The organism is Arsenicibacter sp. R0_47, from assembly GCF_057652235.1.
Genome location: NZ_JBYFCJ010000001.1, coordinates 57,672 through 115,342 on the forward strand (window position 1 = coordinate 57,672; position 57,671 = coordinate 115,342).

Below are 57,671 nucleotides of genomic sequence, written 5' to 3' on the forward strand. Positions count from 1 at the left end.
GCAAACAGGGTCATCATCTGGCCCTGCAACCGTACAGGATCATACTGACTGAATGCTACCAGATTCAGGTTAACGGCATTGAGCATCAGCTCAACACCCATCAGCACCACGATGGCATGTCGTTTCAGTAAGACGATGGCAAGGCCGATGCTGAATAAGGCCGCGGCGACCAGCAGATAAAGTCCGGGTGTAATGGCTTGCATAGCTTAACGGGGTTGCCGGTCGTTTGTCCGGTCGTTCTGACTACTGAGATAAGCTGCTCCGACCAGAGCGGCAAGCAGCAGGATACCCGCAATTTCAAACGGGATGATGTATTCGGTCATCAGCTGTTTACCGATGGTATCTACCGATGTCTGAAAGGGAGCACGCTTTTCGAACAGGGAGAAATGGGTCCGGCTCAGCAGCGAATAAAAGGCCGTGAACAATCCCGCGGCGACCAGCAACGGCCATAGCCAGGCGCGGTGTTGGGTCAGGATGTGGTTCGGGCGTGCTGCCTGCGGTACCGTATTGGGTTCCGGTTTGGATTTGTGCGTGAGCATTACCCCGAAAATAACCAGTACCAGCACACCGCCGACGTAGATCATGACCTGGGCCACAGCCAGCAGGTCGGCGCTTGCCAGCACGAACAGTGCCGCGACGCCCAGTAGGGACAACAGCAGAAAAAACGCCGAGTACATCACATTGCGGGTCAACAGAACGGCCAGGCTGCCACCCAGCGTAAGCGCCGCGAATGCGTAAAAAATCAGGTTAAGCATTGGTATCGGGTTTTGGCTTCGCCGGTTCTGACGATTCCGCGTTCTGAGTTGGCTCTGCCGCCGCTTTCGGCTTCATTGTTGGCCGGAAAGCCGGTTTTGGCTTCGCCGGTTCCGGTTGTTCCGGGTTCTGGGTTGTTGCTGCGATCTGTTGTTCTGCGTTTGGCGTTGGTTCAGCCGCCGCTTTCGGCTTCATCGTTGGCCGGAAAGCCGGTTTTGGCTTCGCCGGTTCCGGTTGTTCTGTGTTCTGGGTTGTTGCTGCGATCTGTTGTTCTGTGTTCTGGGTTGGTTCAGCCGCCGATTTCGGCTTCATGGTTGGCCGGAAAGCCGGTTTGGGTGCCACCCGCTCTTCCGCTCTTTCACTCTCCCGCTCTTTATCTTCCGTTGGCTGCACGGTATTGTCGGCCTGAGCGGCAGGATGGTCTTCGCCGCTGGTCGAGACACCTTTGTCGGTGGTGAGCAATGCCGGTGATTCGGGCGACTGGATACCGGCTACAGGAACAGCTTCGTCTGCATCCTTAGTAAGGGCTGTTACCGGCTTTGGTTTCAACGTCGGACGGAAAGCTGGTTTTGGCTTTGCCGGTTCTGACTTTTCCTGTGCGGTTGGCGTTGGCTCAGCCGGTTTAGGTTCAGCCCGCTGTTCCGCTCTTCCACTCTTTCGCTCTTTATTTTCTATTGGCTCAGCGGGTTTGGGTTGCAACGTCGGACGGAAAGCCGGTTTTGGCTTTGCCGGTTCTGACTCTTCCGGATTGCTGCTTTCTGCGGTTGGCTCCGCCAGTTTGGGTGCCACCCGCTCTTCCGCTCTTTCACTCTCCCGCTCTTTATTTTCTATTGGCTCGGCAGGCTTGGCTTTGGCTGTCGGGCGGAAGGCTGGTTTTGGCTTTGCTGGTTTTGGTTGTTCCGGGTTGCTGCTTTCTACGTTTGGTGTAGGTTCAGCCCGCTCTTCCGCTCTTTCACTCTTTCGCTCTTTTGCCTGTTGCTTCGCCTGTTCTTTTTCTAACACGAACTGCTCGTAGAGGCTCCGTTTTTCGGCGGCTTCGTCGGGGGTGAGGTTCGAGAATCCGTAGGTGAGTTTGCCCAGTTCAAATTCGCTGTAGTCAAACTTCTTCTCCATCGTCAGGCACTCGGTCGGGCAAACTACCGTGCAAAGACCACAGTAGCAGCATTTTGCCATGTCGATGTCAAACTTACCGGCGTAGAGGCGTATGGGTGATCCATCAGAGGCACGGCCGATTTCCTCCGTTGCTTTGATAGCTTCGATGGTGATACAGTCGACGGGACAGACTTTGGCGCACTTATCGCAGACAATGCAGTCGTCAATTTCGTTATGCAGGCGGTATCGGCCGTTGTCGGGAATCGGTATGGTCTCATGCGGATACTGCACCGTTACCAGACCGTTCTGCTGCTCAAAGTAATTATCGCTGGCAATTCCCAACGGCTGACGGCGCTTCGTGGCGTTGCGGATGTGCCCGAAGGTCAGGCTCAACCCTTTGATGGTCGACCGGATACCGTCTTTGATGTCATCGAAATACGTACTCATTGTCGGGTGGTTAGTGACCGGGATGTTGCCGGCCCCCGCCGGATTTTCTCCTGATCACTAACCGTTAATTACTCAATAGAGTTCTGGAAACCGCTGTGGATTGACCTCACGCATGAGTTCATAGACACAGTCGAAAACCTCCTCCGGATTGGGTTTCGAGAAATAGTCACCATCCGACGCATAGGGCGGGCGGTGGGCTTTTGCCGAAATCGTTCGTGGCGGAGAGTCAAGGTATTGGTAGGCATTCTGCTCGTCGACTACCTGCTGCATCATGTAGGCCGATGCGCCGCCCGGAAAATCTTCATCCGCAAAAATAACCCGGTTTGTTTTCTTAACGGATTCCAGAATGCGGTGATTCCGGTCGAACGGCAACAGTGTTTGTACATCAATCAGTTCGACGCTGATGCCAAGGTCGGAAAGCTGGTGAGCAGCTTCCATCACGACCCGGCACATCGATCCGTAGGTCACGATGGTTACGTCGGTACCGTCGCGGAGTACTTCCGGCTCGCCGAGCGGCAGGCAGAACTCGCTGAGGTTATCCGGCACGCGTTCCTTCAGCCGGTAGCCGTTCAGGCATTCAATCACCAGTGCCGGGTCGTCGCCTTTGATGAGCGTATTGTAAAAACCGGCGGCCTGCGTCATGTTGCGCGGCACGACAATGTGCATACCCCGCAGGCTGTTGATCATTGCACCCATCGGCGAACCGGAATGCCAGATGCCTTCGAGGCGGTGGCCGCGGGTCCGGATGATAAGCGGTGCTTTCTGACCCCCTGCGGTCCGGTAATGCAGCGACGCCAGGTCATCGGTCAGGGTCGCCAGCGTATAGAAAATATAGTCGAAATACTGAATCTCCGTAATCGGCTTCAGACCGCGCATGGCCATGCCGATGCCCTGCCCGATGATGGTTGTTTCGCGGATACCGGTGTCGGTAATCCGGATCTCCCCATATTTTTCCTGTAACCCGGCAAAGCCCTGGTTGACATCACCGATATGGCCGACATCTTCGCCAATGGCCACCACGCGCGGGTCACGCCCGAAGAGGTTGTCGAAATACCGCTGCATGACCAGATATCCATCCATAATCGGGCTGTTCTCCGAATAAACGGGCGGTGTGCCGGGGTTTTTCAGCGGCGATTCCGGCGACTGGCTGTAGAGGTGTGAGCTGTACCGGGTTTCATTTTCGGCATTGGTACGCTTCAGCCATGCCTGCAATCCCTGTTTTGTATCAGCCGGGTCGTTGCGCAGGATACGCAGCGCCCGCTTAATCGCGGTTGTTGCGTCGCGCCGGATCGGGTTAAACGCTTTGCGCAGGTCTTCCCGGACCTCCATCAGTGCAGGGCCTTTCGGGTTATTGCGGGCGGCGCGCTGCAGCAGCTCAAGGGCTTCATCATGGTCACTCTGCATTGAGGCGACATAGGCGCTCCACGCATCGTTGCGGGCCTGACGGGCCGATTTTTTCGTTTCTTCTTCGATTTCGGCCAGTTCTTCCTCTGTGGCATACCCGTTACCGAGAATCCAGTTTTTGAACTGCCGGTTGCAATCATATTCGGCTTCCCACGCCAGACGGTCTTTCGTTTTATAGCGCTCGTGTGAACCCGACGACGAATGGCCCTGGGGCTGGGTGAGCTCCTGAACATGTACCAGTACCGGAACGTGTTCGTCGCGGCACAGCCGGGCTGCCTGTTGGTAGGTATCAATCAGGGCGAGGTAATCCCATCCCCTGACCGTGAAAATTTCAATACCTTTCTCCGACACATCGGTATACGGCGCTTCACGCTGTAGCCCGGCCAGCGCTTTGGAAATACTGGCCTTGGTGGTCTGGTATTCGACAGGTACCGAAATACCGTAGCCGTCGTCCCAGACCGACATCAGCAGCGGGATCTGAAGCACGCCGGCCGCATTCATGCTTTCCCAGAACATGCCCTGCGAGGTCGATGCATCGCCGATGGTTCCGAAGGTTATTTCGTTACCATTATGGGAGAATCGGGTGAAGCTATGCAATGCCGGGTTCTGCCGGTAAAGTTTTGAAGCATAGGCCAGCCCTACCGCGCGCGGTACCTGACCGGCGGTGGGGGCCATATCACAGACTGAATTAAAAAACTCCGTTTGGTTGCGCCATAACCCGTTTTCATCAAGCCAGCGGGTAGCAAAGTGACCGTTCATATTACGGCCACCCGTGTTGGGCTCATGAGCAATATCGGTATGTGCGTATAACTGGGCAAAGAACTCCTGCCAGGTCAGTTCGCCGAGGGCAGCCACGAGCGTTTGGTCACGATAGTAACCGGACCGGAAATCGCCCCGCCGGAATGATTTGGCGGCGGCTATCTGGGCCAGTTCCTTGCCGTCGCCGAAGATGCCGAATTTTGCCCGTCCTCCCATTACATCCCGCCGGCCCAGCAGGCTTACCTGACGGCTTTCGCACGCCAACCGGTAATCGGCCAGGATGTCTTCGCGGGTTAGTACGTCAACCGTACGGATATGTTCGTTTGCAATCACAGAACAGTAACAGGTTTAAAGAGTGAAATTGGATTGATTGATGAAGTGTTGTGTGACTGGCCTTGAATTACAGGACAATAAAAATATATTTCTATTGCTGGTTAATCCCTGAACACCGTTTTTCCGTCAAAGGAATCGTTAAGGTAACCACAAGTCGTAGTAAAAATAATATAATCCGGCGGAGCTTTCAAAAAAACGATTTTATCTGTTTCTTTGTTAATGATTCGCAACCCGATTATCCTTTGGTATGCGATTTGTGGAGGTTAACATTTGTAATGTCTAACAATCAAATAACCAAACCTAAATTTAAATAATCCCAATGAAAAAGATTTTTTCATTATTCGTAGCCATGTTTGTACTTGTAGCAGTTAGCTACGCGCAAAAAGGCACTTTGAAGTTCACCAAGGAAACACACGATTTCAGCAAAGTGGAGCAAGGAAAACCTGTAACGTATGTATTTACGTTCAAAAATACAGGTACAGACCCTGTTATCATTTCTGATGCGCAGGCTTCTTGTGGTTGTACAAAGCCTTCATGGACGAAGGAGCCAGTAATGCCAGGTAAAACCGGTACGGTATCAGCTACGTACAACGCTGCTGCTATGGGGCCGTTCAACAAGTCGGTAACAGTTATGAGCAACGGTGAAACACCAAACATCGTGCTGTATCTGAAAGGCGAAGTAGTGTCGAAGGAAGAAGCGGAGAAAGCTGCTGCTGCCGGCGCTAAAAAAGGCACTAAATAAGGTGGTACATACACACCTTCATGGTCATTCGATGAAGGGTTAATTGATTGAGTAGTACCCCAAAGGCATCTGGTTTCTACCGGATGCCTTTTTTTTTGACCATCCTTCCCGTTTTTTGTCCCTTCGGCTTAAAACCAGTTTTTGTTCATGGGAATCCGGTACATTTGTTTCGTCCTCAGACACTTATCTTAACCGTACCTGAACATGTTTTTTGTAACACTTGGCCTTGTGATCCTCATCGCAGGATTTGCCATTAACACTCCCTCGCTCACCATCTCCCGTTTTGCCCGTCCCGTAAAAATCGTTGGTATTGTCCTGATCGGTTTAGGGGCATTGACCGCAAGCGTCCGGCAGATCGATGCCGGGCATGTCGGGATCGTCTCTCTTTTCGGCCAGATCAGCGACCGTACGCTTGACCCTGGCCTTAGTTTTGTCAATCCGCTCGCGTCGGTTACCGATCTGGATGTGAAAACCCAGAACTACACCATGTCGGGAGTAAATGACGAAGGGCAGAAGGCCGGCGATGATGCGATCCGCGTACTGACCGCCGACGGGCTGGAAGTGGTCATTGACCTGACGGTGCTGTACCGGCTGCTGCCAACTGAAGCGCCGCGGCTCATGCGGCAGATCGGGGAAGACTACACCGACAAAATCGTCCGGCCGATAACCCGTACCCGTATCCGCGACAATGCCGTTTATTACGATGCCGTTTCCTTATATTCAACCCGTCGCGACGAATTTCAGGGGCGTATTTTTAAGGCGATTGAGAAAGACTTCAAAGCTCGTGGACTGGTGCTGGAGCAGTTGCTGGTGCGGAACATCAACCTGCCGGCTTCGGTAAAACAGACGATTGAGTCGAAAATCAACGCCGAGCAGGAAGCGCAGAAAATGCAGTTTGTTCTCCAGAAAGAGCGGCAGGAAGCTGAGCGGAAGCGGGTGGAGGCACAGGGGATCGCCGATTACCAGCGTATCATGGCTACCGGGCTGACTGACAAACAGCTGCAATATGAGCAGATTAAAGCCCAGCGGGAACTAGCTGCCTCGCCGAACAGCAAGATTGTGATTATGGGCGGCCGTGGCAATGTGCCGCTGATTCTGAATGACTAGGTAACACGGAATGCTATGCCGTATTGCCGGATTTTTGTAACACGGAATGCTATTCCGTTCTGGCAGATAACCCGAGCACAGAAACGAAATAGCATTCCGTTTTCCATTTATTTCATCAGCCCCTGGGCTTTCAGCCAGCCTTTGCAGGCATCCGGCCAGTTTTCGATAGAGCCTTTGCCTTTTGTGCGGAGAGCAAAGCCGTGGCCGCCGGTTGGGTAAAGGTGCATCTCGCCGGAAACGCCGTTTTTCAGCAGGGCCAGATAATAGTCAATGCTGTTTTCGACCGGAACGGCCTTGTCGTCCTGCGCATGTACCAGAAACGTCGGCGGGGTTTGTTTGGTCACCTGAAGCTCGTTTGAGTAATAGGCAATCAGCTCGGCAGATGTGTTTTGTTTCCCCAGCAGGTTGTTGCGTGAGCCGCCGTGTGCCTTAGGACCGAATGTGACAACGGGATACATCAGAATCGCAAAGTTCGGTTTGGCTTCGTCACTGGCCTTCAGGTTACCGGCCGACCGGTGGTAGTGGGTCGAGAGTGTTGCTGCGAGGTGGCCGCCTGCCGAAAAGCCCATCACACCGATTTTAGCCGCATCCAGACCGTATTTAGATGCCTGCTGCCGGATCAGCTTCATGCCCTGCATGGCGTCCATCAGCGGTACCTCCGACTGGTTGGTCATCAGCCGTTCGTCGGGCAGGCGGTATTTTAGCACAAACGCGGTGATGCCCTGCTGATTAAACCAGCGGGCCACTTCTTCGCCTTCATGCCCGAAGGCCAGAATACCGTAGCCGCCGCCCGGACAAATCATCACGGCCGCGCCGGTCGCCTTGTCCTTCGGCGCCTGAAAAACGGTTAGGGTCGGCACTGATACCTGGCTGATCCGCAGAATACCATCCTGCTGGCCAACATCTGATTTCTCGGTAATATCCGGATTGGTTACCGCATTCGGAATGGCACCGTCGGGCCATAGTTTTATAACGTCTTGAGACATGGCAGGTAACGTACCCATAAAAAGGGCTGCCGCCAGCCCGAGTGCTTTTAGAAACATGGTTGTTGTTGTCGGATTGAACTCCCTAAACTAAATCGCCCAGGACCGAGAATCTACTTTTCCGGGTATTAATCAGGAAGAAAAACAGATGTTGTGACCACATTCGGCTTTTCGGGCCGTTGGCCGGCTATTCGCGGAACTATTCACCGGAGCTTCGTTATTTATGGGTTGTACGCCTAATTACTACGTCATTGAGTAACTCTACCGATTCTGCTGCCGGACAGGGCAGTCCGCAAAGCCCGCATCTGCTGCGCCGGCTAAGCTTGTTACAAGGTACGGCCCTGAACATGATCGATATGGTCGGTATCGGGCCGTTTGTGGTACTGCCGCTGGTTATTCAGCTCATGGGCGGACCCAATTTTATCTGGGCGTGGGTACTGGGGGCGCTGGTGTCCTTTATCGACGCCTTTATCTGGTCGGAACTGGGCGCGGCATACCCGCAGGCAGGGGGTAGCTACAAGTTTCTCAAAATTGCGTATGGCGAAGAGCGGTGGGGTAAAATGCTGTCGTTTCTCTATGTCTGGCAGACCCTGATTCAGGCCCCGCTGGTGGTCGCGTCGGGGTCGATTGGCTTTGCGCAGTATGCTTCCTATCTGTTCCCGCTCGACGAATGGACGGGGAAGGCCGTTTCGGGTACGGTAGTAATTATTGTTACCATGCTGATTTACCGGCGCATCGACTCTATCGGGCGCATCAGTCTGGTGCTGTGGGTGGCGGTTATGCTGACCATCGGCTGGATCATTGTCGGGGGGCTGACCAACGCAACGGTTTCGTTTTCAGACGTGCTCGGGCAGGCGATGCACCTCGACGGCAACCTGCTGTCGGCGGGGCTCGGGGCGGCGTCGGTTAAAACGATTTATTGCTTTTTGGGGTACTACAACGTTTGTCATCTGGGTGGTGAAATGAAGAACCCGGAACGGAATATTCCGCTGAGTATTTTTATTTCCATCGCCGGTATTACTGTGTTGTATATGCTGCTGAACCTGAGTGTGGTGAGTGTTGTGCCGTGGCAGGAAGCGCAGAAAAGTACCTTTATTGTCAGCACGGTCATTGAAGCCATTTACGGTGCCAAAGCCGCCGGTGTCGCTACCGGACTGGTACTGATTGTCGCGTTTTCGTCGCTGTTTGCCGTAATGCTCGGTTATTCACGGGTGCCGTATGCTGCTGCCGTCGACGGTCAATTCTTCAAAATCTTTGCTAAGCTGCATCCGACCCGCCATTTTCCGTACGTATCGGTACTGTTTCTGGGCGGGGTTGCGTTTGGTTTCAGTTTGCTGTTCCGGCTGTCGGATGTGATCACGGCAATTCTGGCCATGCGGATTGTGGTACAGTTTATCGGGCAGGCAATCGGGCTCTGGCTGCTGCACCGGCGGAAAGCTACATCGCAGTTTCCGTTCCGGATGCCGCTATATCCGTTGCCGGTAATTTTGGCCATTGCCGTCTGGTCGTATATCTTTATCTCGACAGGCTGGTCGTTTATGGTCTCCGGACTGACCGTCATCGCGCTGGGCGTTGTGGTATTCCTGCTGACGGCCAATATCCGGAAACAATGGCCGTTTGCGCCTAAACAAAATGGACTATGAGTAAGAAAAACCGGACAGGTGTTGTCTATTCAACAGACCCTGACTTTAATTACCAATCGGGCGATGAACCGGAAGCCGAAACCCTTGCACCGGCTCAACAGAGTCTGAAGGTATGGCTGGAGCGGCTTGGCGGCAACAAAGTGGTGACGGCGGTGAAAGGCTTTATTGGCACCGACACCGACCTGAATGCCCTGGCAAAGCAGCTGAAAAATGCCTGCGGAACGGGCGGATCGGCCAAAGACGGCGACATCCTGATTCAGGGCGATCATCGGGAAAAGGTGCTGGCGTTCCTGATCCAGAAAGGTTACAAAGCGAAAAAGGCAGGCGGGTGACCGAAAAGGTGCCTGAAAAATAGATTTCCTGTTATTTACCACATAGCCACATCAGGACACAAAGAGTAAAAGCTGTGTTTTCTCATGTGCCTATGTGGTAAATGTTAACGCGTTGACTTACCGCCGGTTATCGTCGCCGCTGAGCATGCCCAGGTAACTCCAGTACCGGCTTTCTGCAATCTCACCTTCTCCGACCGCGTCTTTCACGGCGCAGCCCGGCTCATTGACATGCAGGCAGTTATTGAAGCGACACTGGTTGAGCAGCTCCCGCATTTCCGGAAAATAATGGCTGATCTCCTCTTTCTGCATATCGGACAGCCCAAGCTCCTTGATGCCCGGCGTGTCGATGATGTACGTATCCGGCCCAAGCTCAAACATTTCGGCAAACGTTGTTGTGTGCACCCCTTTGTTGGCAAAGGTCGATACCTCGCTTGTGCGCAGGTTGAGGTCCGGCGAAATGGCGTTAACCAGCGTTGATTTGCCGACACCCGAATGCCCCGACAGGAGCGTCACCTTGTTGTCGAGCAGGGCCTTGAATTCATCAACCCCCGTGCCTTCGAGGGCGGCGGTGATCAGGCAGTTGTAGCCAATCTTTTCGTAGAGGTCAATGATCTCCTGCTGGTACGCCAGCCCGTCGTCGTTCAGAATATCGGCTTTGTTAAAAACAATCGTGGTCGGAATCCGGAAGGCTTCGGCGGTTACCAGAAAACGGTCAATGAAGCCCAGCGATGTGCGGGGCATGGTCAGCGTGGCCAGTAAAACCGCCTGATCGACGTTAGCCGCCAGAATGTGACCGTGAGCCGTTTTATGCACCGATTGCCGGATAATGTAATTCTCCCGCGGTTCAATGTCGATAATGATTGCCGTGTTCTCGATTTTATCTTCGACCTCAAACTGCACCCGGTCGCCGACCGCAATCGGGTTGGTGACTTTGAGGCCTTTTATTTTAAACTTCCCTTTCAGCCGGGCGCGGTAAATATGGCCGTCGTTATCTCTGACGTCGTACCATGAACCCGTTGATCGTATCACTAAGCCTTGATGTGCCAAGTAGTAATGAGTTAAATTGATTGAATGCTCCCGCCTGGTCGTTTACCGGCGGGCAGGCAATAGCTGGTTAACGATATGCATAACCTTAGCGGTTGCGCCAATGTTCCGTACCACATAGCTGCGGCTGGTCGCCGAGGCTGTTTGCCGGGCACTGTCGTCGCGGTACAACCGTCCGAAAGCAGCTGCCAGCTCCTGCGTATTGTTGACTGAAACCGCCCCGCCTTCGGCAATTAAGTCGATGGCTTCCTGAAATTTACGATAATTCGGGCCAAAGAACAACGGCATGCTGAATGTGGCCGCTTCGAGAATATTATGCAGCCCCTTGCCGAATGCGCCGCCGATGTAGGCATACTGTCCGTACTGGTAGAGCGACGACAGCATCCCGATATTATCAATGATCAGCACCTCAGCCGCAGCCAGCTGACCGGTATCGCCGGCCGTTACCTGCGAATAGCGGACCGATGTTTTCCGGAGTTGTTGCCGCCACTTTTCGATCTCGTCGTCGTGAATTTCGTGGGGCGCAATAATAACCTTCAGTGGTTCTGTAAATCCATTCAGAAACGGAATCAGCACATCCATGTCCTGTTGCCAGGCACTGCCAACCACCAGCACCGGCATGGGAGTGGCAGCTACGTTGAGCCGGAATGCAGCGGCCACGGGAATTTCCTTTTTCTGGTCGGCTACCTGTTTAACACGGTCGAAGCGGGTGTCGCCGGCGAGGGTTGTCCGGGTAAAGCCGATGCTGCCGAGCAGCCGGACCGAAACCTCATTTTGTACCAGAATGTGGTCGAAATGGCTCAGCAGTGAGCGATAAAAGCCGCCATAAGGTTTGAAGAATAATTGCCCCGGCCGGAAAATGGCCGAGAACGAGATGACCGGTACCTGCGCCGCTTTCAGCTCATGCAGGTAATTGGCCCAGAACTCGTATTTGATAAAAAAAACGATGGAAGGCTTGGCAAGCTGCACAAACTGGCGGGCATTGGCAGGGGTATCCGACGGCAGGTAAGCGATAAAATCGGCACCGGCGTAGTTCTTCCGTACTTCGTAGCCTGACGGCGAAAAAAACGTCAGCAGGATATTATAAGCCGGATATTGCTGACGGAACGCCTCAATAACAGGACGGCCCTGCTCAAATTCCCCGAGCGAAGCCGCATGGAACCAGGCAACAGGAGCGGTATTACCGGCCATGGCCCCGGCCAGTCGCTCAGACCAGTTGCGCCGCCCGTCGACCCATAGTTTTGCTTTAGGGTTCAGCGGGGCAATTACCTGCAAAAGCCCCTGATACAGATAGATAGATGTATGATAAAGTGCCGAAAACAAGCCGGAAGTCGTTTAGTGAAAACTGAGCCGCAAAGGTAGGCATCCGGCAAGAAACCTGAACTTTTCGGTTATAAATTCGGGTTAAATAGCCAAAGAATGTAGTCAGACAACATGAATTGGAATAAACTAACCAGCGAATCTCAGCTTGATGCGATTAAGGAAGAATCGGCCACACAACCGGTGATGATCTTTAAACACAGTACCCGTTGTTCGATCAGTTCGATGGCGCTGAGCCGGATGGAGCGTAACTGGAGTGATGCGGCCGGTATTAAGCCGTATTACCTGGATTTGATTGCCGACCGGTCTGTGTCAAATCAGGTGGCCGACGTATTCGGCGTACAGCACGAGTCGCCGCAGGTTTTGCTGATTCACAACGGCGCATGCGTCTACGATGCGTCCCACATGGGCATTTCGTTCGACAGCGTTAAACAGGCTGTTTAAATTAATGAATAATGGAAAATGGATAATGTACAATGAATGATGCGGTCACGCCTTCCATTGTACATTATCCATTTTCCATGTCTATGCGTTTCCGGTTGTTTTGTCGGGCTCGTCGGCACTTGACGGGGCAAGGCCGCCTTCAGCCGTAGACTTGTTCCAGGCTCCGTCCGGCGGTGTTACATCAGCACCCGGTGCGCTTTCCGGCTGGTAGGCTACCATCGGGTTTGCCGGATCGATCGTCGCGTTTTCGGCATCGATCGGCGGTTGTCCCCACGACGCGCGTTTCGCTTCTTCAATATCTGCTTCTGTGGTCGCATCGTCATTTTCGGCGGCCAGACTTTTGGCTTCTACATAATCGCCCGGCACATCGGTATCGTTACTGTCTGCCCGTTTTGAGGGTAGTTCGTTTTCCAGTTGCCGGTCGCTCAGCTGCGACAGTTCAGGCGCTAAACCCATCGGGCTGTGCATGGCCTGTGACGCATATGAATCTGTTGATTCTTTCCGTTGATTACTTGAGACGCTCATAACGTTGTTTAGTTAAAAAGGTGTAAGATTATTGTTAATACGCCGGTTTATGCTCCGTTGACGTGCCGGTACGGGCGATGTCATCGGCCTCCTTGTTGTTATCGGCATACGGATTTTCCGGTTTCTCATGTTCCTTCGCTTCTTTTTCGGCTTCCGGCGTTTCTACGTCCTCCGCAGAGGCATAGTCGTCCGGACCGTGCGTAGTCACGTCGACGGATGCAGTTTTGCTGGCGTTCGGATCATCAGCGGCAATGCTGTGCTGCGCTTCTTCGGTGACCTCTACGGCGCTGTTGGCATCGTCGGTATCGTTGAACCGGAGCAGCCCGTTTTTACTGTCCATATCGGTGCTGGCAATGCCGCGGCTGTTGCGGCCATCCTGACCGCCGCGTACCTGCACACTGTCCAGCCCGTTGGCCGAATTCTCCAGTTCTTCCTGATGTTTATTATCCTGTACGCGTGAGTCGATGTCGGAGCCGTCTGTGCCGTAAGGACCCTCGCTCCGGCCGTTTATCTGAGCCCCTTTTTTATCGGGACCATTTTTTTCATCTGTGTTCATAGCGTTGAGTATACCCGTGATCAGACACGGTGTACAGGTAATTAACTTATTTCTATCTGAAAAGTTTTTATATGAAAAAGCTAACTCAAGTATCAATTAGTGTATACATAACACATCCGGAACGCCCAATAAGATTTGGAATGCGGTAGTTAACCTATCGCCTTTTGTCCGTATTTTTGATACCTTAGATTCATCACATCGCGCTGCTTATGCGACTCAATGTAGTCTTTCTTTTCTGTTTGTTATGGCTGCTGGCATTTACCGGTCAGGCGCAACTGGTGATTGAGGTGGTAAAAAGTCCACCCCTGTTGCCACTGACGTCGGGGCTGTATATTGCCGGTGATTTTAACAACTGGAACCCGGGCGACCCGGCATATAAACTGAAAAAAGGCGCCAACGGATCCTACTCGATTACGCTCCCGGATACGCTGAAACACTTTGAATATAAACTGACGCAGGGAAGCTGGATGACGGTGGAAGGCGGCCCTGAAGGCAAACAACGACCGAACCGGGTATATAACCGCCCTTTTGAACCTGACCCGAACCATATTCAGATTACGGTTGAGTCCTGGGAGTTTAAGCCGGCTTACCGCTTTGTCATCACGCAGGTTCCGGACAATACACCACACGATGCAAAAATTTATATTACAGGTAATTTCAACAAATGGAATCCGGGCGATGAGTCGCTGCTGCTGAAACGCCAGTTCGACGGGACCTACCGGGTGTCGGTTTATACCGATCTGGAAAAGCTGGAGTTCAAGTTTACGCGGGGTAACTGGGACTCGGTCGAAGGGCGCGAAAATGGTAAGGCCCGCGCCAACCGTGTGATCCTGCGCGGCGATAATATCAACAATGAGTCGATTGAACTACAGATTCAAAGCTGGGAGGATCTGTCGGGGACGTTTAACTTTTACTCGGTATATGACCTGCTGCTGCTGTTTTCGGCCTTTCAGGGCATTTTGCTGATCATTGCCATCCCGACGATTCAGAACTATAATCAGGCGGCTAACCGGTGGCTGGTGATTCTGCTGGGCTTGTCGTCATTCGCTATTTTCATCCGGATTTTTGCCAATTACCGGGACGTGGCGCAGTCGTACACCAAGCTGGTGCTGCTGTCTGACGTGATTCTGTTTACCTACGGGCCGCTGTTTTACATTTACATCAACAAACTGCTGTACCGGTCGGGCCGGAAAGTACGGAACTGGTCGTACCGGTTTATTCCGGCAGGAGTGCAGGTGCTGATTTACCTGCCGTTTGCGTTCATGAACAGCAAGCAGTTCCAGATTGATATTGTCAATCAGGATGTGTTTGTGATGAGTCTGTTTTTGGGCGGCGGCTTTGCGGCACTTCTGTTTAATGCCGGTTACTGGCTGCTGTGCCGCCGCACGATCCGCCATTATCAGCAGGAATACGAAACGAGCCACTCCTTCGAGCATAATATCCAGTACCTCTATACGGTACTGACCATCCAGGCCATCTGTCTGGTGCTGTGGGCGACCCTGTTCCTCTTTATTGCGGGCAGTAAGCTTTTAGGGTACGATCCGACAACGGTGGCGGCCCGGCATGTCGATGCAATCTGGCTGGTGTTCTCGACGATCATTTATTTCCTGGGCTATTTTGCCATCCATCAGCCGGAAATTTTCAAGGTGCCGGCGTCGATACAACCGGTCGGGTTATTTGATAATACGCCCGCTATTCCGTTGCTGACACCCGGCAAACCGGTGCCTGTAGAAGAAGACATGCCGCCGATGATCCTCAACGAGGTGCATGAAGTGGTTGTACCGGCCGTGATCGAAACGCCGACCCATAAGGCCGAACCGCTGCCCGACGGCGAATTGCAGGTTCTGAAAGAGCAGGTAGAATCGTATTTGCTCCGTAATAAGCTCTACACAAACCCCAACCTGACGATCAACGAACTGGCCTCGAAGCTAAAGATGCAGCCGTATCTGCTTTCGAAGGTGATTAACGAAGGGTTTGACAAGAACTTTTTCGATTTTATCAACCACTATCGGGTCGAGGAGCTGAAGCACCGGCTTGATGATCCGCGCTTCAAAAACTATACGTTGCTGAGTCTGGCGTTTGAGGTCGGCTTTAACTCAAAAACGGCGTTTAACCGGGCATTTAAAAAAATTACCCGGCAAACGCCCAGTGAGTATATGAATGCGATCCGTGAGGTGGCTTAGCTTCGTAACGGCTGCCCGTCCGGAATGCCGTTGGCAGGCCCCTCGCCGGTAAACTGAATCCGGGTCTGAGGCAGGCTTTGCGGGTAGGTATCACGCAGAAATTCAATGATTTTTTCGCGGATATGACACCGCAGGTCAAAGGCCGACGGCGAGTCCTGGGCAGAGACCAGGATACGAACCTGAATGCAGGTTTGCAGCGTGTCGGTTACCTGCACGGCAAATACCTGCTTATCCCACAGCGGGTCGGCTTCGACAATTTCCTGTGTCTTCTCCCGCAGCTTGTCAACAGGAACGCTGTAATCCAGATACAGCATGACCGTACCGATAATCGACGAGTCGTTGCGGGTCCAGTTCTGGAACGGGGTTTCGACAAAATACGTAATTGGCAGAATAAGCCGCCGCCGGTCCCAGACCCGCACAACCACGTTGGTCAGATTAATTTCCTCGACGCGGCCCCATTCGTTTTCGACCAGCACGGCGTCGCTGATCCGGATTTGCTGCGTCAGGGCAATCTGAATGCCGGCCAGCAGGTTAGCCAGCGTTTTCTGGGCCGCAAAACCGATCAGTACCGAGAAGATACCTGCCGATGTCAGTACACTGAGACCGAGTTTACGACTGCCCTGAAACGTGATCAGGATAAGCGAAATCCCGACAATGACGACGATCAGCGAGATGAGCCGCCGGAGAAAATGGAGTTGTGTAACAAACTTCCGCTGCGAAATATTGATGTCCTGGGCCGGATCGTAATGCCGGATAATTAACAGCTCGCCGACTTTCAGGAGCCGCAGAATCATCCAGATAGACGAGGCGATGAACAATACTTCCGAGAACTTATCGACCAGCGGATGCTGCCGCAGAAAACGGCCGGACTGAATATTGGCGGCGACCAGAAAAAATAAGGTCGGGACAAACACGTAAAAGGCTTCCCGCACATAGGTCCGGAGCAGCGTCAGCAGGGCGACCGGCCGCCGTCGCAGCACAAACGTGATGATCTGGGAAACAATGAAGCAGAACAGCACGCCGGCAATGGTTGTGGTAGCCATCAGGAGCCAGCCATTCCGGGTCGCCATCCGCCAGGTAAGATCCCAGTCAATGTTTTTGAGGTAGTGTTGTATTTTTTCCATGTGGTATGCTTCGTGGAGCAAAATAACAAAGCCACGTGTATTACCTAAACGTGATCAGGGTTTGTATGTTTTGCGGGTAATGATTTGTTGATGTTGCTCCCGCCTGATGCGGCCGGCCTGGCCGTGAAGATAATCAGGACAAAACAGACAGCGGGAACTTTTGCCCGGTATTTGCTGCTGCTACCTCAGGATGCACGGAAAAACAGCACGTTACCGCCGTTGCTATTAGAAACACAAGCCGTTATGTCAGCCCTGTTTGATCACTACATGAAGCTTCATTGCCCCGCCTTATCGGATGAGGACATCCGGCAGATTACGCAGGTGGCTACTATCCGGACCATCCGGAAAAAAGAGTTGCTGTTGCAGCCAGGGGAGATGTGTCGCTACAAAATGTTTGTGCTCAGCGGGTTGCTGCGCACCTATCGTGTCAGTCCCGATGGTGTTGAACATACGCTCCAGTTTTCGCCGGAACAGAACTGGCTGACCGACGGAGAGAGTTACACCAATCAGGTTCCTTCGGTACATTACATTGATGCGCTGGAAGAAACGCAGCTGCTGCTGTGGAGCCGGGATAGTTTTAACGCGCTGTTTCAGCACATCCCGGCCCTGAAAGCGTTTTCGGAACAGCTGATTGCCAATAATCTGTTTATCAGCCGCAACCGCCTGTATAAAACGATCAGTGCAACGCCGGCCATGAAGTACGAAGAGTTTATTGAAACCCATCCCGGCATTCTGTTGCGGGTGCCGCTGCGGATGGTAGCGTCTTATCTGGGCGTTTCGCTCAAAACCCTGACCCGTATCCGGCACGCTCAATTGCCACAAGACATAAAATAGGGTCAAATGTCCTCTTTTTGCCCACGCCTGTTCCGCAATTTTGTCTGACAGAGAGCAGGGACTGCCGGGTGTTCCGGTACGCAATGCTCCGAAAAAACAGGTAAATTATATGCGCGTATTCGTAACAGGGGCCAGTGGCTTTATCGGCTCCGCCATTGTACAGGAATTACTACAGGCCGGGCATCAGGTGACCGGTCTTGCCCGCTCAGAAGCGTCGGCGGCAGCACTGGTCAGCGCCGGTGCCGATGTGCTGGAAGGTAACCTCGAAGACCCCGACAGCCTGAAAAAGGGTGCTGCCGCTGCCGACGGCGTAATTCATGCGGCGTTTATTCACGATTTCAGCCGGTATCTGGCAGCTGCCGAAACGGACAGGAAAGCAATTGAGGCGATAGGTTCAGTATTACAGGGAACGGACCGTCCGCTGGTAGTAACCGCCGGCATTCTGGGCGTGCGGACCGATGGTCAACTGATCACGGAACAGGATCCGGCTCCCGGCTTTCCGCGCGCTTCGGAGGCCGCGGCCATGGCACTGGCAGAGGCTGGTGTAAGGGCGTCGGTCATCCGGCTGCCACCGTCTGTGCATGACCGGGGCGATTATGGGTTTGTGCCGTTTATCATCGGTATGGCCAGAAAGCACGGTGTGTCGGCCTATGTCGGCGAGGGCATAAACCGCTGGCCGGCGGTGCACCGGCTGGATGCCGCGCGGGTGTTCCGGCTCGCACTGGAAAAAGGCGAGAAGGGAAGCCGTTATAATGCGATCGGCGACGAAGGAATACCGTTTCGTGAGATTGCCGGTGTTATCGGTGAACACCTGAATTTGCCGGTTACCTCGATTCCGGCGGAGGATGCTGAGGCTCATTTTGAGTGGATGAGCCGGTTTATCATGTTTGATAGTCCGGCATCGGCTACCGGAACAAAAGAATCGCTGAACTGGTCACCCCGGCACCCTGGTTTGCTCGACGACCTGAACATGGGGCATTATTTCGGCCATTAACAGAAAAGCTCTCCCACAAGCGACCCGCTTTCTGGGAGAGCTTTTCTGTTAATACCTCGTTTGCTCACTCACTCGCCAGGGCCGGTTTGCTTCCCTGCCAGCTGACCGGCTCGTTGGACAGCAGCCACGTGCGGCCCTTGTCGTTGTTGCCTTGGTAAAACAGCCGCGTGTGCTTGTTGCGGTCTTCAAAAATATGCGGGTGGCCCGACTCGCTGCTGTTCCAGGTGCCTGGTGCCCCGTTTTTCAGAAACGGTTCGTTTTGCATCCGTTCCCAGTGCAGTCCGTCGCGGCTGTGGGCGATGCCGATCTGCTGCGGCCAGTTGTTGTAGGCACCGGCATAGAACATGACCAGTTCGCCGTTCCGCTCAATGACCGAGGCTCCTTCGATGCATTCGCCTTCCCACGGCAGTTCCGGTTTCAGGATCGGCCCGTCGGTAGAAAGCTGTTTCCACTCCTCGCGGTTAAACGACGTTTTCAGCGGCGCAACGGCTACGCCCAGAATCTGTTTTTTATACTCCGGATCGCGCGTGGCAAAATAGAGAAAATACTGACCTTTAAATGGATAGACTTCTGCATCAATGGCACGGCCACAGTTCCAGGCACCGGTCGGCCGGAAAATCGGGTTGGTTTCGTTGCGGGTAAAATGAATGCCGTCTGCCGACCAGGCATGGCAGATCGCGTCTTTAGGGCCGCCGCCGTAGGTCTGGTAAAATAACTGCACCTTGCCGTCTTTTACCAGTGCACCCGGCGCACAGATCCCCGCTTTTTCATAATCGGCCACCGGCGGAATTTCGGCAATTTTCCGCCAGTCGGTCAGGTTTTTGCTTTCCGCGACACCAATGCCCCAGCCATGTTTCGTGCCGATGGAATCCGTGTAGCCTGGTATCGAGAAATACATCAGGTAACGGCCTTTGAACCGGACCACATGCGGGTCTTTGGCATACGGGCGGCCCAGCCTCGACCGGTCGCCATACATCATTTTCGGGGTGTCGTATCGGGTACTGGGTTGTGGGCGCAGCCAGGCGGTGCTGCCGGTCAGGAGCAGAAACAGAAATAAACCGGCGAAGGAGTTTTTCATCGCGTCAGGGACTTAACGGGGTTGTAATAACACCAGTAAAAGTGCCCAGACTGCCGGAAACTACCCGTTTGTTGATAGTATACCCAGTTCCGACCTTCCAGGAAGTTCAAAACCGCCAGGCGGCCCTGTTCCTGGAAGGTTTACGCCAATTACCAGTTTACGCCAGCAGCGGTTTCACCACCGTGCCGTGCACATCGGTCAGGCGGTAGCGGCGGCCCTGAAACTTAAAGGTCATCTGCTCATGGTCGAGGCCCATCAGGTGCATCACCGTCGCCTGAAAATCGTGGACGTGTACCGGATCGCGGGCGATGTTGTAGCCGAATTCGTCGGTTTCGCCGTAAACGAGGCCTTTTTTGACGCCCGCACCCGCCATCCAGATCGTGTAGCAGCGCGGATGATGGTCGCGGCCGTAATTGTCGCGGGTTAGTTTGCCCTGCGAATAGTTGGTCCGGCCGAACTCGCCGCCCCAGATGACCAGCGTTTCGTCGAGTAGTCCACGCTGTTTCAGGTCCATAATCAGCGCTGCCGACGCCTGGTCAACACTCTTCGTCTGAATCTGAATATCATTGGGCAGGTTGCCGTGCTGATCCCAACCCTGATGGTATAACTGGACAAACTTCACGTCTTTTTCGATCAGCTTCCGGGCTAGCAGGCAGTTGGCGGCAAACGTGCCCGGTTTCCGGCTTTCGGGGCCGTACATGTCGAAAATATAGGCGGGTTCTTTAGAAATATCGAGTGTTTCAGGCACGGATGCCTGCATGCGGTAGGCCATCTCATACTGCGCCATCCGGTTGTTGATCTCCGGATCGAGGACGTGCTTTGCCTGCTCCTGATGCAGCTTCGTCAGGTAGTCGAGCATGCGGCGGCGGCTGGTCCGGTCAACGCCCGGCGGGTTGTTGAGGTAAAACACCGGATCGGGTCCCGACCGGAAAACTACCCCCTGATGCACCGACGGCAGGAAGCCGTTGCTCCAGAGCTTGGCATAAAGCGGCTGGTCACCATCGCGGCCTTTGGACAGCAGCACCACAAAGGACGGCAGGTTCTGGTTGTCTGACCCGAGTCCGTAGCTGATCCACGACCCGAAGCTCGGCCGGCCGCCCTGCTGCGAGCCCGTCTGGATAAACGTAACGGCAGGGTCATGGTTAATGGCTTCGGTGTGCATGGTCCGGATAAATGTCAGGTCATTGGCCACCGTCGATGTATACGGCAGCAGTTCACTGATCCACATGCGGCCGGGGCCATGCTGCGCAAATTTGAATTTTGACGCTGCCAGCGGAAAACGGCTCTGGCCCGCCGACATACCGGTCAGCCGCTGGCCTTTGCGTACCGATTCGGGCAGGTCCTGTCCCCACATTTTTTCGAGACGCGGCTTGTAGTCGAACAACTCCAGCTGCGAGGGGGCACCGCTCTGAAACAGGTAGATAACCCGTTTTACCTTCGGCGGGAAGTGGGGCTTGCCTAACGCGGGGCCTTCGGATGCCGACGCGGAAACCGGATTCAGCAGCGACGCGAGCGCCAGTGTACCGATGCCCGCACTCGTCTGGCCGAGGAACGTCCGGCGGCTCATCATGTCGTGTAATTGATCCTGAATGTCAGACATGATCTTATCGTTTAATGATTGCTTCGTCGAAATTCATAACAGTGCTGGCGACAATGGTCAGCGCAGCCAGGTCCGCTGGTGGAAGCTGGCGGTCAACCGGATGGCGGCCAACGGTCAGCAAGTCTGAGGTCCGCTTTGGATTAGCGCGGAAATCGCGCAGTTCTTCGGCGTAAAGTTGCTGCATCAGCGTGACCTCCGCCGGACGGGCGGGACGGCTGATGATGGCTTTGAACAGGTACGAGACCGCCGCGTCTGAAGGCTGACCGCCCGTTGCCGGATACGTTTTCAGCGTCTGCTGGGCCAGGGCACGGGCGGCTTCCACAAACTGCGGGTCGTTCAGCGTTACGAGCGCTTGTAACGGCGTGGACGTTTTCTGCCGGCGGACGGTGCAGGTATGCCGCTCGGCCGCGTCGAAGTTGAGCATCATCGGTGGCGGTGACGACCGTTTCCAGATCGTATATAAAGACCGCCGGTATAGACTGTCGCCCTGACTTTCAATGTATTTAACGGCGTTCCGTGTAGCCAGTGCTTCCCAGATACCCGCCGGCTGGTAGGGCCGGACGCTGGGTCCGCCAACGTGCCGGCTGAGCAGCCCGCCCGCGACCAGCGCATTATCCCGGACCTGTTCGGCCGACATCCGGTAGCTTGCCCCGCGCGTCAGGAACGTATTGTCGTAATCTTTTTCCCGAATGGTTTCCGGTACCGATGAAGACTGGCGATAGGTGGCCGACATCACGATTTTCTTATGCAGCGCTTTCACGTTCCAGCCGCTTTCGCGGAAGCTGACGGCCAGGTAATCCAGCAGTTCCAGGTGCGACGGCAGGTTGCCCTGATTGCCGAAATCATCACTGGTTTTCACCAGACCCTGACCGAAATACTGTTGCCAGATGCGGTTAACAATCACACGGCTGAACAGGGGATTTTCTTTGTCGAGGAGCCATTGGGCCAGCCCGAGGCGGTTTTTCGGGGCATCGCCGGAAAATTTAAGCAGCTGTTCGGGCGTGTTGGGCTGGACCTCATCGCCGGGCGCGTCGTAGGCCCCGCGCTTCAGAATAAACGTCTGCCGCGGAAACTTGCGCTCCGTCATGGTCATCACCTGATCCGCATTGGTAAAAATCATCATCGACTCGCCGCGCAGCTTCATTGCGTCGTCATAGACCTTCTTGTATCCGGCATCAACGGTCGAAACGTAAAAATTGTACAGGCCGGCGCGTTGTTCGGCCGTCCGGTCGTCGGCCGGTGTCCGCAGCGCTTCCAGCAGCGCATCCGGCTGTCCGGCGAGGCGCGGCATTTCAATCGGGCTCAGGGCGCGGTCAAATAGTTTGAGCTCATCGACAGCCACGTCCTTCAGGTAATAGTCGTGCATACGGCCGACGTAGAACGAGTGTTGTGCCCAGTGCGTTTTATTCTTGCCGTAAATGATGCTGTGGTGCAGGTTATCGGTGATTACCTGTGTTTCCATCGGCTTTCCGTTCAGATACAGCTTAACACCCCGTGTATGGCCGAAGCCATCATACGTCATCGCAATCTGGAACCACTGATTGACAGGTACTTTTTCAACGCTTTCAATATCGAGGGCGTTATTTGGCCAGACATGGCTCAGCATGACCTTAACGCGGCCGTCTTTCAGGAGATCAACCTCATAGCCGCGCTGCCCGTCCATCGGTCCGGCGGTCCGGCCCATAAGCGTGCCTTCCAGCCCCGGCTTCGACAGATTGAACCAGGCACTGAGTGTAAACGGCTGATTTTGTTCAAAAACGGCAAACTCATACGGTAACTGAATCTGGCTGTCGCCGAACAGATACCGGGCTTTGCCGAAGCGCCCCGGCACCGATTTCGGAAACCGCTCCATATCACCGCTCATCCGCGCCGGAATGGTATCGTTGACCGTATTTTTAAACGCATTACGCGGGTCTTTTTCCAGTTCGGCCCACGATTTACGTTTAGGCTTTTCCGGTTCTTTCGGCGGTTCCGGCTTCAGTTTACCGGCGGCCCGCAGCGCTTCTTCCTGTTTCTTTTTCTCCTGTTCCTGCTTTTTCCGGATCTCCTCCTGCTTTGCAAATTCCTTGAAGTTGACACGGTCAGCCTCATCGAAGGTGTAATGCGCAATCAGACCGAGTTTGTCGGTCGGGGCTGGTTTCTGTTCGGCTTTGGCCAGCCACTGCCCGAACCGCTGCTGGTATTCGGGGCGGTTGGTGTTGAGCTGCTGTTCAACCGGCTGCAGTTGCTTCTGAATGTATTTTACCTTCGCTTCCGCATCTTTCGACAGGAGGGTGATGGTCGGCGCGGCTTCCCCGTTATACGGAATCTGGCCACGGTCATTGTTGCTGTTGAAGAAGGCATACAGCGAATAATAATCCTTCTGGCTGATCGGGTCATACTTGTGGTCGTGACAGCGGGCGCATTCAACGGTCAGGCCCAGAAACGCCTTGCCGAAAGTGTTGGTCCGGTCGGCCACGTATTCCACCCGGTATTCTTCATCCACAATACCACCTTCCTGACTTTGCTGGTGGTTCCGGTTGAAGGCCGTGGCAATCAGCATGTCGCGGGTCGGGCGCGGGTGTTCGGGGGTCGGCAACATATCGCCTGCCAGCTGCCAGGTCACAAATTTGTCGTACGACAGATTCTGGTTAAAGGCCCGGATGACCCAGTCGCGGTACGGCCAGGAGGTCCGTAATCCGTCATCCTGATAGCCGTGGGTGTCGGCATAGCGGGCCACATCGAGCCAGTCACTGGCTTGTCGTTCGCCGAAGTGCGGGCTGGCCAGCAGCCGGTCAACAGCCTTTTCGTAGGCGTCCGCTGATTTGTCGGCCAGGAAGGTCTCAACATCCGCGGCGGTCGGGGGCAGGCCGGTCAGGTCGAGACTGACCCGCCGGAGCAAGGTCGCCCGATCCGCTTCGGGGGCTGGTTTCAGGCCTTTTTCTTCGTGTTTCTGCGCCACAAACCGGTCGATGTCATTGCGGACCCACGCCTTGTTTTTAACGACGGGTATGTCCGCCATGGCCGGAGCGACCAGCGACCAGTGGGGCTTGTATTCGGCACCCTGCTCAATCCAGCGCACGAGCAGGGCTTTTTCTTCCGTGCTCAGCGACAGGTGCGATTCCGGCGTCGGCATCATCATCTCCGGATCGGTACTCATGATGCGGTGGTAAAGCTCACTGCCGTCAACATCGCCGGGAACGATGGCGCGGTTGCCGCTTTCCAGTTTGTCGTAGGCATTATCGGCAATGTCGAGCCGCAGACCAGCCTTCTGTTTGTTCTTATCCGGGCCGTGGCAGGCAAAGCACCGGTCCGACAAAATCGGCTTGATATGCAGGTTGTAATCGACGGTTTTGGGCAGCGTATTATCCAGCGCGAGTAGTTCGGCGGGCTTTTCAGTGTGCCGGTTACAGGCCGTAAACCAGACCGCTGAGGCCAGCAGACCGGCCGCAGAGAAAAGGCTTAGATAACGGACTCGTATGTCGGACCAGTAATGCATACGATGGGTTGTTGAGTTACAAGGTGACTATAACAAAAATACATCGATCTAACCATAAAGTGTTAGTAAAAGGCAATTTTGTGCAGGAATTAGTCAAGTTCGGATGATATACCGGAACAGGTGGCTCCGTTCCGGAAATTAAGTACAGGTTCGTGCTTTAAGATAACGTATATTTCCGGCATTTCCGGTTGTTTGCATACCCTATGCCCCGTATCATTGACCTTTCGAAGCCCATTCAGTTTAATGCACAGGACCCGTGGTTTATGCGGGTGAAGATTAAACACAAGGCACACCGCAGCGCGCGCTGGCTGATCCGTTTTCTGGGCCTGCCGTTCCGGTTATTTCCGCCGGGCTTTTCGGGTTGGGCCGACGATACAATCAAACACATGGGCGTACATGCCACTACGCACATCGACGCGCCCTGGCATTACTTTCCGACGGTAGCCGGGCAGCCCGCCAAAACCATTGATCAGGTGCCGCTGGAATGGTGCTACGGCGATGGCCTGAAGCTCGATATGACCCACAAGGCCGATTTTGACCCCATTACGGTCGATGACCTGAAAGCTGAGCTGGCCCGCACAAAAGCGGTGCTGACGCCGGGTATGATTGTGCTGATTCAGACCGGCCGCGACCGGTTCAACGGTACGAAAACATTTGCCGAGGTGGGTACAGGTATGAGTAAAGAAGCCACCGAATGGCTGATCGATCAGGGTATTAAGGTCATGGGCATTGATCAGTGGGGGTGGGACTTGCCGCTGCGCTACATGATTGAACAGGCAAAAAAGACCAATAATCCGGAGTTGTTCTGGGAAGGACATCTGGTCGGGCGCGAAAAGGAATACTGCCACATCGAACAACTGGTGAACCTGGGTGCATTACCGGTCTCGGGTTTCAAAGTCTGTGTATTTCCGTTGAAAATCGTTGGTGCGTCGGCGGCCCCCGCCCGCGTTGTGGTCATTCTGGAGGATTGATGCCATAGCACTCCTTCCACAAAAAACACGATTAAAGTCACAGGGAAGCGCTAAATAACGGAACATTATTCGGTTTTTGCTATATTCGGCAGTTAACAAACTACTGCATGAAAACACGATACCCGACCCGCTTTACTGCATTCCTGACGAGTTGCTTTTTCCTGTTTACCCTTTCCGTTTCTGCCCAGACCATTGCGACCTTCACGGCCGGCATGGATAAAAAAGATGGCTTTATGCCGTTTTACTGGGACGCTAAAAAAGGAAAGGTTTACCTCGAAATCGGCCAGTTCGATACGGAATTCCTGTATTTCCCGTCGCTGGCACAGGGCGTTGGCTCCAATGATATCGGCCTGGACCGTGGCCGGCTGGGCGATGAACATGTCGTTAAGTTCCAGCGTACCGGCCCGAAAGTCCTGCTGACCGAAGGCAATTCGCGCTACCGGGCCATCACCAGTGACCCGCTCGAACGCCGCGCCGTGGAAGAGTCATTTGCCAAATCGGTTCACTGGGGCTTCGATGTGGTCGCCGAAGAGGGCGGCCGTGTCCTGGTCGATCTGACGCCGTTCCTGATGCAGGACGCGGTCGGCGTTACTCAGGCCATTACCCAGACCCGTCAGGGCAGTTTCCGGATGGACCAAAGCCGGAGTGTGATGTACCTGCCGAACACCAGAAATTTCCCGCAGAACACCGAATTTGAGGTTACCACGACCTTTACCGGCGACAATCCGGGGCAGTACCTGCGCTCGGTCGTGCCGACGGCAACGATGGTGACCGTCAACCAGCACCACTCATTTGTGCAGCTGCCGGATAACAAATATGAAGTACGGGAATTCGATCCGCGCATCGGTTATGGCGGCATTGAGTATTTCGACTATGCAACGCCGGTTGGCCAGCCGATCATGAAACGCTACATTTCGCGCCACCGGCTGGAGAAAAAAGACCCGAAAGCCGCCATCAGCGATCCGGTAAAACCGATTGTTTATTACCTCGACCCGGGCACGCCGGAGCCGATCCGGACGGCGCTGCTCGAAGGAACGGCGTGGTGGAATCAGGCATTTGAGGCTGCCGGTTACCGGAATGCGTTCCAGGTGAAACTGTTGCCGGCCGATGCCGACCCGATGGATATACGGTACAACCTCGTCCAGTGGGTGCACCGCTCAACGAGGGGCTGGTCATACGGGGCCAGTGTGATTGATCCCCGTACCGGCGAAATCCTGAAAGGCAAGGTAACGCTGGGTTCGCTGCGGGTGCGGCAGGATTACCTCATTGCACAGGGGCTTGTGGGTAAATTCGAAGGCGAAACGCCGCCGGCCGACTTCAACGACAATTCCGAGATGATGAAAATGTCGCTGAACCGCTTGCGTCAGCTGGCTGCCCATGAGGTTGGTCACACGCTCGGTTTGCCGCATAACTACGTTGCCAGTACACAGTCGCGGGCATCAGTAATGGATTACCCGCACATGGTCGCTAAGCTCAAAGGCGCAACCGTTGACCTGTCGGATGCCTATGCGCTTGGCATCGGCGACTATGATAAATGGAGCATTATCTACGGCTATCAGGATTTTCCAGACGGTGCCGACGAGAAAAAAGAACTGGCAAAGGTGGTTGAGCAGATGCACGCCAAAGGCCTGACGTTTCTGACGGATCAGGATGCGCGGCCGGAAGGCAGTGTGCACCCGAAAACGCACCTGTGGGACAACGGTGCCGATGCGACCGACGAACTGAAACGCGTGTCGGAGCTCCGTAAGGTGGTGCTGAGCAACTTCAACGAAAAGAAGATTCCGGTTGGTACCCCGCTTGCGACGCTCGAAGAGGTGTTTGTGCCGATGTATATGTTTCACCGTTTCCAGACCGAAGCCACAGCGAAGGTGCTGGGCGGCATGAACTACACCAATGCGCTGCGGGGCGATGGCCAGCCGGTGCTGTCATTTGTGTCGGCCGACGATCAGACAAAGGCGCTGAATGCCCTGCTGTCAACCTTGACACCGCAGTTTCTGGCGGTTCCGGATGCGGTGTTGAAGCAGATTCCGCCACGGGCGTTCCGGTATAATCCAAATCAGCGCGAAGTATTCAAGCGGCATACGGGTCTTTCGTTTGACCCGCTGGGTCCGCCGGAAGCCGCTGCGGGGATGACCATCCGCCTGATGCTGAACCCGGACCGGGCAGCCCGCCTGGCGCGTCAGCCGGCCTTTGATGCAAAACTGCCGGGCCTGGATAAGGTGATCAGTGCGCTGGTGACGGCAACGTTCGGCGATGCAAAGACCTTTGCCGCCCAGAAGCAGGACAAGACGTATGCAGGTGATATCCGTCGGATGGTGCAGCAGAAAGTGGTTGAACACCTGATTCAGCTGGCGGTCAATAAGGAAAATGATGTACCGGCCCGTGCCGCCGCCCACGAAGCGTTAATGCAGATTAAACTGACGTATCCGCAGAGCTTCATGGGCTGGATTATCCGCCAGTACGAAGAAAATCCGGACAGCGTACCGCTCACACCCACCCTGACCCCACCGGACGGTCAGCCGATTGATCCGGGGCAGGAGTGGCTTGAACCGGATTGCGAATGGGTGAAATGATCATTTTTTAATCATTATTTAAGTGGAATTTACCGGGTTTTTAACCAGTTCGTGAATCTGGTACCCTAATTTTGGGAAGACCATTCATATGTATTACATAAAAAGGAGTTGGTTAAAGCAACCAACTCCTTTTTGTTTTATAAACCCTGTTCGCATGAAATACTTTCTATTCACCTGGTTAACCATAAACAGTACTGTTGGTGTTGCTCAGACATTGTCCACTAGTAGCTCAACCTCCAGTGTGGTACCATCCGGAGACAAGTCAGAGCTGAAGTACAACCTGAATCAGTCGGGGTCGCATTTTTTTAAGGTTACGTTCCTCAACCAAGCCTGGTTGCGACTGAATCAGAGTAATCCGGGAACGACGGTTGTTAGTATGCCCAAAGACAATACGTTCGATATAGGGCTGCGCCGGACGCGTATCCAGCTGTTCGGGCAGCTGAACGACAGAGTATTTATGTACTTCCAGTTCGGCATGAACAACTTTAACTACCAGAATGGTTCTCCGGCGTTCAATACGGCAGGAACCCCATCAAACCGGAAAATTCAGGCGTTTTTCCACGATGCAGTAGGGGAGTACCTGGTCTTTAAACATAAGGATTACCTGAAAATCGGGGCTGGTCTGACGGTGGTTAACGGTCTGTCGCGGTTTAGTCAGCCGAGCGTGACGACGATTATGACCATGGATGTGCCGGTGTTTGCGCAGGCTACCGTCGATCAGACCGATGAGTTCTCGCGGAAACTGAGCCTCTACGCCCGTGGTCAGGTTGGCCGCGTCGACTACCGGTTTGCCATCAGCGATCCCTTTCCGATTCAGACCAACGGGGCCGCACCACCGGCCTTGTCGCCGTATTCAACCTTCGCCTTGAAAGGACACACAAAGCAGTTTCAGGGCCTGCTGCTCTATCAGTTTTTCGACAAGGAAAGCCATCAGACTCCGGGATACATGACTGGTACTTATCTGGGGAAAAAGAAGGTTTTTAACCTCGAAGGCGGGTTTATCACCCAGAAAAACGCGATGTGGCACCGTGAAGGGACTACTGATACTACCTACACAAACCTCAACCTGTGGTCGCTGGCAACGTTTCTGGATATGCCCCTCGACAAGGCGAAAGGCACCGCTATCAGCGCCTATGCCGGTTATTTTAACATGAACTACGGCCCGAACTATCTGCGCTACAACGGCATCATGAATCCGGCGACCGGCTCGTCGGTGGCGCTGCCGGGTGTTTCCGGTATTCAGGGCAATGCCTTTCCGATGTTCGGTACCGGCAAGGTGGTCTATGCGCAGGTGGGTTATCTGCTGCGGCAGGACCTGTTCGGGACGGGCAACGGTACGCTGATGCCTTATGCCCAGGCTCAGCTAGGTTCCTATGAACGGCTTACCAAAACGTCCGGCGTCTGGAACCTCGGCGTGAACTACCTCATCCGCGGCCACAACAGCAAACTATCCCTCGATTACCAGAACCGGCCGGTCTACCAGGCCGAAGGTACCAAACTTGCGCCCACCGGCCGCCGTGGCCAGCTGGTGCTGCAATATCAGGTGTTTATCTGATTGAGTAGTCGTTTACAGATTTGGCAAGGTGTTTCCCGGAAATAACCATCCCGTCAGAAGTTGCTGATTCTGACGGGATGGTTCAGGTTTATCGTGTCAGGTAGTCTCTTACCCCATAGCTTGCCACTACACCCTCTCCAGTGGCGGCAGCCACCTGTGCAATCGCGCCGAACCGTACATCGCCTGCGGCAAAGATGCCGTCAACATTGGTTTTGTTGAGCCCTTTTGTTAAAATATGCTTGCTTTGCGAGAGGTTCAGAAGGCTTTCGTAAGGCTTGGTGTTTGGTTGCAATCCAACGAAAATAAAGACTCCGTTTGCGGTCAGAGTAGTGATACTTCCCGTCTGATTATTTTTTATCGTGGCTGACCGGAATCCCCCTTTTTCATCGGCATTAAATGACAGTACTGCATGATTGAGGTGTACATCAATATTCGCAAACGCAGCTAATTTTTCGATGTAGGTCTCGGTAGCCGAGAAGCGTTCGCTACGGTGAACAATACTCACTTTTTTACAGAAGCCTGCCAGAAACATCCCTTCTTCCAAAGCACTGTTACCACCGCCTATTACAATAACTTCTTTATCTCTATAAAATGCGCCATCGCAGGTAGCACAAAAATGTACACCTGATCCAATTAGCTCATTTTCGCCTTCGACGCCCAGTGTCCGGTATGTACTGCCTGTAGCGATCACGACCGATTTTCCCTTATAGGTGTTAGCCTCAGTGTAGATTTTGAAGAAGTTATCCGCTTTTTCAATCGATGTGACATCCTCACCTGTTTCAATTTTCGTCCCTAGAATAATAGCTTGCTCAGCCATTTTATCCATAAGTTCCGGGCCTGATATTTCTTTGAAACCTGGATAGTTCTCTATCTTTTTGGTGATAAAAGCATTGCCTCCCAGGTTCCTTTTTTCCAGAATAAGGGTATCAAATTTATCTCTCTGGGCGTAAATAGCCGTGGTTAACCCGGCGGCTCCTCCGCCAATAATCACTACATCATAAATCCGCTGATCACTTACTTTGTCTAATGACAGTGCTTCCGTTAGGGTAGCATTAGATGGATTCGTGTAAGCTACATCATTGATGAGAATGGTTGGAATAACGCGTTTGCCGTTATTAATAGTCATCACTAAATCAGCAGCTTGCGGTGTAGTATCTACGTCAACAAATTGAAAATTAATTTGGTTGTCCTGCAGGAATCGTTTTGCCCGTCGGCAGTCCGGACACCAATCGGCCCCGAAAACGACAACTTTTCCCTGTTTGTTTACGCCTGTTATTTTTGCGAGCTCATGGTTTTGGGGGTTTGTAAAAGGCCGGTCATCAATAATGAGGGTAGGTATAATTCTCTTTCCATTATTGATTTCTTCTACAAGTGCTGATGCTTCCGGGCTTACATCTACGTTGATGTACTCAAAATCCAGTTTGTTTTGTTCTAAAAACTCCTTGGTACGCCGGCAGTCCGGGCACCAGGCTGCCCCATACATTACTATTTTAGCTTGAAACATATTGGTTATCGGTGGTTAATCTCTAAGAAAGTCCATTTGGACAAAACATAAGGACACAGGATCCCTGAACAGGCTGATAAGTATATTGCCGGGCGGGGAGTGCAGGGGATAAGCAGTCATTAATGCACTATGTGTCAAATGAACATAAAAATCCCAATTAAGACTAAGGATGCTAATACTAGTCACTTTTAATATATCGTACTGGAAAACAGAACGACAATCCCTATATGGTATAAAGAGGGGGCAAGAACAGATCTTTCCCGGAAGACCAAAACAAACCAATGGAGCGGAATGCCTGCAGGTTGACGTTATTTCGATGGTGTTATACCTTTTTTATTGCCTGAACTCTTCTCATTTTTACACCCTGAATCATTAAAAACACTGTTTTGGCGCGTCCTGAAATTGTTGTGATTATCCCCGCCTTCAACGAAGAGCGGTCGATTGGTAAGGTAGTGCGCGAAATTCCGGCCGCGTGGGTGCAGGAAGTGATCGTCGTTAACAACAATTCCCGCGATCAGACGGCGACGGTAGCAGCAAGTGCAGGAGCAACCGTGCTGGACGAACCGGTACAGGGCTATGGCCGCGCCTGCCTGCGGGGGATTGCCTACGCTCAGAATCGTGAACCAAAACCGGATATTGTCGTTTTTCTGGATGCCGACTATTCCGATTACCCGGAAGAACTGCCGCGGGTGATTGACCCGATTCTGACCGGCCAGGCCGATATGGTCATCGGGTCGCGGAAGCTGGGCAACCGGCAGCGCGGGTCCATGACACCCCAGCAGGTGTTTGGCAACTGGCTGGCAACGACCTTGCTGCGATGGATCTACAACGTGCATTATACTGACCTCGGGCCATTCCGGGCGATCCGGTTCAGCAGCCTGATAGCTCTGGGCATGCAGGACCAGAATTACGGCTGGACGGTAGAAATGCAGGTGAAAGCCGCTAAAAAAGGCCTGAAAACCACCGAGGTACCGGTCAGCTACCGGGTGCGTATCGGGGTATCCAAGGTTTCCGGAACGGTAAAGGGAACCGTTATGGCCGGGTATAAAATTCTGACAACGATTTTCAAATACTGGTAGGCTGCCGGTAGGCGAGTGTAGACCAGACCCATGGGAGTTATTATACTGATACTGTACGGAGTAGCTCTGCTGCTGCTCTTTGTTTACAACCTCGGGCAGCTGAGTCTGATTACGATTTACCTGCGGTCGAAGCAGAAGCGCAGGGCCAATATCCGTGCTGCCGATACCATTCCGTGGGAGCAGCTGCCACCCGTTACGGTGCAGTTGCCGGTGTATAACGAACTGTACGTGGCCGAACGGCTGATTGATTCGGTCGTAAAACTCCGCTATCCGGCCGAAAAGCTGGAGATTCAGGTTCTCGACGATTCAACCGACGATACCGTTGACATCATTGCCCGTAAGGTAGCCTATTACCGGCAGCAAGGCATACCGGTTACGCACGTGCGGCGGCCGGAGCGGAAAGGCTTCAAAGCCGGTGCCCTGGCCTATGGCTTACAGGAAGCCCGCGGCGATTTTATCGCCATCTTTGACGCCGACTTTGTGCCTGACCCAGATTTTCTGCTCAAAACCATCCCGAACTTCAGCGACCCGAACGTCGGCATTGTGCAGACGCGCTGGGAACACCTCAACGAAGATTATTCGCTGATGACGCAGTTGCAGGCTTTTGGCCTGAATGCCCATTTTACCATCGAACAAAGCGGCCGGTACGCCGGCGGGTACTTTGCCAACTTCAACGGCACCGGCGGGGTCTGGCGGCGGGCGGCCATCGACGATGCAGGTGGCTGGCAAAGCGATACGCTGACCGAAGACCTCGACCTGAGCTACCGGGCACAGCTGCGCGGCTGGACATTCAGTTACCGGGAAGACATCGGCTCGCCGGCCGAACTGCCCGTGGCCATGAACGCCATCAAATCGCAGCAGTACCGCTGGATGAAAGGAGCCGCCGAATGCGCACGCAAGAATTTCGGCAAGGTGCTGTTTGCGCGCCATACCTCGCTGGCAGTCAAGATGCATGCCTTTCTGCACCTGTTCAGCAGTGCCACTTTTATTCTGGTACTGGTACTGGGCGTCCTGAGTGTGCCGCTGCTGTACATCCGCGCCAACCATCCGGACTGGGAAGTTGTCTTTTATGTCATCAATTTTTTTCAGTTTAATCTCTTCATTCTGATTACATTCTACGGCCTGCCTTATTTTGTGCTGTCGCGCAAAAACAAGGTATTGGTCTTCTGGTATTTTCCAATGTACTCATCGCTGATGATGGGCCTGTCGCTCCATAATACCATTGCGGTAGTGGAGGGGTATATCGGCCGGAAAACGCCCTTTGTCCGCACGCCTAAATTCAACGTTAACAAGACCGGCGAGCGCTGGAACGGCAATAAATACCTAGGTAAAGGCCTGTCATGGCTGACGTTTGCGGAAGGGTTACTGGCCGTTTACTTTGTCTGGGGCATGTCGTCGGCGTTTTTACTCAACGACTTCCGGATGATTTTTCTGCACCTGATGCTGGCGGTGGGCTTTGGCATGGTCTTTTTTTATTCGCTGAGCCACGCAATGGCTGTCCGGCGGCGTAAATTTGCCTGAAGCATGCCCGGTGGTATGCAATCGGCACCAACCCGTCATCATCCAATTGTACTGTGATTAACCCATTGCATGACCATCACTCCGTTCCGTGCGGGCTGGCTAATTCTGTCCGCCTGTTTATATGCGCTGGTAGGCTATACGACGCCCCGTGAGCAGTTTCCGATGCTGGCTGGCTTTGTTCTGTTTCTTTTCTGGGGGTATATGCTCCGGATCCGTACGCTGGCCGGTGACCCCCGGCCCGACCGGTTTCTGTTCTTAGCGGCCATTTTGTTCCGTGTATTACTGCTGCTGGCCCCGCCGCAGCTTTCCGAAGATTACTTCCGGTTTATCTGGGACGGACGGCTCGTTGCGGGGGGCTTTAACCCGTACCTGTACCTGCCCAATACAATTGTCAACGCCGTTCCGGGGCTCGATGATCTGCTGCTGCAACTGCTGAATTCACCCGGCTATTACACCGTTTATCCGCCGTTTAACCAGTTTCTGTTCGGGCTGGCCGCTGTGCTGTCGCCCGATGATATAGCCGGTACGGTGGTTTGGCTGCGTATACCGATACTGCTGGCCGATATCGGCAGTATCTGGCTGATGGTGAAGTTACTGAAGCAGCTGGGCAAAAGTCCGGATCTGGCCCTGCTCTACGGGCTGAATCCGCTGGTGATTCTGGAGATTACGGGCAACCTCCATTACGAAGGAGTCGTCGTTTTTTTTGTGCTGCTGGCCGCCTGGCTCATTGTGCGTAACCGGATTGTGTTGGCGGGTGGGGCTATGGGGCTGGCCATTGCCACCAAGCTCCTGCCGCTGATGTTGCTGCCATTGGCCCTTCGCTGGCTGGGCTGGCGCAGCGGGGTACTGTTCTGCGTGATCAGTCTGGCGGTGGCCGGAGGTCTGTTTTTCCCGTTTTTCTCGCAGGAACTGGTGCAGAATATGTTCAGCAGCCTCAATCTGTATGTGCAGAAGTTCGAATTCAACGCCAGTGTCTACTACTTGTTCCGCTGGCTGGGTTTCCGCTTACTGGGCTATAATGCCGTAGCCCTGATCGGGCCGATGCTGTCGGTTGTAACGCTGGCGGGCGTACTGTGGCTGTCGTGGCGCGGCAGGGAGGACGCAGCACTGGCTTTGCCGATGCGTCTGCTGCTGATTCTGACACTTTATTTTGCTTTGGCGACCACCGTGCACCCGTGGTATCTGACGACGCTGGTTGCGGCGGCGGTTTTTGTCCCGGTACGCTATCCGCTATTGTGGTCAGGGCTGGTGATGCTGTCGTATGCCGCCTATCAGGGCATGCCTTACCACGAAAACCTCTGGTTTACGGCCTTTTCGTACAGTGCCGTCTTAGTGTTTGCGGTGCGGGAGTGGCAACAACAAAAAGGTCCCGTAGCTATGTAACTACGGGACCTCTGTACTCTGCATGTGCTATAAAATATCAGGCTATGACGGCCTCTTTTTTCTTGCGGGCAGCCAGCTGATGCGATGATATCGGTACGTGTCCGTCAAGGCCGGTGAGTTCTACATGGCCACCGTTGACCTCGTAATCATGCTTGAAGTGCTCCAGATTTTCCATCACGGTATGGTCGATGAGGCGGGTATTCTGGAGGTCAATCGTTACGTTTAAGCCTTCCGGAATAGCAGCAAGTGTTTGTTTAATGCCAAGATAATTGGTAAAAACAGCGGCTTTGCTGATACGCACCAGATACGACTTCTCGGTAAACGACACGTCGATAGGGGCCTTAAACATAGCAGACGCTGGTTTACCGTTGATCAGGTTGATAATAATCTTAACGGCCATCCCTGCCGCAATACCAACCAGCAGATCTTCTGCCAGTGTCAGTACGATGGTAACCAGGAAGATCAGCAACTGCTCCTTACCGATTTTAAACGTATGGATAAACTCTTTCGGATGGGCAAGGCGGATGCCCACGGTAATCAGCATGGCTGCCAGTGCCGTGTTCGGGATAAGTTCAATCCATTGGGAAGCTACCAGTACAAACACCAGCATCCAGAAACCATGAAAGAAGTTGGCCCAGCGGGTTTTAGCCCCGTTTGCTACGTTGGCCGAACTCCGCGCTACCTCCGAAATCATCGGTAAACCGCCCAGAACAGCCGCCAGCGTGTTACCCACACCTACCGCAATCAGGTCACGGTTCATGTCCGACTTCCGGCGGTAAGGGTCCAGCATATCGATGGCTTTTACCGTCAGTAAGGATTCCAGGCTACCAACGAGGGCCACCATAATCACGTATTTAATAAAAATTCCGGTTTGGCTCAAACCACCGAAATCAACGTTAACCTTTATGCTATCCATCAGGTTACCGATGTGTACGAGTGCATAGGTTGGTTCGGTATGCTGAAAATCAAGTACCAGCTCGGCCGGAATCGAAAAAGCCAGTACAACCAGTGGTGCGGGGACTTTTTTGAGGAAAGAGTCGTTACGCAGGTAAGGCCATAGCAACATAATACCCAGACTGACCAGGCCGACAAACGTTGCTTTCGGGTCGAGGTGGGTAATACTGTCGGGAATCATCGCCAGCAGTTCCAGCGGGCCTTTGCCTTTCGTTAGGGCAGGGTCAATGTCCAGCAATACATGTACCTGTTTGGCTATGATAATCAGACCAATAGCGGCCAGCATGCCATGAACGGCGGATAGCGGAAAAATGTCAGCCAGTTTACCAAGTTTTAAAACACCGAAAAGGATTTGAATCAGACTGCCAACCAGCATAACACCTAATGCCAGGTGCCAGCCTTGTTCGCCGCCGCCAAACTCATTAACTGCTCCGGCCACGATAACAATCAGACCTGCCGCAGGGCCTTTGATCGTCAGACGTGAACCAGCGAGCAGGCTTACCGCAATCCCACCGATGATGGCGGTTACCAATCCCATCAAGGGCGGAAATTCTGATGCCTTAGCAATACCAAGACTCAGGGGTAAGGCCAGTAAGAATACAGAGAAGCCGGAAAGAGCATCGGTAATACCATGCTGGGCTAAGCCTGCAAGTCCGTCTTTAGGGGGCTCATTAGTCTGTTTCATAGAGAATAGTACCGGATGTTGGGTTTATTGGCGTTTACAGTAGTTTGCTAGACCACAATTACTGAATGTTCTCTTGCCGGACGAGAGAAACTGTACGCACAAATATAGAATCCGACATATGCGCGGACATTAAAAGGGTCTTAATAATAAGATGCAAATAGTCAGATAATGAGGAATTTAACCTGTTTTTAATGCAATTTGACAGTATGCTTTTTTTTAGTCATTAAAAACTTCAAATAAGTCTAAATTCCGGTGTAGATTAGGCTATTTTTTAATGCAACTTAGTTGGGAAAAGCTCGTAAAGCGCGCATTCTGGTTTTAATAAATACATATGTATATAAAAATTAGTAGCAGATAATCAGTGGCTTATCAGGTAGCCCTTGCGTGTTTTTTAATGTCTTGTTTATTATGGAAAAAGAGTTCAGAAGTTTAGTTATTACCGAAGTGGAGCGGGGGAAATATGAAACCGTATTGGCTAACCGGAATACGGCACAGCTGCCGCAGGGTGAGGTACTGATCAGGGTACAGTATTCATCGCTCAATTTTAAGGATGCCTTATCGGCGTCCGGCAACCGGGGCGTAACACGGCACTACCCGCACACGCCGGGCGTTGATGCGGCGGGCGTTGTGGAAGCATCGGATCATCCGGACTGGCAGCCCGGCGATCAGGTGATTGTTACGGGCTTTGATCTGGGAATGAATACCAGCGGCGGCCTGTCGCAGTACATCCGTGTGCCGGCGAAATGGGTTGTCCGGCTGCCCGAAAACCTGACTTTGGCCGAAAGCATGATGTACGGCACGGCCGGTTTTACGGCGGCCCTGAGTGTGGTGGCGCTGCAACACAATGGCGTTACGCCCGGCAAAGGGCCGGTAGTGGTAACCGGTTCCACGGGCGGGGTGGGTTCTATTGCCATTGCCATGCTGGCGAAACTGGGGTATACCGTGGTGGCCGTCAGTGGTAAGGCATCGGCTGAATCGTTTCTGAAAAGCCTTGGGGCGGCAGAGGTGATTCCGAGGGCAGAGCTGGAGGATGCATCGGGTAAGGCGCTGCTGAAAACCCGCTTTGCCGGCGCTGTGGATACCGTAGGCGGTCTGATTCTGGCGAATGTACTTAAAAGCACGCACTACGGCGGTACCGTGACCTGCTGCGGCATGGTCAACGGGGCCGATCTGCCGGTTACGGTATTTCCGTTTATTCTGCGGGGGATTCAGCTGGCGGGTATTGACTCGGTGGAGTATCCGCTGGCAGGGCGCGCCGCCATCTGGGAGCGGATGGGCAGCGACCTGAAGCCGGCCAACCTGCCGTCACTTAGCCATGAAATCGGGCTGGAGGCCGTACCCGACACCCTACAGAAGATCCTGCACGGCGGCATGCAGGGTCGCGCCCTCGTCCGGATTGATTGAGCAGGCGTCCGCTTCTGCCAAAGACATTATTTCTTTGGCAGAAGCGGACTCTATAACTTTGTGCCTCTTCATGTCTTTCCTCCTTCGTGGTTTATCCGTTAAAAGTCTCCCTGATAAAACGGACTGAATACGTAGTAAGTACTGTCGCGCTGCGCGCGTTTAGGCTCCGTCTGAATATGGAGCTCAAACCGTGGCGTGCGGCCTTCGTCGGCCCGCATCCAGTTATAATAGGGCTGCTCCCGCGTGTATACCCGCAGTACTTCGCGGACATGCACCGTTTCTACATCTTTCGGTTTGGCTTCCAGCCCGTTGATGGTAATGTAAACATCAGGCTTCACCTCATCCAGTACTTTCAGATAATCGTCTTTTCTCCGTTCGACCAAGGGTTTCTTATTATGAAAAAACATGGCTTCGAGCAGGGAATTCATCGTGTACATAAATGATTTACCGTAGATATTATCAGATAGGGCGGCTGCGGTCAGCATATTGGCATATACCTGACGCTGATATGTAGAAGGTAGAGCGCTTGGACTTGTCTCTATAAGGAGACGGAAGGATTGAGGGTCACTTTTGTATTCGTCAGAAAGGTCCGGATTTTCTACCTGCTGCATAACAAATAACTCTTTTACCTGATTATAGGCAAGCCGGTTGACAGCTTCCTTGTCAGTTTCTTTTCCGTTGATAAAGTAGCGGGTATCAAATTCATGTTTTGGCAAAACCAGTAAGTGGTTGTCTTTTATCCCAACAACTACCGGCTCAGGCTGATTTACCGGTTTTGAGATTTTGAGGGTAGGAGCAACTGTGGTACTTAACTCTTTGAGTAGCTTATCTGCGGCAGGTTTGGCCTTATAAAAGGTAAAGATTGTAGACCAGTGCTTTGTCTGTTCCAGTTCGACCACCAAACCTCGTGTTGGATTGGTAGCTGCAATCGCGTTGGTTAAGGGTTTATCCTGTTCGCTGTCGGTTTGCTGGCAGGCCCAGAACGACAGGATACCCAGCAGGATAAATAAGCCATACCGCCAGCCGTTATTCCACCGGCCGGATTGCGTCCGGTTAATCATACTGATCCGGCTTTTCAGGTCTGACTGGTTAAAATTTGTCGCCAGAACCAGCGGATCGACACCCAGCGTAGCCTTTACCAGATGAAACTGGTAGGCACGGGCATCGACACCTTCGGCCAGTACGGTCCGGTCGGCAAGGTATTCGAGGGTTTGGTGGACGAGCTTTTTAAAGAGCCAGATGGCCGGATTAAACCAGAAGAGAATGCATAATACCTCAGCAACCAGCGTATCGACGCTATGCCACTGCCGGACATGCACCCGCTCGTGGCGCAGAATATGCTCCTGCTCAAACGGCGAATGATGGGCCGGATTGATAACAACCCATTTGAAAAACGAAAAGGGCGAGGTGGTCTGCGGGGAAATAACCAATGTGAAATCCTCGTAAGCTTCATGCGCAGACCGGTCGATCAGGCGCCGGAGCGACCGGAGCTGGAATGCCAGCCGCATCAGCAGTACGATGGTTACGATGGCGTACAGGGATAAAACGGCAGTGCCCCACGGAAATGCCTGCGGTGCGTCGTTGTGCAGGCGCACGCGGTAGCTTTTCTGATCAGGATAGGTAATAACTACCGGAACCTCCGGTTGCGACGCGGGGAGCAACTGCGGCCGGAGGGCAGCCGTAGTTTTCCGGATCACGTTCCGGACCGGAGCAGGCCTCACGTCCGGCAGGTCGGCCAGCGGCAGTAAAAGGACTGCTCCCAAACCCGCCCATAGCAACAGACGGTTGGTCTGAAAAAAGGTCAGGTTCCGGAGCAGCACGTAATAGCCCAGACTAAACGTAATCAGCAATACACTGATTTGCAGGAGGTAGGCTAGGGGATTCATGGCGTGTGATTAGTCTCTTTTTTCGATCATGTTTAAAATTTCGCGGAGCTCATCGGCGGAAATTTTTTCATTTTGCGCAAAATAGCTGACCAGATTCTTGTAGGAGTTATCGAAATAATCGGTCACTACTTTTTTCAGCACAAAACGGTTCTGGTAATCTTCTTTGCTGATAATGGGGTAATACTGGTGCGTGTTTCCGTAGGCACGGTGTCCGACATAGCCTTTTTCTTCCAGATTGCGGACAATCGTCGAGACCGTGTTGTAATGCAGCGGCGGATCCGTAAAGTAGGGCAGCATGTCTTTCACAAACGTGTGATCGAGCTTCCACAACACCTGCATTACCTCCTCTTCTTTCGCAGTTAGCTTCTCCATAGTTGATTCGGATAATTAATGAGACGAAAATAAAACTATTTCTTTCGTTTGCAAACTATTTTTGTCGTTTTGTCCGGTGCCTTTATCGGACGGTATTCGCAGAAAGGCGGAAAAAGCAGCCAGGCTCTTTTCCGCGGTTGTTTTTATCGTGACCAGACAATCAGAAATCAATAAAAAACGTTTAAAACGGGTACCTTTGTTTCTTGTTAGTCATCCGTAGAGGTATTTGACTGACACCGTATTACGCTTTATGATCATAAACACAAAAAAAGTATTGGGGGGGCTGGCGGTTTTGAGCATGCTGTTGACCGGATGTGACCCGAATACCATATACAATGCCTACGAAGATATTGACGACGGCGCCTGGTATGTGAAGAATGAACCGACATTTACCTTCACAATCGAGGACGCTTCTATTCCGTACAATATCTATTACAACCTGCGCAATAGTCTGTCGTACCCTTACTATAACCTCTATCTGACGCGTTACCTGACCGACGACAAGGGGAAACAGATTGAGTCGCGGCTGGACGAGTTGCTGTTGATGGATCCTAAAACCGGTGAGCCCCGGGGCGAAGGGCTTGGCGATCTGTTTGATCATAAAGTGCTTATTAAGAGTAATTACCGGTTTCCGAAACCGGGAGCCTACACCATCCGGATCAGGCAATACATGCGGCAGGATCCGCTGCCTGAGGTGCTGAGTGTAGGTATTGCCGTTGAGAAAGCGATTCCGCAATAGAGACGAAGCCGTGTCTGAGGCTTCCGGGGTCAGTATCTGTTATGAGAAGCGTATGAAAAAGACATTACCTTTGTTTCCGTTGAATCTGATTGCCTACCCCGGCGAAGATCTGAACCTGCACATCTTTGAGCCCCGTTACCGGCAGCTGGTTGATGAATGTCTGGAAGAAGAAAAGACGTTCGGTATTCCGGCCTTTATCGGCAATAAAATGCCGGGTTGCGGCACGGAAATGCACATTACATCGCTGGCCAAACGGTACGATGACGGCCGGATGGATATCAAAACCAAAGGTGTCGGCGTTTTCAGGCTGCTTGATTTTGTGAACCCATGCCCGGGCAAGCTGTATGCCGGCGGTGATGTGGAAATGATACCGATGGGCAATACCATCGGTGAGCATGTACAGGAACTGCTGGGTTATCTCCGGCGGCTATACCAGCTCCTGCAGACTGCCGTCGACTTTGATCCGGATCAACCGGATTTCTCCTTCCGCATTGCGCATAAAATCGGCTGTTCGCTGGAACAGGAATACGAACTGCTCACCATTGCCGATGAAAGTGACCGCCAGTTGTTTCTGATCGAGCACCTGAAACGGGTAACGCCGGTTATTGCTGACATGGAAGAAACCAAGCAGCGTATCCGGATGAACGGCCACTTTAAAAACTTTGATCCACTGGATTTCTAGCCGGTTGCAGCGCCCGGTAAAACACAGATGCCACGCCTGATGAAAGCGTGGCATCTGTCGTTACGGACTTAGTCTTTTTCGTCGACTTTGCCGATGTTGCGGACCCGTTTGGGCAGCTGCTCGGCCAGTTCTTCGATGTTTTTGATCGGTGGCCTTGGCTTTTCGGCCTCGCCGAGCAGGAAGCCGTAGGGCTTCAGCGGCTCAATTGAATCGAAGATTACCTTGATGATCGCCGTCATCGGCAGGGCCAGAATCAGCCCGGTGAGGCCCCAGAGTTGCCCCCACAAGATCAGGACGATGATGGCGGCCAGCGGGTTAATACTCACTTTTGACCCGACGATGTAAGGGGTAATGAAGTTACCCTCAAGTACCTGTACAAACAGAAAGACGCCGATGACACCCAGGGCAACCAGTGGATTGTCGTTGGTAACAAGCGTGAACAGGGCGGGCAGCACCGAACCGATGGCAATGCCGAAGTACGGAATCAGGATCAGCACGGCTCCGAAAAAGCCGAAGAATACGGCATAATCGACGCCCAGAATCAGCAGCCCGACTGTGTTTAACGTACCGACAATCATGATGACCAGTACCAGCCCGGCCATATAATCTTTTACAACGGTATAAATCCGGTGAAAGACCGTGTCTATTTTTGCACGGCGCGTATGCCCGAACACTTTATAGAAGAATGACCGGAAGAAGTCGCGGTACAGCAGGAAAAAAAAGATGTACAGCGGCATCAGCGAGATCGTTGACAGGGTATTAGTGGTTGCCAGCAGGGTTGAGGTGACGATGGCACCGGCCTGCTCCATGGAGTTGTTCAGGTACTTCCGGACTTCGGATACCTGCCGCTGCCGGTCAATATTGAAGTTTTTAGTGGCATAGGTCTGGAGCTTATTCAGCAGGTCGTTGCCGCGCTGTATGATTTTGGGGGCTTCCTGCGCAAACTCACCGATCTGGCCATACACCAGCGAAATCAGGCCGTAGACTACAGACAGTGCCAGTACGAGGCAGATAATGATGGCTACCACCCGCGGTACGCCCATGCGCTCGAGCCGGATGCAGAGCGGAAAGAGTAGCACAGAGAGTAAAATCGAGAAAACCAGCGGAACAATAACGTCCTGCAGCATGTAAAGCCCATACACAATGATAACAATTGAGATGAGCACAAATGCCAGTTTAGCATAAAAGGGAAGCTGTACTTCCGGTGAACGAGAATCCATAATACAAGTATAGCGCTTTCGTATGCACTCCTTTTTGATTTTTTTATTTACGATGAAAGTGGCGCTTTGTTCCTGTAAAACGGAAGCGAAACGGAGCGGCCTGACGCGGCAGCGGTCTTTCTACAAAGTAAGCCGTATCGGACACCTAACAAACCCCGTGAACGAATGTTCAGGAATTGTATACAGAGGGATTGATCCGGCAACGGGCCTGCGTCTGTTCTGGACCCATAATGACAGCGGCGGGCGGCCGGTGGTGTATGGTGTGAACGAAAAAGGCCGTCTGGTCGACTCGCTGGTGGTGGCGGGCGCTGTGAACACCGATTGGGAAGACATTGCCGCTCAGGACTCGACGGCCCTGTTTATCGGTGATATCGGCAACAATGCCGGTTCACGGGAGTCGCTGACCATTTACCGGCAACCGCTCACCGGCCCGGCGTTACCTGAGCGCATCACGTTTCGCTATGCAGATGCTGCAAAGCCCGCGGATCCGCAGCGGCATAACCGCGACAGTGAGGCGCTGATCCAGCTGAACGGTCAGCTGTATGTGTTTTCGAAAAACCGGTCGGGACATTTTGTGCGTATGTATCGCATGCCTGCCAAAGCCGGCTCCTACACGGTTACGGCGCAGGATTCCGTATACCTGAAAAGCATGGTGACCGGCGGGGCGGTGAGCCCTGACGGCAGGCAATTTGCCCTGGTGAGTTACGGAAAGGTCTTCCTGTTTGCCATTGCGCCGGACGGCCTTACCTTTAAACAGCCGATTGCCTGCCTGCGGATTCCGAGGGGGCAGACGGAGGCTATTTGCTATGTTTCCCCAACGGAACTGATAATGGCCAACGAAAAGGGGAAGCTGTTCCTGATTCGCCCTGAACGGTCAGCAAAGAGCTTATAAACCCGCTGCGATTCAGTGGTTTATAGATCGGCTGGTCGTTAAATAATTGTTAAGAATCGCTTCCTGATTCGTAACATACGCGGGAAGGCATGTAAATTCGGGTCACTACAAAAGCAAACTGCTCCATGATGAGTGCAACCAAGGCTTCTCAACAGCCACATCGCGTACTGGTCGTTGATGACGATACCGATATTGTTGAGTTGCTGGAATACAACCTGACGAAAGAAGGTTATGACGTTCGGACAGCCAACGACGGGCGTAAAGCGATCGAAGTGGCGAAAACGTATTTCCCCGAACTCGTTCTGTTAGATATTATGATGCCGCAGATGGATGGCATCGAAGCCGGCCGGCAAATGCGGGATATTCCGGAAATGCGGCAGGCGTTTATTCTTTACCTGACTGCCCGTTCGGAGGAATACTCGGAGGTGGCAGCGTTCGAAATCGGTGCCGACGACTACATTACCAAACCGATTAAGCCGCGTGCGCTCATGAGCCGTATCAATGCGCTCTTCCGCCGTGAAGCCCAGAAAGCAGACCCGGGCGACCGCGTCGAGATCGCCGGTCTGAGCATCAACCGCAAAAACTACTCGGTAAACCTGCCGGATGGCCGTTCGGTGATTTTGCCGAAAAAGGAATTTGAACTGATTTTCTTCCTGGCGCAACATCCGAACAAGGTGTTCAGCCGTGAAGAACTGCTCCAGAAAATCTGGGGTGCCGACATCTACGTTCTTGAGCGGACGGTCGATGTCCACATCCGGAAACTCCGCGAAAAACTCGGCGAAACCTACATCCGGACACTGAAGGGTGTCGGCTATATGTTTACCGACGAAGAGTAGAGCCGCAATATCTTGCGGCTCAATGCTGCAATATTTTGCGGCTCAATCCTGCAATATTTTGCGGCTCAGTGTAAGTGATCAGTTAGTGGTGGCACGACCGGCAGACGTTCTGTCTAAGTCGTGCCACCACTTTTTGTTTAAACCTACCTGTATATCTGCAAAGAGCCGCAAGATATTGCGGCTCTACGATTGATGGCTAGTTATCAGAGCGACCAGGCCCCGTAGATACTAACGGCAAGGATGGCGATGAGGCTGCTCCAGAACCAGAGGTTGTAGCCAAACGTGGGCGTCAGGTTGGCGGGTAGCTGCCGGTAGCGGAACTGCCAGGCGGCCCACGCCACCACCAGCAGCAGCACGGAGGTGGCCGCTCCGCCGAGGAGAATCATCAGGACGGGCAGTTTGATGAACAGAAACAGCAGGCACCATACCGCCGGAAAGGCCCAGGCAAGGGTCGCAATGGTTTTTTTGCGGGAAGCGTCGTCGTGGTACGCCATCCAGCCGATTTGTCCGAACGCATCCCCGAAAATACGCGTCCAGCTGGCGGTGGCGGTGAACAGCGTTGAATACAGGACGAAGAAAGCCCCGATCAGGAACATAATTTTTGCGCCCGGTCCCAGCGTGACGGTGAATAGCCGCGACAGTGTTTCGACCATGGCATAGCCCTCGGGCACCTGACCGTTTTCGTGCAGCAGCGACGCCCCGAGCAGGTAAAATGCTGCCGTGACGGTGGTGTAGACCACCATGGAACACAGAGCGTCAAGGGTCATTACCCGGATCCAGCCTTTGGCGCGTCCGGCCCATTCGGGGGTATCTTCGTAGGGGCCGGTGTAGCGCGCGTAGCCCTTTTCAATACACCAGTAATTGTAATACATGATCTCATCGCCCCCGACGCCTGTGATGCCGAACGCCCCGATGGCTACCCCGACGGCAGCGGGCGGGAGCCGGAAGGTGAGCCCTTCGGCCAATTGGTCGCCGGTGATGGCGTAGGTGGTGTATTGCAGCAGCAGCAGCGACAGCAGAATCATGGCCGTGAAGAGAATGATCATTACCAGCGAGCCTTTTTCGACCCAGCCGTAACGCCCGCCAAACACGAGAATGGCCGCCGAGGCCGCTGCTAATACGGCCCAGACATCGACCGGAACGGCCGGCATGGCCATGTGCAGCACCAGCGCGGCCCCGCCGACGATGCCGCCCATTTGCAGGAGTTTCAGCGTTTGCAGCGATAGCCAGATCCAGATGGTGCTGTGGGTACCGTTGATGCGCCAGCCCGCCAGCCGGTTCAGCGACTGCATGGTGGTGAGGCCGGTATAAATGGCGTTTTTACCGAATTCGAGCTGGAGCGCGACTTTCACGAAGCAGCTGACCAGAATAACCCAGAACGTGACGAAGCCGGCTTTGGCGCCGAGTGCAGTGGTGGCGATCAGCTCGCCGGAACCGACGATGGCGGCCGACAGGATAAAGCCCGGACCGAGGTGGCGAAGCTGCCCCGCAAAGGTGGTGGGGGCGGGCCGGATGCCGGTTTGGGTGCTGGTTGCGGAGACGTCGGATTGCACGGCGAAAGCGGGTTTAGGTTTATTCCGTAAACGCGTTTTCGCCGGTAAACTACTGTTAGCGGCGGAGTTAAGCGACTTTATACGTAAACCGTTCGTAGGACAGCTGGATAAAACTGACCGTGTACAGGATGGCGATAAAACTGAGTGCTGCGCCGGCACTGGCATAGCTTTGCAGGAAATTCCGGACGAGGTGTGTGCGGTCATCTGTCAGAAAAGCCGGAAGATTCAGCAGTAGCTGGAAGATGTTGAGGTAGGTTGCACCGGTTTTATTGAGGTACTCTACGGCAATCCTGCGCTGTGCAGTATGAATGCCTTTGCTGCTGTTCCGGATGAATAACTGTGTGACGAAGCTCACAATGCCTAACCCGAAAATAGCGGTGATGAGCCATTTCGCCGGTATACTTAACGCTGCCTGATAGGCCAGAACGGCGATAAGCAGGGTTGTGACAAGGGTTGGCCAGCGAAAGTAGCTTTTGACAATGGCTTTGTGGCGGGCCACAATCTGTTGCCGGAGTGATTTAAGGAACTGCTCCTGCAACCGTTGAATGCCTTCGCCGGAACCCATGTCGGCCCATGCCCAGCGGCTGGCGTCCTCGAAGGTCAGGCCATTGACCATTTTCTGCTCCGTCAGGGCTGCATAATGGTCAAGCAGCTCATCCAGAATTTCGCTGTATTCAATGTTGGCAAGGGCCTGCAGGTCGCAGCGTAATGTGTTAAGTTGGTCGGCGGTCAGCATAGCGGTTTGGTTTTTAGGGCGGATTATAAATCCGTAGTTAGTGGCTTTCGGATGTGAACATCCGAAAGAGCGGGTTTACCCTTGGTTCGGGGTCGATAGGGTACTGCCTTTTTTCGGGAAAAAGAGTTTGCGCATGGTGAGTATGATCGCGAAGTAATACACCACACACAGGGTTTGTAATAAGGTATTGATCATCAGGCTGATTTCGCGGGCGTTATACACCGATAGCCCTGAAAGCCAGTATTTATTGACAGCGAGCAGGGCCAGACTGAGGCCGTAGGCGAAGACGAAAAAAGAGGGCGTCGGGGCAGTGACACTGATGGTGGCAGGGCGCAGGAGAGCTACCGCTGCGGTGCCCATTGCCAGCAGCACCGTAAAGCTAACATACCAGATCGCAATTGTAAAAAAGCTGTCTACCGTTTCAGAAGCACCGGCAAATGTATTCAGTGCCAGTAACGTGCAGAGGGTCACCGGCACCAGCGGCCAGCGGTCGCCCTGCATCATGCGGCGGACTTCGCGCCACACCATCGTATCGAGGTGTTTCGCTTTTTCGGTTTGGTACGTTTCCTCCATAGCCAGCAACCCCTTGCGTCCGCCAAACGACTGATGGACATTGGCCATCGCACTGTCGAATGCCTTGCCCTGCTCCATTGCCTCGGTAATGGCATTGGCGTAATGGTCGGTTAGTTCGGCGATGAGGTCTTCGTTGAGCAGCCAGTTGTCCTTGCGCAGGTGACGGTCAATGGCGGCGAGTTGGTCGGCGGTCAGCATGGCGTTTGGTTTTAGGGCGGATTACAAATCCGCGGTTAACGCATTCGGATGTGAACATCCGAAAGAGCGGGGTTAATAGTCAGCCTTTAGACGAAGCAGTTGACGAATGTCTCTGTCATGCAGAAAAAGATCCATAGTAACGATCCAATCCATTGCGGACGCGAACAAAAAAAAGCTGATAATAAACGGACTATGTCCCTTTAGATTTGTCATGTACATGAACAGCAAATACATCGGTAAGTAGCTGCCGGGTAGGTATCGGGCAAGTTTTTTAACTATGTTGTTGGACGGGCTGCTTTTCCAGAGAACCAGCTTCAAACCCCACACAATGACAAATCCCATTTTTAAAAACAATAAGCCATAAGCAACGTAAACCAAAATGTGTAGCAGGTCGTCGTGTTGTGCAACGTTGGCTAAACCAAGTATCAACAGTAATGGAATCAGTATTTTCGCTCCGGTAAAGTATGTGCGCAGGCAATGCCAATAGATGATCATTGGCTTTCGTTGAGCTTCCCGAATGAATGTTTCCTCCATTGCCAGCAATCCCTTGCGTCCGCCAAACGACTGATGGACATTGGCTATCGCACCGTCGAACGACTGGCCCTGCTCCATTGCCTCGGTAATGGCGTTGGCGTAGTGATCGGTGAGTTCGGCGATGAGGTCTTCGTTGAGCAGCCAGTTGTCCTTGCGCAGGTGACGGTCAATGGCGGCGAGTTGGTCGGTGGTCAGCATGGCGGTTTGGTTTTTGGGCGGATTATAAATCCGTGGTTAGGAGCTTTCGGATGTTCACATCCGAAAGAGCGGGGTTAATCAGCGTTTAGACGTCAGGTATTGTAGAATGGGATTCCTGCGAAATGAAATCATGGCTACTACTACATAGCTTGTCTGTGCTACTGTAAAAAGTAACGTAATGAGCAGGATCAATACAGGGGTAAACTTACCGTTAACACTCATGAGCATAGTATTAATAGGGAGATTTACCGCAATACTCAATATGGTATTACTGACCCGTTCAATACCTGAACGTTTGCGCTTCAGCTTAAGAGGATTTCCTGACCGCCACGTTAGCCGTGTAAAGAAAGGTAAGCCGCTAAGTATGAATAAAAGTAAATGTATAGTGACCAGTATAAAGAAACCATCCAGTTGGTAGGTGCTGAGTATAGCATGGATTCCGTAGGCTACCAAACTAATCAGCAGTGCGTAAGGGGATAATAAAAGTTGTCGGGCTGCCTGCTTCACTGCCCGCCATGCTGCTGTATAACTGCTTTTGATGAAAATGTCTTCCATTGTCAGCAACCCTCTCCGCCCGCCAAAGGATTGATGGATACCAACAAGGGCATTATCAAACGACTGGCCATGCTCCATTGTCTCGGTAATAGCGTTGGCGTAATGGTCGGTTAGTTCGGCGATGAGGTCTTCGTTGAGCAGCCAGTTGTCCTTGCGCAGGTGACGGTCAATGGCGGCGAGTTGGTCGGTGGTCAGCATGGCGTTTGGTTTTAGGGCGGATTACAAATCCGCGGTTAACGCTTTCGGATGTTCACATCCGAAAGAGCGGGGTTAGTAAACTTCAGGTACGTCGTAGAGAAAACGGTATAGCTGACCCTGAGTGCGCAGGTAAACGTAAAAGGCTGTAAAATAAAGTGCGGCTACAATCGGAGGGACGGTGGAGATTGCATTACCGGCAAGCCCGACAATCAGAAATAAACTGACAAACAGGCTGCTTCGCTTAAACAGATACCATCCTTCGGATTGAGGATTGTGAGGCCCTTTGTAAATACGCTCTTTGACATAAAGAAGTATTGGTTTAAAGGCAATTAACATTGACCCGAAAAAAACGCCGAACGGAAAGCCGCCGAAAAAATAACCTGCTTTGGATTCGCCTGAAGGAAAAGGTAGTGCGTAGCAGGCAAATAAAAAGATGCCGGTAAAAACGGCTATCGTTATCCACAAATTCCGGCTGGTAAATTGCAGCAGGACGGCATCCTTCCAGAAACGGTCGTATTTCCGGAACGTGACCCGGTTGTATTCCCACTCCATGTGCCGGATAGCCTGCCGACCGCCGAATGCCTCAAAAACTTCCTGCAACGCTTCCGGAAACGTCCGGCCACGCGCCATCAGGTCGTCAATACTGGCACTGAAATGATCGGTGAGTTCGGCAATGAGGTCTTCGTTCGACAGCATCAGCACCTGCCGGAAGAAGTAATCAATTTCGTATGTGTGTTCGGGCTGTAACATAGCATCAGGCTAAAAAGAAGGTTTCAGGTTCAGCAGCGTCTGTAGGTTTTCGACAAAGGCCGTCAGTTCCGAAATGCGCGAGGCCGCCTGCTTGTGGCCGTCTTTGGTGAGGGAATAATATTTCCGCACCCGTCCCTCAACCACCTGCGTTTCCGTCGTTAGCAGCCCTTCGGCTTCCAGCTTGTGCAGGGCCGGATACAGCGCCCCCTCCGTAATCGTCATGTCGCCCGCAGTCAGCTCCTTCACCTTCTGCGTGATCTCATAGCCATACATTTTCTCACGGTCTTCCAGGAGCTTCAGAATGATGACCGACAGGCTACCCTTGAGCAATTGTTGATTGTTTGTACTCATGCTGCAAGTATACATCGAACTGGAGTATACCTCCAAATCTTAGGTATAGTTTTTTTTACGATTTGCGTTGAAATCTTTCCGACCTTTGTGGTTTAATAGTAGCTGACTTTGAAAACATATTTTCGATTACTCTCTTTTGCCAAACCACTCGGGTCCTTTCTGGCACCGTTCCTGATAACATCGGTGTTAGCCAGCCTCTTTGGCGTGCTGAACTTTGCGCTTCTGATTCCCTTGCTGAATGTGCTTTTCGATCAGGTCAGCCCTGCCGACGTACAGAAAATGCTCAGCGAGCCGGCACCGGAGTTTTCGCTCAGCACCTCGCCGACGACCTATTTTCAGTATTACTTCAACCAGATTTTTCAGGAATACGGTAAGCTCGGGGCACTGAAATACACCTGTGCCATCATTGTGCTGTCGGTGTTGCTCAATAACCTGTTCAAGTACCTCTCCGTCCGCCGTTTAGAGGCGTTCAAGGCGCGGATGGTGGCCCAGCTCCGCGAAACGGTGTTCGACCGGGCGGTTCGGCTGCACCTCGGTTTCTTCTCCAACGAACGCAAAGGCAACCTGATTTCGCGGATCATGACCGACGTTCAGGAGGTTGAAAACTCAATTGCCAACTCGCTGTCGGCCGCGTCCAAAGAACTCTTTCTGCTGATTGCCTATCTCGTGATGCTGTTCAACATCTCGGTGTCGCTGACGTTGTTTGCTTTTCTGGTCATTCCGGTGTCGGGCATTTTTATTTCGTCGCTCGTGCGGCGGATGAAGCGGGATGCGCAGGCCGGTCAGCAGCGGCTGAGCGGGATTCTGAGCATTCTGGACGAGACCTTCGGCGGTATGCGGGTCGTGAAAGGTTTTAATGCCGAATCGTTTGTGCTGGGCAAATTCCGGCAGGAAAACGATGCGTACCGGTCGTCGGTGCGGTCGCTGGCCAACCGCCGGGAACTGGCCTCGCCGTTTTCGGAATTCATGGGCGTCTCGGTCGTGGCGGGCATTTTGCTGTATGGCGGCGGGCTGGTGCTGTCGGGACAGTCGGAGCTGTCGGCTTCGGAGTTTATCGCTTACATCGCCATTTTTTCGCAGGTGACGCGGCCGGCCAAGGATATTTCCAACGCCTTCAGTGCCTCACAGCGCGGCCTGGCCTCGGGCGAGCGCGTACTCGAACTGATCGATACGCCGTCGGCGGTGCAGGACAAGCCGGATGCGGTGGCCATCAGCCAGTTCCGCGACCGGATTTCGGTGCAGCAGGTCTCGTTTGAATACGAAAAAGGCTTACCCGTGCTGAACGACATCAGCTTTGAGCTGGTCAAGGGCAAAACCATTGCCCTCGTTGGGTCGTCGGGGGGCGGTAAGTCGACCATTGCCGACCTGATTCCCCGCTTTTATGACCCGACGGCCGGGCAGATCCGGATCGACGGCATCGACCTCCGCGACTGCACAACGGATTCGCTGCGGGCGCAGATGGGCATCGTTACCCAGGAAAGTATTCTGTTCAATGACACCATTTTCAACAACATTGCTTTTGGCAGCGATGCCACGGAGGAGCAGGTGATGCAGGCGGCCAAAATTGCGAACGCCCATGAGTTTATCATGAACCAGCCCAACGGCTACCAGACCGTGATCGGTGACCGGGGTGGCCGGTTGTCGGGCGGGCAGCGGCAGCGGCTCAGCATTGCGCGGGCAGTCCTGAAAAACCCGCCGATCCTGATTCTGGACGAAGCGACGTCAGCTCTGGACACCGAATCCGAAAAGCTGGTACAGGAAGCCCTCACCCGGCTGATGGCCAACCGGACCACGCTGGTGATTGCCCACCGCCTGAGCACAATTCAGCACGCCGACGAAATCCTGGTCGTTCATCAGGGCCGTATCATCGAACGCGGCCGCCACGACGAACTCGTCCGGCTCGACGAAGGCTTCTACCGCAAACTCAGCTCCATGCAGAGCGTTTAGATTAATGGATAATGTAAAATGAATAATGAGGGCATCAAGAGCATTATCCATTTTACATTATTCATTACCCATTATTCATTACCCATTATTCATTCTTTTCCTCATACCCCACCAATGCCTCCCGCATGCGCCGTTTCATAGTTTGCCGGAGGCGTTCGGGTTGCAGGACAATCATGCCTTCGCCGAAGCCCAGAATCTCTTTCTCCAGCTCAAAATTGTGCTGCACCTTTAACTGAATAACAATGCCATCCGGTCGCCGCTCGATGAGCTGCTGCGAATGGTGCAGGGGCTTCGTCTCCACATACGGCGCATGTAGCTGGTTGACAAACAGCCTGACAATCATCGGCCGCAGGTGATGGCTGACCGACACGCCGATTACGTCGCGGTAAAACAGGTCGGGGTCAATCGTTTCGTTGGCGATATACTCGCTGTCGTGGTCAGGGGCAAGCGACAGAATCCGGTCGAGAGCAAGGTTATAGATGTGCCCGTTCTGCGCACGGACGCCCACCGCAAACCAGCGGTTTTTAAATTCCTTCAGCCACCAGACATGAAATAAGAACGTTTGAGGTTGCCGCGCCGAAAACGACTGATATTCCATCTGCACGGGATGTTTATGGATAATGGCCTGATAAAGCTCATCCAGAAAATGCAGCCCCTTTACGTTTTCGTTCTTCTCAAAATCAATCACCGACGCCGACTTCTGCGCCGTTGAATAGACGTGGTCTTCCAGCTTCTGCACCACTTCGTTCAGCGCCGTGAAGTGCGAAAATCCTTTGAATTGTTTCAGCACCTCAACGGCCTCATTCATGCGCGCCAGGTCACCGTCCGACAGCGGGATGTTGGTGATGCTGTAGGCAGGGTCTTCGTAGGTGTAATACTTTTTTTCCAGCACAATGATCGGGGCAAAATAGCCGAGTTTATCACTGCGCATCATCTGAATGTCGGCCTGAACCGTCCGGCGGCTGATGCCTTTGTCGATGCCCTCGTATTCGTAAAGGGCTTCGGAGACACAGTCGATCAGGTCGTCGAGGGTCCACCGGCGCTGGCGGTTCCGGAGACAGGCGTCGATGGCTTTGTAGCGGATCAGGGCGTTGCGGTTGGCAGGCATGGGAAAAATTTTTAGAGAAAAGTAGCTTTTTTTTTCATCTGCGCAAAAAGACTGCGCACTTGCCGCTAACCTTTGTGAGGACGAAAGCAGTCAGTACCAAACCGGATGCGGGTATAGGAAGCCCCATAGTGCCGGCGCCGCTGGCGACCGGTATGCTGTTGGCCTGATGTGTGATCGTCTCCATCTGTGGGTTAGAGGTTCGATTCCTCTTCCTGCTCCGGCAGGATAGCTCAATCTGGTAGAGCAACAGGACACGGGTATCCCCCGTTTCAGCCGAAGCCGGCCGCTTCTCAAATGGCCACGGTCCACAAAACCCCATAGGTGTATGCCGGGCGGGTACCGGCTCCGGCCGGCCCGCAACCAGGCCGACGCCTGTAAACAACGGATTCCCGCTGCGCGCCGGATGCTGTACCGGCCAACGCGACAAGCCAGTGAAGCACGGTCTCCACACCGGCCGTAACCATCGGCACCCGCGTTGGCTACGCCGCTGACACCGCCTTTGGGCACGTTGTTTCCGCACACGTCCGGTGTGTATACGCCTGTGGGTTTTGATACAGTAACAGCAACCATTTACCAATCATACAACCATGAAAACTGTGCGCATCTTATCGCATCAAATCGGATTAGTATTCAAACACGGCAACTTCGTGAAGACGTTACCGGCGGGCCATCATTGGCTCTGGCCGAACGAGGTTGTGTATGTCTACAATCAGGGCGAGCTACTGCAACAGCCACCGTATGATCTGGCCGTATTGCTGACTATACCGGATATAGCGGCCCTGCTGGACGTGGTTGAGGTTAAAGACAACGAAATTGCCCTGCAATACGAAGGCGGCTTGTTTATAAACGTGCTGCGCAAGGGGCGGTATGCCTACTGGAAAGGATTGAAGCAATACAGCTACCGCCACCTGGACATTACACAGCCGGTTATTCCGGCCGATGTCGATCTGGCGTCGTTAATGCCGGGGCCGTTGGGGGCCTATGTCCGCAGCTATTCGGTTGAGGGCCACGAACAAGGCGTTTTATTTGTCGACTGGACCTTCAGGGAGGTGCTGAAGCCGGGGCAATACCACTGGTGGAAAAACAACACGCCGATTCATGTACTGAAGGTTGATATGCGGCAGCAGCAGATGGAAGTATCGGGGCAGGAAATTCTGACGAAGGACAAGGCCTCGGTGCGGGTGAGTTTCTTTATCCAGTATCAAGTGCGTGATGTGGTCAGGGCGCTGGTCGAAAACAAGGAGTATGACCGGCAGTTGTACGTACTGATGCAACTGGCTTTGCGCGAAACCATCGGGTCGTTGACCCTCGACGAACTGCTCGATAAAAAAGCAGCGATCGTGGACGGGGTGATGGCGCAAACCGCCGGCCGGGCAACGGCGCTGGGCGTGGTGCTCAACGGCGGTGGCCTGCGCGATGTGATTCTGCCGGGCGATATGCGCGACATCATGAATCAGGTGTTGTTGGCCGAAAAAAAGGCACAGGCCAACAGCATCATGCGCCGCGAAGAAACGGCCTCGACCCGCAGCTTGCTGAACACCGCCAAACTGATGGAAGACAACGAAATGCTCTGGAAACTGAAAGAAATGGAGTATGTCGAAAAAATCGCCGATAAGATCAGCTCGGTTTCTGTATCCGGCAACGGGCAATTACTGGATCAGCTAAAACAGATTTTTACGGCGTCAAAGTAGAAACACAATATGGAAACAACCATAACACGGGAGGATTTACTGAGCCTCGGACCCATTCCGGAAAACCTGCACGCTTCATTTCTGCGGGTTGCCAACGGACTGGTGACGCGGGCCGGATACCCGAAAGAAAAAGTCATGGGGTTGCTGGCGCAGATGCTCCGGAACCCGAAAAAATTTGCGTATTCAAAAAATAAAGTCACGAATCTGGCGCAGGCCATTTATGAACTCAATAAGCAGGGTGTTGCCGTACCGCTGAGCGAAACCGGTGCGGCATTTCTGCCGGCAGAGCCAGCGGCCTATGTGCTGCCGGCCGACGGAAAGCAGGCCGAATCCAGCTATGATCTGCGCGAAGAAGCCCTTGCCTATACCATTTTCGGCAAGGAGCACATCGAAGCCGGTGCACTGGCGCAGATGCAGACTGCTGCCAGCCTGCCGGTTTCGGTGGCGGGCGCGTTGATGCCCGATGCGCACCAGGGATACGGCCTGCCGATTGGCGGGGTCCTGGCCACCGAACCACATGCCATTATTCCGTATGCGGTCGGGGTCGATATTGCCTGCCGGATGTGTCTGTCGGTTTTCGATATTCGCCCCGACTATTTCAAACGTGAGCCACACCTGCTGAAAAAGGCGCTGGTGGAGCAGACGAAGTTCGGGATGGGGGGCGAAATCCGCGATAAGTTCGACGAAAGTGTCATGGACCTGCCCGAGTGGACGGCCACGAAAGTAATCCGTGATCTGAAAGACAAAGCCTACCGGCAGCTGGGTACGTCGGGGACAGGAAACCACTTTGTGGAGTGGGGCATTGTGGAGGTGGCAGAAGCGGATGAACTGCTGAATCTGCCGCCCGGTACGTATCTGGCCTTGTTGTCGCACTCCGGCTCCCGCGGATTCGGCGGGTCAGTGGCCAATTATTACTCGAAGCTGGCCATGCAGAAAACCAGACTGCCGAAGCAGGCCGCCCACCTCGCCTGGCTCGACCTGAATACCGAAGAAGGGCAGGAGTACTGGATTGCGATGAATCTGGCCGGTGAGTACGCCTCGGCGAATCACCACGAGATTCACAATAAAATCGCGAAGGTGCTGCGGGAGAAGCCGCTGATGATGGTCGAAAATCACCACAACTTTGCCTGGCAGGAAACGCTGGCCGATGGCCGTGAGGTGATGGTGCACCGTAAGGGTGCAACGCCCGCCGGACCGGATGTGCTGGGCATTATTCCGGGGTCCATGACGGCGCCGGGCTATGTTGTGCGGGGGCTTGGCCATGCAGGTGCTATCAACTCGGCATCGCATGGTGCCGGGCGGTTGATGTCGCGGACCCAGGCGTTCAGCCGGATCACGCAATCGCAGGTCAATAAAGTACTGGAAGCCGCCGGGATTCAGCTGATCGGCGGTGATTTAGACGAAGCGCCGATGGTGTACAAAGACATCAAAACCGTCATTGGTGCCCAGCAGGAGCTGGTAAAAGTGCTGGCTACATTCACACCCAAAATTGTCCGGATGGCGGACGCTAACCGCAAGGAAGGCCGCGAGGACTAAAAACGAAGCGGAGGCCTGAGGCCTCCGCTTTTGTGTTATTAAGGAGCAGGTACTGTCTGTACTTCGATTTTTGCACCGGCAGCCGTTGAAAAGCCGTATGATTTGATGAGATTCAACCACGTCAGATCGCTCGGGTCCGTTGAGTTAGCGGCAATCTGGCGACTGAAATCAAGATTTGTCTCGGTTAGCTTGTCGATAGTCCAGCTGTCAACAGAACCGTTGCTTGAGTTAATTGTAAAACCAGTCTCTGTGCTGTTGAATTTCCAGGTTCCTGTTGTTGAAGTCCCTGGCAGGACAACCTGAGAAAAGCCGCCGCCTGATTTAAAATCCATGTACGAAGCGGAGAAGTCAACCACGTTGCCAGTGGTGGCTCCACGGGTATAGGCCGTAATCGGAAGCGTACCCAGCGTCACTTTAGCTCCCTGAAACTGCCATTTCCGGGCGATTAATTCAGTCTTGGTTTTAGGTGTAGCCGTGTCTTCTTTTTTACAGCCAATCAATAGGGCTGTCATGACAATCAAGAGTGTGAGGAATTTTTGCATGGAGTTAACAAGTGATTGATTTTAAGGATTGCATTCTTGTCAAAGGTAATAATTTGATACAAAGTAAACGATTCTTCAGGCCTTCAATTGTCTATACTGCGCATGAGTAACGCCAAGGTTCCAGCCTTTGAGTATGATGCGGGCAAAAATAAGCGCCTGCTGAATCAGCA

At 53.3% G+C, this 57,671-nt stretch carries 50 protein-coding genes (2 of these 50 cut by a window edge); 22 read left to right on the forward strand and 28 right to left on the reverse strand.

Features of this window, described 5'->3' with window-relative positions; all coding sequences use genetic code 11:
* The 4 genes from nuoK to AC23NW_RS00245 form a co-directional block, all read right to left on the reverse strand.
* On the reverse strand, positions 1 to 203 hold the 5' portion of the coding sequence (nuoK, locus tag AC23NW_RS00230) for an NADH-quinone oxidoreductase subunit NuoK (RefSeq protein WP_487446927.1). 109 nt of this gene lie to the left of the window's left edge; the window shows 203 of its 312 coding nt (coding positions 1-203); its start codon is at positions 201 to 203; its stop codon lies beyond the left edge, outside the window.
* A gap of 3 nt (positions 204 to 206) precedes the next feature.
* A complete protein-coding gene (locus AC23NW_RS00235) occupies positions 207 to 755 on the reverse strand; it encodes an NADH-quinone oxidoreductase subunit J family protein (protein WP_487446928.1) in 549 nt (182 codons plus the stop codon).
* A complete protein-coding gene (locus AC23NW_RS00240) occupies positions 748 to 2,292 on the reverse strand; it encodes a 4Fe-4S dicluster domain-containing protein (RefSeq protein WP_487446929.1) in 1,545 nt (514 codons plus the stop codon). Before AC23NW_RS00240 ends, AC23NW_RS00235 begins: the two co-directional genes overlap by 8 nt.
* A gap of 72 nt (positions 2,293 to 2,364) precedes the next feature.
* Positions 2,365 to 4,788 carry an alpha-ketoacid dehydrogenase subunit alpha/beta gene (locus AC23NW_RS00245; RefSeq protein ID WP_487446931.1) on the reverse strand — a complete coding sequence of 808 codons (2,424 nt, stop codon included), beginning with the start codon at positions 4,786 to 4,788 and terminating at the stop codon, positions 2,365 to 2,367.
* Positions 4,789 to 5,107: 319 nt separating this feature from the next.
* Here AC23NW_RS00245 and AC23NW_RS00250 point away from each other — a divergent pair, with 319 nt between their 5' ends.
* Complete coding sequence (locus AC23NW_RS00250) at positions 5,108 to 5,530, forward strand: DUF1573 domain-containing protein (RefSeq protein WP_487446933.1); 423 nt, start codon at positions 5,108 to 5,110, stop codon at positions 5,528 to 5,530.
* Between the two features lie 204 nt (positions 5,531 to 5,734).
* Positions 5,735 to 6,637: a prohibitin family protein gene (locus AC23NW_RS00255; protein WP_487446934.1), complete on the forward strand. Its 903-nt coding sequence runs from the start codon at positions 5,735 to 5,737 to the stop codon at positions 6,635 to 6,637.
* Positions 6,638 to 6,744: 107 nt separating this feature from the next.
* On the opposite strand, the gene AC23NW_RS00260 is transcribed toward AC23NW_RS00255, so the two are convergent.
* Positions 6,745 to 7,680 carry an alpha/beta hydrolase gene (locus tag AC23NW_RS00260; protein WP_487446936.1) on the reverse strand — a complete coding sequence of 312 codons (936 nt, stop codon included), beginning with the start codon at positions 7,678 to 7,680 and terminating at the stop codon, positions 6,745 to 6,747.
* A 191-nt stretch (positions 7,681 to 7,871) separates the two neighbouring features.
* Between AC23NW_RS00260 and AC23NW_RS00265 the strand changes: the two genes are divergently transcribed.
* Both AC23NW_RS00265 and AC23NW_RS00270 read left to right on the forward strand, forming a co-directional pair.
* Positions 7,872 to 9,263 (forward strand): APC family permease, encoded by a 1,392-nt coding sequence (locus AC23NW_RS00265; RefSeq protein ID WP_487446938.1) that lies wholly within the window; start codon positions 7,872 to 7,874, stop codon positions 9,261 to 9,263.
* Entirely contained in the window at positions 9,260 to 9,595 is a 336-nt protein-coding gene (locus AC23NW_RS00270; RefSeq protein WP_487446939.1) for a translation initiation factor, read from the forward strand. The genes AC23NW_RS00265 and AC23NW_RS00270 overlap by 4 nt, the downstream gene beginning before the upstream one ends.
* A 117-nt stretch (positions 9,596 to 9,712) precedes the next feature.
* Here the strand turns inward: AC23NW_RS00270 and rsgA are convergent, their stop codons facing one another.
* Together rsgA and AC23NW_RS00280 are read right to left on the reverse strand one after the other, a co-directional pair.
* Entirely contained in the window at positions 9,713 to 10,642 is a 930-nt protein-coding gene (gene rsgA, locus AC23NW_RS00275; protein WP_487446940.1) for a ribosome small subunit-dependent GTPase A, read from the reverse strand.
* Between the two features lie 42 nt (positions 10,643 to 10,684).
* On the reverse strand, positions 10,685 to 11,962 hold the full coding sequence (locus AC23NW_RS00280) for a 3-deoxy-D-manno-octulosonic acid transferase (RefSeq protein ID WP_487446941.1): 1,278 nt from the start codon (positions 11,960 to 11,962) through the stop codon (positions 10,685 to 10,687).
* Between the two features lie 111 nt (positions 11,963 to 12,073).
* On the opposite strand from AC23NW_RS00280, the gene ytxJ reads away from it, so the two are divergent.
* Positions 12,074 to 12,403: a bacillithiol system redox-active protein YtxJ gene (gene ytxJ, locus AC23NW_RS00285; RefSeq protein WP_487446942.1), complete on the forward strand. Its 330-nt coding sequence runs from the start codon at positions 12,074 to 12,076 to the stop codon at positions 12,401 to 12,403.
* Between the two features lie 81 nt (positions 12,404 to 12,484).
* Here the strand turns inward: ytxJ and AC23NW_RS00290 are convergent, their stop codons facing one another.
* A complete protein-coding gene (locus tag AC23NW_RS00290) occupies positions 12,485 to 12,928 on the reverse strand; it encodes a hypothetical protein (protein WP_487446943.1) in 444 nt (147 codons plus the stop codon).
* A 34-nt stretch (positions 12,929 to 12,962) separates the two neighbouring features.
* A complete protein-coding gene (locus AC23NW_RS00295; protein ID WP_487446945.1) occupies positions 12,963 to 13,484 on the reverse strand; it encodes a hypothetical protein in 522 nt (173 codons plus the stop codon).
* 209 nt (positions 13,485 to 13,693) lie between these two features.
* On the opposite strand from AC23NW_RS00295, the gene AC23NW_RS00300 reads away from it, so the two are divergent.
* A complete protein-coding gene (locus tag AC23NW_RS00300; RefSeq protein WP_293834315.1) occupies positions 13,694 to 15,667 on the forward strand; it encodes a helix-turn-helix domain-containing protein in 1,974 nt (657 codons plus the stop codon).
* On the opposite strand, the gene AC23NW_RS00305 is transcribed toward AC23NW_RS00300, so the two are convergent.
* Positions 15,664 to 16,791: a mechanosensitive ion channel family protein gene (locus tag AC23NW_RS00305; protein WP_310587053.1), complete on the reverse strand. Its 1,128-nt coding sequence runs from the start codon at positions 16,789 to 16,791 to the stop codon at positions 15,664 to 15,666. The genes AC23NW_RS00300 and AC23NW_RS00305 overlap by 4 nt on opposite strands.
* Before the next feature lie 243 nt (positions 16,792 to 17,034).
* Between AC23NW_RS00305 and AC23NW_RS00310 the strand changes: the two genes are divergently transcribed.
* Positions 17,035 to 17,625 (forward strand): Crp/Fnr family transcriptional regulator, encoded by a 591-nt coding sequence (locus AC23NW_RS00310; RefSeq protein ID WP_487446947.1) that lies wholly within the window; start codon positions 17,035 to 17,037, stop codon positions 17,623 to 17,625.
* A 109-nt stretch (positions 17,626 to 17,734) separates the two neighbouring features.
* On the forward strand, positions 17,735 to 18,619 hold the full coding sequence (locus tag AC23NW_RS00315; RefSeq protein ID WP_487446949.1) for an SDR family oxidoreductase: 885 nt from the start codon (positions 17,735 to 17,737) through the stop codon (positions 18,617 to 18,619).
* A 64-nt stretch (positions 18,620 to 18,683) separates the two neighbouring features.
* Here the strand turns inward: AC23NW_RS00315 and AC23NW_RS00320 are convergent, their stop codons facing one another.
* The 3 genes from AC23NW_RS00320 to AC23NW_RS00330 all read right to left on the reverse strand — a co-directional run bounded on the left by AC23NW_RS00320 (position 18,684) and on the right by AC23NW_RS00330 (position 24,775).
* Positions 18,684 to 19,697 carry a family 43 glycosylhydrolase gene (locus AC23NW_RS00320; protein ID WP_487446951.1) on the reverse strand — a complete coding sequence of 338 codons (1,014 nt, stop codon included), beginning with the start codon at positions 19,695 to 19,697 and terminating at the stop codon, positions 18,684 to 18,686.
* 157 nt (positions 19,698 to 19,854) lie between these two features.
* The gene (locus AC23NW_RS00325) at positions 19,855 to 21,297 is read right to left on the reverse strand and encodes a DUF1501 domain-containing protein (protein ID WP_487446953.1); all 1,443 of its coding nucleotides are present in this window, start codon (positions 21,295 to 21,297) and stop codon (positions 19,855 to 19,857) included.
* Between the two features lie 4 nt (positions 21,298 to 21,301).
* Positions 21,302 to 24,775, reverse strand: coding sequence for a DUF1553 domain-containing protein (locus AC23NW_RS00330; RefSeq protein ID WP_487446954.1), 3,474 nt, complete (start codon positions 24,773 to 24,775; stop codon positions 21,302 to 21,304).
* A 203-nt stretch (positions 24,776 to 24,978) separates the two neighbouring features.
* Between AC23NW_RS00330 and AC23NW_RS00335 the strand changes: the two genes are divergently transcribed.
* The 3 genes from AC23NW_RS00335 (at position 24,979) to AC23NW_RS00345 (ending at position 29,874) form a co-directional block, all read left to right on the forward strand.
* A complete protein-coding gene (locus AC23NW_RS00335) occupies positions 24,979 to 25,746 on the forward strand; it encodes a cyclase family protein (RefSeq protein WP_487446956.1) in 768 nt (255 codons plus the stop codon).
* 107 nt (positions 25,747 to 25,853) lie between these two features.
* Positions 25,854 to 28,319: a zinc-dependent metalloprotease gene (locus AC23NW_RS00340; protein ID WP_487446957.1), complete on the forward strand. Its 2,466-nt coding sequence runs from the start codon at positions 25,854 to 25,856 to the stop codon at positions 28,317 to 28,319.
* Between the two features lie 154 nt (positions 28,320 to 28,473).
* Positions 28,474 to 29,874, forward strand: coding sequence for a hypothetical protein (locus AC23NW_RS00345; protein ID WP_487446958.1), 1,401 nt, complete (start codon positions 28,474 to 28,476; stop codon positions 29,872 to 29,874).
* An 88-nt stretch (positions 29,875 to 29,962) separates the two neighbouring features.
* Here the strand turns inward: AC23NW_RS00345 and AC23NW_RS00350 are convergent, their stop codons facing one another.
* Entirely contained in the window at positions 29,963 to 31,378 is a 1,416-nt protein-coding gene (locus AC23NW_RS00350; protein ID WP_487446959.1) for an FAD-dependent oxidoreductase, read from the reverse strand.
* Positions 31,379 to 31,764: 386 nt separating this feature from the next.
* On the opposite strand from AC23NW_RS00350, the gene AC23NW_RS00355 reads away from it, so the two are divergent.
* The 3 genes from AC23NW_RS00355 (at position 31,765) to AC23NW_RS00365 (ending at position 35,361) form a co-directional block, all read left to right on the forward strand.
* Positions 31,765 to 32,457 carry a glycosyltransferase family 2 protein gene (locus AC23NW_RS00355; protein WP_487446960.1) on the forward strand — a complete coding sequence of 231 codons (693 nt, stop codon included), beginning with the start codon at positions 31,765 to 31,767 and terminating at the stop codon, positions 32,455 to 32,457.
* 30 nt (positions 32,458 to 32,487) lie between these two features.
* The gene (locus AC23NW_RS00360) at positions 32,488 to 33,978 is read left to right on the forward strand and encodes a cellulose synthase family protein (protein ID WP_487446962.1); all 1,491 of its coding nucleotides are present in this window, start codon (positions 32,488 to 32,490) and stop codon (positions 33,976 to 33,978) included.
* A 69-nt stretch (positions 33,979 to 34,047) separates the two neighbouring features.
* A complete protein-coding gene (locus AC23NW_RS00365) occupies positions 34,048 to 35,361 on the forward strand; it encodes an MptA/MptB family glycosyltransferase (protein ID WP_487446963.1) in 1,314 nt (437 codons plus the stop codon).
* Positions 35,362 to 35,398: 37 nt separating this feature from the next.
* Here the strand turns inward: AC23NW_RS00365 and AC23NW_RS00370 are convergent, their stop codons facing one another.
* Positions 35,399 to 37,000, reverse strand: a complete 1,602-nt coding sequence (locus AC23NW_RS00370; protein ID WP_487446964.1) for a SulP family inorganic anion transporter — start codon at positions 36,998 to 37,000, stop codon at positions 35,399 to 35,401.
* Positions 37,001 to 37,408: 408 nt separating this feature from the next.
* Here AC23NW_RS00370 and AC23NW_RS00375 point away from each other — a divergent pair, with 408 nt between their 5' ends.
* Positions 37,409 to 38,404, forward strand: coding sequence for a YhdH/YhfP family quinone oxidoreductase (locus AC23NW_RS00375; RefSeq protein ID WP_487446965.1), 996 nt, complete (start codon positions 37,409 to 37,411; stop codon positions 38,402 to 38,404).
* Between the two features lie 98 nt (positions 38,405 to 38,502).
* Here the strand turns inward: AC23NW_RS00375 and AC23NW_RS00380 are convergent, their stop codons facing one another.
* Together AC23NW_RS00380 and AC23NW_RS00385 are read right to left on the reverse strand one after the other, a co-directional pair.
* Positions 38,503 to 40,290, reverse strand: coding sequence for a M56 family metallopeptidase (locus AC23NW_RS00380; protein ID WP_487446966.1), 1,788 nt, complete (start codon positions 40,288 to 40,290; stop codon positions 38,503 to 38,505).
* A 9-nt stretch (positions 40,291 to 40,299) separates the two neighbouring features.
* Positions 40,300 to 40,662 (reverse strand): BlaI/MecI/CopY family transcriptional regulator, encoded by a 363-nt coding sequence (locus AC23NW_RS00385; RefSeq protein WP_293837285.1) that lies wholly within the window; start codon positions 40,660 to 40,662, stop codon positions 40,300 to 40,302.
* A gap of 298 nt (positions 40,663 to 40,960) precedes the next feature.
* On the opposite strand from AC23NW_RS00385, the gene AC23NW_RS00390 reads away from it, so the two are divergent.
* Entirely contained in the window at positions 40,961 to 41,401 is a 441-nt protein-coding gene (locus AC23NW_RS00390) for a gliding motility lipoprotein GldH (RefSeq protein WP_487447719.1), read from the forward strand.
* A 52-nt stretch (positions 41,402 to 41,453) separates the two neighbouring features.
* Entirely contained in the window at positions 41,454 to 42,083 is a 630-nt protein-coding gene (locus AC23NW_RS00395) for an LON peptidase substrate-binding domain-containing protein (protein ID WP_487446967.1), read from the forward strand.
* A gap of 68 nt (positions 42,084 to 42,151) precedes the next feature.
* On the opposite strand, the gene AC23NW_RS00400 is transcribed toward AC23NW_RS00395, so the two are convergent.
* On the reverse strand, positions 42,152 to 43,303 hold the full coding sequence (locus AC23NW_RS00400; protein ID WP_487446968.1) for an AI-2E family transporter: 1,152 nt from the start codon (positions 43,301 to 43,303) through the stop codon (positions 42,152 to 42,154).
* Between the two features lie 157 nt (positions 43,304 to 43,460).
* On the opposite strand from AC23NW_RS00400, the gene AC23NW_RS00405 reads away from it, so the two are divergent.
* Positions 43,461 to 44,195, forward strand: a complete 735-nt coding sequence (locus AC23NW_RS00405; RefSeq protein WP_487446969.1) for a TolB-like translocation protein — start codon at positions 43,461 to 43,463, stop codon at positions 44,193 to 44,195.
* 128 nt (positions 44,196 to 44,323) lie between these two features.
* Positions 44,324 to 45,031, forward strand: coding sequence for a response regulator transcription factor (locus AC23NW_RS00410; RefSeq protein ID WP_293837299.1), 708 nt, complete (start codon positions 44,324 to 44,326; stop codon positions 45,029 to 45,031).
* Between the two features lie 203 nt (positions 45,032 to 45,234).
* On the opposite strand, the gene AC23NW_RS00415 is transcribed toward AC23NW_RS00410, so the two are convergent.
* The 7 genes from AC23NW_RS00415 to AC23NW_RS00445 all read right to left on the reverse strand — a co-directional run bounded on the left by AC23NW_RS00415 (position 45,235) and on the right by AC23NW_RS00445 (position 50,677).
* On the reverse strand, positions 45,235 to 46,584 hold the full coding sequence (locus AC23NW_RS00415) for an Nramp family divalent metal transporter (protein WP_487446971.1): 1,350 nt from the start codon (positions 46,582 to 46,584) through the stop codon (positions 45,235 to 45,237).
* A 67-nt stretch (positions 46,585 to 46,651) separates the two neighbouring features.
* A complete protein-coding gene (locus AC23NW_RS00420) occupies positions 46,652 to 47,320 on the reverse strand; it encodes a hypothetical protein (RefSeq protein ID WP_487446973.1) in 669 nt (222 codons plus the stop codon).
* A gap of 75 nt (positions 47,321 to 47,395) precedes the next feature.
* Positions 47,396 to 48,091 carry a hypothetical protein gene (locus tag AC23NW_RS00425; protein WP_487446974.1) on the reverse strand — a complete coding sequence of 232 codons (696 nt, stop codon included), beginning with the start codon at positions 48,089 to 48,091 and terminating at the stop codon, positions 47,396 to 47,398.
* 72 nt (positions 48,092 to 48,163) lie between these two features.
* A complete protein-coding gene (locus AC23NW_RS00430; protein WP_487446976.1) occupies positions 48,164 to 48,823 on the reverse strand; it encodes a hypothetical protein in 660 nt (219 codons plus the stop codon).
* Positions 48,824 to 48,901: 78 nt separating this feature from the next.
* Positions 48,902 to 49,576, reverse strand: a complete 675-nt coding sequence (locus AC23NW_RS00435) for a hypothetical protein (protein WP_487446977.1) — start codon at positions 49,574 to 49,576, stop codon at positions 48,902 to 48,904.
* Positions 49,577 to 49,648: 72 nt separating this feature from the next.
* Entirely contained in the window at positions 49,649 to 50,326 is a 678-nt protein-coding gene (locus AC23NW_RS00440; protein ID WP_487446979.1) for a hypothetical protein, read from the reverse strand.
* A 9-nt stretch (positions 50,327 to 50,335) separates the two neighbouring features.
* Positions 50,336 to 50,677 carry a PadR family transcriptional regulator gene (locus AC23NW_RS00445; RefSeq protein WP_071502312.1) on the reverse strand — a complete coding sequence of 114 codons (342 nt, stop codon included), beginning with the start codon at positions 50,675 to 50,677 and terminating at the stop codon, positions 50,336 to 50,338.
* A gap of 108 nt (positions 50,678 to 50,785) precedes the next feature.
* On the opposite strand from AC23NW_RS00445, the gene AC23NW_RS00450 reads away from it, so the two are divergent.
* Positions 50,786 to 52,624, forward strand: a complete 1,839-nt coding sequence (locus tag AC23NW_RS00450) for an ABC transporter ATP-binding protein (RefSeq protein WP_487446981.1) — start codon at positions 50,786 to 50,788, stop codon at positions 52,622 to 52,624.
* Between the two features lie 85 nt (positions 52,625 to 52,709).
* On the opposite strand, the gene AC23NW_RS00455 is transcribed toward AC23NW_RS00450, so the two are convergent.
* Positions 52,710 to 53,732, reverse strand: a complete 1,023-nt coding sequence (locus tag AC23NW_RS00455; RefSeq protein ID WP_487446983.1) for a helix-turn-helix transcriptional regulator — start codon at positions 53,730 to 53,732, stop codon at positions 52,710 to 52,712.
* A gap of 587 nt (positions 53,733 to 54,319) precedes the next feature.
* Here AC23NW_RS00455 and AC23NW_RS00460 point away from each other — a divergent pair.
* Entirely contained in the window at positions 54,320 to 55,423 is a 1,104-nt protein-coding gene (locus tag AC23NW_RS00460; RefSeq protein ID WP_487446985.1) for a slipin family protein, read from the forward strand.
* Positions 55,424 to 55,432: 9 nt separating this feature from the next.
* Positions 55,433 to 56,959, forward strand: coding sequence for an RtcB family protein (locus AC23NW_RS00465; protein ID WP_487446986.1), 1,527 nt, complete (start codon positions 55,433 to 55,435; stop codon positions 56,957 to 56,959).
* A 38-nt stretch (positions 56,960 to 56,997) separates the two neighbouring features.
* Here AC23NW_RS00465 and AC23NW_RS00470 read toward each other — a convergent pair whose 3' ends face one another.
* Both AC23NW_RS00470 and AC23NW_RS00475 read right to left on the reverse strand, forming a co-directional pair.
* Complete coding sequence (locus tag AC23NW_RS00470; protein WP_487446988.1) at positions 56,998 to 57,501, reverse strand: hypothetical protein; 504 nt, start codon at positions 57,499 to 57,501, stop codon at positions 56,998 to 57,000.
* Positions 57,502 to 57,576: 75 nt separating this feature from the next.
* Positions 57,577 to 57,671, reverse strand: partial view of a hypothetical protein gene (locus tag AC23NW_RS00475; RefSeq protein ID WP_487446990.1) — the 3' portion only. 754 nt of this gene lie beyond the right edge of the window; the window shows 95 of its 849 coding nt (coding positions 755-849); its start codon lies off the right edge, out of view — the gene reads right to left on this strand; the stop codon is at positions 57,577 to 57,579.

Bases quoted from the DNA above. Each gene is read 5' to 3' on its own strand.
- AC23NW_RS00235 (WP_487446928.1), bottom strand. From the start codon at position 755: ATGCTTAACCTGATTTTTTACGCATTCGCGGCGCTTACGCTGGGTGGC.
- AC23NW_RS00240 (WP_487446929.1), bottom strand. From the start codon at position 2,292: ATGAGTACGTATTTCGATGACATCAAAGACGGTATCCGGTCGACCATC.
- AC23NW_RS00250 (WP_487446933.1), top strand. From the start codon at position 5,108: ATGAAAAAGATTTTTTCATTATTCGTAGCCATGTTTGTACTTGTAGCA.
- AC23NW_RS00255 (WP_487446934.1), top strand. From the start codon at position 5,735: ATGTTTTTTGTAACACTTGGCCTTGTGATCCTCATCGCAGGATTTGCC.
- AC23NW_RS00260 (WP_487446936.1), bottom strand. From the start codon at position 7,680: ATGTTTCTAAAAGCACTCGGGCTGGCGGCAGCCCTTTTTATGGGTACG.
- AC23NW_RS00270 (WP_487446939.1), top strand. From the start codon at position 9,260: ATGAGTAAGAAAAACCGGACAGGTGTTGTCTATTCAACAGACCCTGAC.
- ytxJ (WP_487446942.1), top strand. From the start codon at position 12,074: ATGAATTGGAATAAACTAACCAGCGAATCTCAGCTTGATGCGATTAAG.
- AC23NW_RS00290 (WP_487446943.1), bottom strand. From the start codon at position 12,928: ATGAGCGTCTCAAGTAATCAACGGAAAGAATCAACAGATTCATATGCG.
- AC23NW_RS00295 (WP_487446945.1), bottom strand. From the start codon at position 13,484: ATGAACACAGATGAAAAAAATGGTCCCGATAAAAAAGGGGCTCAGATA.
- AC23NW_RS00300 (WP_293834315.1), top strand. From the start codon at position 13,694: ATGCGACTCAATGTAGTCTTTCTTTTCTGTTTGTTATGGCTGCTGGCA.
- AC23NW_RS00305 (WP_310587053.1), bottom strand. From the start codon at position 16,791: ATGGAAAAAATACAACACTACCTCAAAAACATTGACTGGGATCTTACC.
- AC23NW_RS00310 (WP_487446947.1), top strand. From the start codon at position 17,035: ATGTCAGCCCTGTTTGATCACTACATGAAGCTTCATTGCCCCGCCTTA.
- AC23NW_RS00315 (WP_487446949.1), top strand. From the start codon at position 17,735: ATGCGCGTATTCGTAACAGGGGCCAGTGGCTTTATCGGCTCCGCCATT.
- AC23NW_RS00320 (WP_487446951.1), bottom strand. From the start codon at position 19,697: ATGAAAAACTCCTTCGCCGGTTTATTTCTGTTTCTGCTCCTGACCGGC.
- AC23NW_RS00325 (WP_487446953.1), bottom strand. From the start codon at position 21,297: ATGTCTGACATTCAGGATCAATTACACGACATGATGAGCCGCCGGACG.
- AC23NW_RS00330 (WP_487446954.1), bottom strand. From the start codon at position 24,775: ATGCATTACTGGTCCGACATACGAGTCCGTTATCTAAGCCTTTTCTCT.
- AC23NW_RS00335 (WP_487446956.1), top strand. From the start codon at position 24,979: ATGCCCCGTATCATTGACCTTTCGAAGCCCATTCAGTTTAATGCACAG.
- AC23NW_RS00340 (WP_487446957.1), top strand. From the start codon at position 25,854: ATGAAAACACGATACCCGACCCGCTTTACTGCATTCCTGACGAGTTGC.
- AC23NW_RS00345 (WP_487446958.1), top strand. From the start codon at position 28,474: ATGAAATACTTTCTATTCACCTGGTTAACCATAAACAGTACTGTTGGT.
- AC23NW_RS00350 (WP_487446959.1), bottom strand. From the start codon at position 31,378: ATGTTTCAAGCTAAAATAGTAATGTATGGGGCAGCCTGGTGCCCGGAC.
- AC23NW_RS00360 (WP_487446962.1), top strand. From the start codon at position 32,488: ATGGGAGTTATTATACTGATACTGTACGGAGTAGCTCTGCTGCTGCTC.
- AC23NW_RS00365 (WP_487446963.1), top strand. From the start codon at position 34,048: ATGACCATCACTCCGTTCCGTGCGGGCTGGCTAATTCTGTCCGCCTGT.
- AC23NW_RS00370 (WP_487446964.1), bottom strand. From the start codon at position 37,000: ATGAAACAGACTAATGAGCCCCCTAAAGACGGACTTGCAGGCTTAGCC.
- AC23NW_RS00375 (WP_487446965.1), top strand. From the start codon at position 37,409: ATGGAAAAAGAGTTCAGAAGTTTAGTTATTACCGAAGTGGAGCGGGGG.
- AC23NW_RS00380 (WP_487446966.1), bottom strand. From the start codon at position 40,290: ATGAATCCCCTAGCCTACCTCCTGCAAATCAGTGTATTGCTGATTACG.
- AC23NW_RS00385 (WP_293837285.1), bottom strand. From the start codon at position 40,662: ATGGAGAAGCTAACTGCGAAAGAAGAGGAGGTAATGCAGGTGTTGTGG.
- AC23NW_RS00390 (WP_487447719.1), top strand. From the start codon at position 40,961: ATGCTGTTGACCGGATGTGACCCGAATACCATATACAATGCCTACGAA.
- AC23NW_RS00395 (WP_487446967.1), top strand. From the start codon at position 41,454: ATGAAAAAGACATTACCTTTGTTTCCGTTGAATCTGATTGCCTACCCC.
- AC23NW_RS00400 (WP_487446968.1), bottom strand. From the start codon at position 43,303: ATGGATTCTCGTTCACCGGAAGTACAGCTTCCCTTTTATGCTAAACTG.
- AC23NW_RS00410 (WP_293837299.1), top strand. From the start codon at position 44,324: ATGAGTGCAACCAAGGCTTCTCAACAGCCACATCGCGTACTGGTCGTT.
- AC23NW_RS00420 (WP_487446973.1), bottom strand. From the start codon at position 47,320: ATGCTGACCGCCGACCAACTTAACACATTACGCTGCGACCTGCAGGCC.
- AC23NW_RS00425 (WP_487446974.1), bottom strand. From the start codon at position 48,091: ATGCTGACCGCCGACCAACTCGCCGCCATTGACCGTCACCTGCGCAAG.
- AC23NW_RS00430 (WP_487446976.1), bottom strand. From the start codon at position 48,823: ATGCTGACCACCGACCAACTCGCCGCCATTGACCGTCACCTGCGCAAG.
- AC23NW_RS00435 (WP_487446977.1), bottom strand. From the start codon at position 49,576: ATGCTGACCACCGACCAACTCGCCGCCATTGACCGTCACCTGCGCAAG.
- AC23NW_RS00440 (WP_487446979.1), bottom strand. From the start codon at position 50,326: ATGTTACAGCCCGAACACACATACGAAATTGATTACTTCTTCCGGCAG.
- AC23NW_RS00445 (WP_071502312.1), bottom strand. From the start codon at position 50,677: ATGAGTACAAACAATCAACAATTGCTCAAGGGTAGCCTGTCGGTCATC.
- AC23NW_RS00455 (WP_487446983.1), bottom strand. From the start codon at position 53,732: ATGCCTGCCAACCGCAACGCCCTGATCCGCTACAAAGCCATCGACGCC.
- AC23NW_RS00460 (WP_487446985.1), top strand. From the start codon at position 54,320: ATGAAAACTGTGCGCATCTTATCGCATCAAATCGGATTAGTATTCAAA.
- AC23NW_RS00465 (WP_487446986.1), top strand. From the start codon at position 55,433: ATGGAAACAACCATAACACGGGAGGATTTACTGAGCCTCGGACCCATT.
- AC23NW_RS00470 (WP_487446988.1), bottom strand. From the start codon at position 57,501: ATGCAAAAATTCCTCACACTCTTGATTGTCATGACAGCCCTATTGATT.